General features: G+C 52.5%; 55 protein-coding genes (1 of these 55 cut by a window edge). 36 read left to right on the forward strand and 19 right to left on the reverse strand.

Annotation, left to right across the window (positions count from 1 at the left end; translation table 11 throughout):
* The first annotated feature begins 536 nt into the window (after positions 1-536).
* From ACQ76X_RS15130 to ACQ76X_RS15185, 12 genes are all read left to right on the forward strand, one after another.
* Entirely contained in the window at positions 537-1,493 is a 957-nt protein-coding gene (locus ACQ76X_RS15130; protein ID WP_438494872.1) for an adenosylcobinamide amidohydrolase, read from the forward strand.
* A gap of 37 nt (positions 1,494-1,530) precedes the next feature.
* The gene (cbiB, locus tag ACQ76X_RS15135; RefSeq protein WP_438494873.1) at positions 1,531-2,490 is read left to right on the forward strand and encodes an adenosylcobinamide-phosphate synthase CbiB; all 960 of its coding nucleotides are present in this window, start codon (positions 1,531-1,533) and stop codon (positions 2,488-2,490) included.
* Positions 2,491-2,545: 55 nt separating this feature from the next.
* Positions 2,546-2,824, forward strand: coding sequence for a hypothetical protein (locus tag ACQ76X_RS15140; protein ID WP_438494874.1), 279 nt, complete (start codon positions 2,546-2,548; stop codon positions 2,822-2,824).
* Between the two features lie 59 nt (positions 2,825-2,883).
* The gene (locus ACQ76X_RS15145; RefSeq protein ID WP_438494875.1) at positions 2,884-3,594 is read left to right on the forward strand and encodes a histidine phosphatase family protein; all 711 of its coding nucleotides are present in this window, start codon (positions 2,884-2,886) and stop codon (positions 3,592-3,594) included.
* Positions 3,595-3,879: 285 nt separating this feature from the next.
* Positions 3,880-5,334 carry a PLP-dependent aminotransferase family protein gene (locus tag ACQ76X_RS15150; RefSeq protein ID WP_438494876.1) on the forward strand — a complete coding sequence of 485 codons (1,455 nt, stop codon included), beginning with the start codon at positions 3,880-3,882 and terminating at the stop codon, positions 5,332-5,334.
* A gap of 15 nt (positions 5,335-5,349) precedes the next feature.
* Positions 5,350-6,339, forward strand: coding sequence for a D-alanine--D-alanine ligase (locus ACQ76X_RS15155; RefSeq protein ID WP_438494877.1), 990 nt, complete (start codon positions 5,350-5,352; stop codon positions 6,337-6,339).
* Positions 6,332-7,516 (forward strand): aminotransferase class I/II-fold pyridoxal phosphate-dependent enzyme, encoded by a 1,185-nt coding sequence (locus tag ACQ76X_RS15160; RefSeq protein WP_340894290.1) that lies wholly within the window; start codon positions 6,332-6,334, stop codon positions 7,514-7,516. The genes ACQ76X_RS15155 and ACQ76X_RS15160 overlap by 8 nt, the downstream gene beginning before the upstream one ends.
* Before the next feature lie 337 nt (positions 7,517-7,853).
* Positions 7,854-8,915, forward strand: a complete 1,062-nt coding sequence (gene cobT / locus ACQ76X_RS15165) for a nicotinate-nucleotide--dimethylbenzimidazole phosphoribosyltransferase (protein WP_342438770.1) — start codon at positions 7,854-7,856, stop codon at positions 8,913-8,915.
* Positions 8,912-9,460, forward strand: a complete 549-nt coding sequence (cobU, locus tag ACQ76X_RS15170) for a bifunctional adenosylcobinamide kinase/adenosylcobinamide-phosphate guanylyltransferase (RefSeq protein ID WP_438494878.1) — start codon at positions 8,912-8,914, stop codon at positions 9,458-9,460. Before cobT ends, cobU begins: the two co-directional genes overlap by 4 nt.
* Entirely contained in the window at positions 9,457-10,269 is an 813-nt protein-coding gene (cobS, locus tag ACQ76X_RS15175; protein ID WP_438494879.1) for an adenosylcobinamide-GDP ribazoletransferase, read from the forward strand. The genes cobU and cobS overlap by 4 nt, the downstream gene beginning before the upstream one ends.
* 100 nt (positions 10,270-10,369) lie before the next feature.
* A complete protein-coding gene (locus ACQ76X_RS15180; protein ID WP_438494880.1) occupies positions 10,370-11,974 on the forward strand; it encodes a cobyric acid synthase in 1,605 nt (534 codons plus the stop codon).
* A 2-nt stretch (positions 11,975-11,976) separates the two neighbouring features.
* Positions 11,977-12,303, forward strand: coding sequence for a YnfA family protein (locus ACQ76X_RS15185; RefSeq protein ID WP_076112675.1), 327 nt, complete (start codon positions 11,977-11,979; stop codon positions 12,301-12,303).
* 112 nt (positions 12,304-12,415) lie between these two features.
* On the opposite strand, the gene ACQ76X_RS15190 is transcribed toward ACQ76X_RS15185, so the two are convergent.
* Positions 12,416-14,104 (reverse strand): methyl-accepting chemotaxis protein, encoded by a 1,689-nt coding sequence (locus ACQ76X_RS15190; protein ID WP_438494881.1) that lies wholly within the window; start codon positions 14,102-14,104, stop codon positions 12,416-12,418.
* A 389-nt stretch (positions 14,105-14,493) separates the two neighbouring features.
* Here ACQ76X_RS15190 and ACQ76X_RS15195 point away from each other — a divergent pair, with 389 nt between their 5' ends.
* A complete protein-coding gene (locus ACQ76X_RS15195; protein WP_340894283.1) occupies positions 14,494-15,219 on the forward strand; it encodes a queuosine precursor transporter in 726 nt (241 codons plus the stop codon).
* Positions 15,220-15,306: 87 nt separating this feature from the next.
* On the opposite strand, the gene ACQ76X_RS15200 is transcribed toward ACQ76X_RS15195, so the two are convergent.
* A complete protein-coding gene (locus tag ACQ76X_RS15200; RefSeq protein WP_438494882.1) occupies positions 15,307-16,401 on the reverse strand; it encodes a M24 family metallopeptidase in 1,095 nt (364 codons plus the stop codon).
* 210 nt (positions 16,402-16,611) lie between these two features.
* Here ACQ76X_RS15200 and ACQ76X_RS15205 point away from each other — a divergent pair, with 210 nt between their 5' ends.
* Positions 16,612-17,961, forward strand: coding sequence for a PQQ-dependent sugar dehydrogenase (locus tag ACQ76X_RS15205; RefSeq protein WP_438494883.1), 1,350 nt, complete (start codon positions 16,612-16,614; stop codon positions 17,959-17,961).
* Between the two features lie 113 nt (positions 17,962-18,074).
* Here ACQ76X_RS15205 and ACQ76X_RS15210 read toward each other — a convergent pair whose 3' ends face one another.
* Positions 18,075-18,803 carry an MBL fold metallo-hydrolase gene (locus ACQ76X_RS15210; RefSeq protein ID WP_438494884.1) on the reverse strand — a complete coding sequence of 243 codons (729 nt, stop codon included), beginning with the start codon at positions 18,801-18,803 and terminating at the stop codon, positions 18,075-18,077.
* Between the two features lie 844 nt (positions 18,804-19,647).
* Here ACQ76X_RS15210 and ACQ76X_RS15215 point away from each other — a divergent pair.
* Positions 19,648-20,508: an SDR family oxidoreductase gene (locus ACQ76X_RS15215; protein WP_438494885.1), complete on the forward strand. Its 861-nt coding sequence runs from the start codon at positions 19,648-19,650 to the stop codon at positions 20,506-20,508.
* Between the two features lie 13 nt (positions 20,509-20,521).
* Positions 20,522-21,025: a GNAT family N-acetyltransferase gene (locus tag ACQ76X_RS15220; RefSeq protein WP_340894276.1), complete on the forward strand. Its 504-nt coding sequence runs from the start codon at positions 20,522-20,524 to the stop codon at positions 21,023-21,025.
* A gap of 43 nt (positions 21,026-21,068) precedes the next feature.
* Here ACQ76X_RS15220 and ACQ76X_RS15225 read toward each other — a convergent pair whose 3' ends face one another.
* The gene (locus ACQ76X_RS15225) at positions 21,069-21,413 is read right to left on the reverse strand and encodes a winged helix-turn-helix transcriptional regulator (RefSeq protein ID WP_438494886.1); all 345 of its coding nucleotides are present in this window, start codon (positions 21,411-21,413) and stop codon (positions 21,069-21,071) included.
* A 90-nt stretch (positions 21,414-21,503) separates the two neighbouring features.
* On the opposite strand from ACQ76X_RS15225, the gene ACQ76X_RS15230 reads away from it, so the two are divergent.
* From ACQ76X_RS15230 to ACQ76X_RS15245, 4 genes are all read left to right on the forward strand, one after another.
* Positions 21,504-21,764 carry a YqkE family protein gene (locus ACQ76X_RS15230; protein WP_038587188.1) on the forward strand — a complete coding sequence of 87 codons (261 nt, stop codon included), beginning with the start codon at positions 21,504-21,506 and terminating at the stop codon, positions 21,762-21,764.
* A gap of 529 nt (positions 21,765-22,293) precedes the next feature.
* Positions 22,294-23,745: an RtcB family protein gene (locus ACQ76X_RS15235; RefSeq protein ID WP_438494887.1), complete on the forward strand. Its 1,452-nt coding sequence runs from the start codon at positions 22,294-22,296 to the stop codon at positions 23,743-23,745.
* A gap of 1 nt (position 23,746) precedes the next feature.
* The gene (locus ACQ76X_RS15240; RefSeq protein ID WP_438494888.1) at positions 23,747-25,033 is read left to right on the forward strand and encodes an AAA family ATPase; all 1,287 of its coding nucleotides are present in this window, start codon (positions 23,747-23,749) and stop codon (positions 25,031-25,033) included.
* A 243-nt stretch (positions 25,034-25,276) separates the two neighbouring features.
* Positions 25,277-25,873, forward strand: a complete 597-nt coding sequence (locus tag ACQ76X_RS15245) for a class I SAM-dependent methyltransferase (protein WP_438494889.1) — start codon at positions 25,277-25,279, stop codon at positions 25,871-25,873.
* A 94-nt stretch (positions 25,874-25,967) separates the two neighbouring features.
* Here the strand turns inward: ACQ76X_RS15245 and ACQ76X_RS15250 are convergent, their stop codons facing one another.
* Positions 25,968-26,756, reverse strand: coding sequence for a copper amine oxidase N-terminal domain-containing protein (locus ACQ76X_RS15250; RefSeq protein ID WP_438494890.1), 789 nt, complete (start codon positions 26,754-26,756; stop codon positions 25,968-25,970).
* Positions 26,757-26,970: 214 nt separating this feature from the next.
* On the opposite strand from ACQ76X_RS15250, the gene ACQ76X_RS15255 reads away from it, so the two are divergent.
* The 5 genes from ACQ76X_RS15255 (at position 26,971) to ACQ76X_RS15275 (ending at position 30,673) form a co-directional block, all read left to right on the forward strand.
* A complete protein-coding gene (locus tag ACQ76X_RS15255) occupies positions 26,971-27,474 on the forward strand; it encodes a sigma-70 family RNA polymerase sigma factor (protein WP_076112666.1) in 504 nt (167 codons plus the stop codon).
* The gene (locus ACQ76X_RS15260; RefSeq protein ID WP_438494891.1) at positions 27,467-28,675 is read left to right on the forward strand and encodes an anti-sigma factor; all 1,209 of its coding nucleotides are present in this window, start codon (positions 27,467-27,469) and stop codon (positions 28,673-28,675) included. Before ACQ76X_RS15255 ends, ACQ76X_RS15260 begins: the two co-directional genes overlap by 8 nt.
* Before the next feature lie 167 nt (positions 28,676-28,842).
* Positions 28,843-29,349, forward strand: a complete 507-nt coding sequence (locus tag ACQ76X_RS15265; RefSeq protein ID WP_438494892.1) for a metallophosphoesterase family protein — start codon at positions 28,843-28,845, stop codon at positions 29,347-29,349.
* A 116-nt stretch (positions 29,350-29,465) separates the two neighbouring features.
* A complete protein-coding gene (locus tag ACQ76X_RS15270) occupies positions 29,466-29,948 on the forward strand; it encodes a GNAT family N-acetyltransferase (RefSeq protein ID WP_438494893.1) in 483 nt (160 codons plus the stop codon).
* 14 nt (positions 29,949-29,962) lie between these two features.
* A complete protein-coding gene (locus tag ACQ76X_RS15275; RefSeq protein ID WP_076112663.1) occupies positions 29,963-30,673 on the forward strand; it encodes an HAD family hydrolase in 711 nt (236 codons plus the stop codon).
* 126 nt (positions 30,674-30,799) lie between these two features.
* Here the strand turns inward: ACQ76X_RS15275 and ACQ76X_RS15280 are convergent, their stop codons facing one another.
* Positions 30,800-31,918, reverse strand: coding sequence for an FAD:protein FMN transferase (locus tag ACQ76X_RS15280; RefSeq protein WP_438494894.1), 1,119 nt, complete (start codon positions 31,916-31,918; stop codon positions 30,800-30,802).
* A gap of 205 nt (positions 31,919-32,123) precedes the next feature.
* Positions 32,124-33,056 carry a glycosyltransferase gene (locus tag ACQ76X_RS15285; RefSeq protein ID WP_340894262.1) on the reverse strand — a complete coding sequence of 311 codons (933 nt, stop codon included), beginning with the start codon at positions 33,054-33,056 and terminating at the stop codon, positions 32,124-32,126.
* A 237-nt stretch (positions 33,057-33,293) separates the two neighbouring features.
* On the opposite strand from ACQ76X_RS15285, the gene ACQ76X_RS15290 reads away from it, so the two are divergent.
* Positions 33,294-34,016, forward strand: coding sequence for a DsbA family oxidoreductase (locus ACQ76X_RS15290; protein ID WP_438494895.1), 723 nt, complete (start codon positions 33,294-33,296; stop codon positions 34,014-34,016).
* 103 nt (positions 34,017-34,119) lie between these two features.
* Here the strand turns inward: ACQ76X_RS15290 and ACQ76X_RS15295 are convergent, their stop codons facing one another.
* The 5 genes from ACQ76X_RS15295 to ACQ76X_RS15315 all read right to left on the reverse strand — a co-directional run bounded on the left by ACQ76X_RS15295 (position 34,120) and on the right by ACQ76X_RS15315 (position 37,891).
* Positions 34,120-35,700 (reverse strand): oleate hydratase, encoded by a 1,581-nt coding sequence (locus ACQ76X_RS15295; RefSeq protein ID WP_038587216.1) that lies wholly within the window; start codon positions 35,698-35,700, stop codon positions 34,120-34,122.
* Between the two features lie 142 nt (positions 35,701-35,842).
* Positions 35,843-36,199, reverse strand: a complete 357-nt coding sequence (locus tag ACQ76X_RS15300) for an HIT domain-containing protein (protein WP_076112659.1) — start codon at positions 36,197-36,199, stop codon at positions 35,843-35,845.
* A gap of 119 nt (positions 36,200-36,318) precedes the next feature.
* A complete protein-coding gene (dhaS, locus tag ACQ76X_RS15305; RefSeq protein ID WP_341090545.1) occupies positions 36,319-36,894 on the reverse strand; it encodes a dihydroxyacetone kinase transcriptional activator DhaS in 576 nt (191 codons plus the stop codon).
* A 62-nt stretch (positions 36,895-36,956) separates the two neighbouring features.
* On the reverse strand, positions 36,957-37,355 hold the full coding sequence (locus ACQ76X_RS15310) for a hypothetical protein (RefSeq protein ID WP_438494896.1): 399 nt from the start codon (positions 37,353-37,355) through the stop codon (positions 36,957-36,959).
* Between the two features lie 20 nt (positions 37,356-37,375).
* Positions 37,376-37,891: a hypothetical protein gene (locus tag ACQ76X_RS15315; protein ID WP_438494897.1), complete on the reverse strand. Its 516-nt coding sequence runs from the start codon at positions 37,889-37,891 to the stop codon at positions 37,376-37,378.
* Between the two features lie 284 nt (positions 37,892-38,175).
* On the opposite strand from ACQ76X_RS15315, the gene ACQ76X_RS15320 reads away from it, so the two are divergent.
* Genes ACQ76X_RS15320 through ACQ76X_RS15335 form a run of 4 tightly spaced genes read left to right on the forward strand, consistent with a single transcriptional unit; the run spans position 38,176 to position 41,174 of the window.
* Complete coding sequence (locus tag ACQ76X_RS15320) at positions 38,176-38,841, forward strand: amino acid ABC transporter permease (protein WP_038587225.1); 666 nt, start codon at positions 38,176-38,178, stop codon at positions 38,839-38,841.
* Positions 38,822-39,499 carry an amino acid ABC transporter permease gene (locus ACQ76X_RS15325; protein ID WP_438494898.1) on the forward strand — a complete coding sequence of 226 codons (678 nt, stop codon included), beginning with the start codon at positions 38,822-38,824 and terminating at the stop codon, positions 39,497-39,499. The genes ACQ76X_RS15320 and ACQ76X_RS15325 overlap by 20 nt, the downstream gene beginning before the upstream one ends.
* A 22-nt stretch (positions 39,500-39,521) precedes the next feature.
* Positions 39,522-40,268, forward strand: a complete 747-nt coding sequence (locus tag ACQ76X_RS15330) for an amino acid ABC transporter ATP-binding protein (protein ID WP_438494899.1) — start codon at positions 39,522-39,524, stop codon at positions 40,266-40,268.
* A gap of 30 nt (positions 40,269-40,298) precedes the next feature.
* Positions 40,299-41,174 carry a cysteine ABC transporter substrate-binding protein gene (locus tag ACQ76X_RS15335; protein ID WP_438494900.1) on the forward strand — a complete coding sequence of 292 codons (876 nt, stop codon included), beginning with the start codon at positions 40,299-40,301 and terminating at the stop codon, positions 41,172-41,174.
* Between the two features lie 100 nt (positions 41,175-41,274).
* On the opposite strand, the gene ACQ76X_RS15340 is transcribed toward ACQ76X_RS15335, so the two are convergent.
* Positions 41,275-42,300, reverse strand: coding sequence for an RluA family pseudouridine synthase (locus tag ACQ76X_RS15340; RefSeq protein WP_438494901.1), 1,026 nt, complete (start codon positions 42,298-42,300; stop codon positions 41,275-41,277).
* Positions 42,301-42,669: 369 nt separating this feature from the next.
* Here ACQ76X_RS15340 and recQ point away from each other — a divergent pair, with 369 nt between their 5' ends.
* The 3 genes from recQ to ACQ76X_RS15355 are packed head-to-tail and all read left to right on the forward strand — an operon-like array spanning position 42,670 to position 47,002.
* A complete protein-coding gene (gene recQ / locus ACQ76X_RS15345; protein WP_038587234.1) occupies positions 42,670-44,505 on the forward strand; it encodes a DNA helicase RecQ in 1,836 nt (611 codons plus the stop codon).
* 15 nt (positions 44,506-44,520) lie between these two features.
* Positions 44,521-46,422, forward strand: coding sequence for a B12-binding domain-containing radical SAM protein (locus tag ACQ76X_RS15350; RefSeq protein ID WP_438494902.1), 1,902 nt, complete (start codon positions 44,521-44,523; stop codon positions 46,420-46,422).
* Between the two features lie 19 nt (positions 46,423-46,441).
* Positions 46,442-47,002, forward strand: coding sequence for a GNAT family N-acetyltransferase (locus tag ACQ76X_RS15355; RefSeq protein WP_438494903.1), 561 nt, complete (start codon positions 46,442-46,444; stop codon positions 47,000-47,002).
* Between the two features lie 154 nt (positions 47,003-47,156).
* Here the strand turns inward: ACQ76X_RS15355 and ACQ76X_RS15360 are convergent, their stop codons facing one another.
* The 4 genes from ACQ76X_RS15360 to ACQ76X_RS15375 all read right to left on the reverse strand — a co-directional run bounded on the left by ACQ76X_RS15360 (position 47,157) and on the right by ACQ76X_RS15375 (position 51,038).
* Entirely contained in the window at positions 47,157-48,116 is a 960-nt protein-coding gene (locus tag ACQ76X_RS15360; RefSeq protein WP_438494904.1) for an alpha/beta fold hydrolase, read from the reverse strand.
* A gap of 289 nt (positions 48,117-48,405) precedes the next feature.
* Positions 48,406-49,374 (reverse strand): type I phosphomannose isomerase catalytic subunit, encoded by a 969-nt coding sequence (locus ACQ76X_RS15365; protein ID WP_438494905.1) that lies wholly within the window; start codon positions 49,372-49,374, stop codon positions 48,406-48,408.
* A 105-nt stretch (positions 49,375-49,479) separates the two neighbouring features.
* Positions 49,480-50,085, reverse strand: a complete 606-nt coding sequence (locus ACQ76X_RS15370) for a class I SAM-dependent methyltransferase (RefSeq protein WP_438494906.1) — start codon at positions 50,083-50,085, stop codon at positions 49,480-49,482.
* Complete coding sequence (locus ACQ76X_RS15375; protein WP_038587243.1) at positions 50,085-51,038, reverse strand: TIGR01212 family radical SAM protein; 954 nt, start codon at positions 51,036-51,038, stop codon at positions 50,085-50,087. The genes ACQ76X_RS15370 and ACQ76X_RS15375 overlap by 1 nt, the downstream gene beginning before the upstream one ends.
* A gap of 353 nt (positions 51,039-51,391) precedes the next feature.
* Here ACQ76X_RS15375 and ACQ76X_RS15380 point away from each other — a divergent pair, with 353 nt between their 5' ends.
* Both ACQ76X_RS15380 and trmB read left to right on the forward strand, forming a co-directional pair.
* Entirely contained in the window at positions 51,392-51,574 is a 183-nt protein-coding gene (locus ACQ76X_RS15380) for a hypothetical protein (RefSeq protein WP_038587245.1), read from the forward strand.
* A 230-nt stretch (positions 51,575-51,804) separates the two neighbouring features.
* Entirely contained in the window at positions 51,805-52,521 is a 717-nt protein-coding gene (gene trmB / locus ACQ76X_RS15385; RefSeq protein ID WP_341377624.1) for a tRNA (guanosine(46)-N7)-methyltransferase TrmB, read from the forward strand.
* A gap of 111 nt (positions 52,522-52,632) precedes the next feature.
* Here trmB and ACQ76X_RS15390 read toward each other — a convergent pair whose 3' ends face one another.
* On the reverse strand, positions 52,633-53,748 hold the full coding sequence (locus ACQ76X_RS15390; RefSeq protein ID WP_438494907.1) for an MGDG synthase family glycosyltransferase: 1,116 nt from the start codon (positions 53,746-53,748) through the stop codon (positions 52,633-52,635).
* A gap of 56 nt (positions 53,749-53,804) precedes the next feature.
* Positions 53,805-54,332, reverse strand: a complete 528-nt coding sequence (locus ACQ76X_RS15395; RefSeq protein ID WP_438494908.1) for a phosphatase PAP2 family protein — start codon at positions 54,330-54,332, stop codon at positions 53,805-53,807.
* Between the two features lie 413 nt (positions 54,333-54,745).
* On the opposite strand from ACQ76X_RS15395, the gene ACQ76X_RS15400 reads away from it, so the two are divergent.
* On the forward strand, positions 54,746-55,783 hold the 5' portion of the coding sequence (locus tag ACQ76X_RS15400; protein WP_438494909.1) for a glycosyltransferase family 2 protein. Its footprint extends 201 nt past the window's final position; only the first 1,038 of its 1,239 coding nucleotides appear in the window; the start codon lies at positions 54,746-54,748; its stop codon lies off the right edge, out of view.

Below are 55,783 nucleotides of genomic sequence, written 5' to 3' on the forward strand. Positions count from 1 at the left end.
ACAGAATGCAGTTATCCCTATAGCTGAGGATGAGAAGAGGCAGGTTAGAGGAGAAGAAGCAGGTTAGTTGAGAAGAAGTAGGTTAGAAGAGAAGAAGTAGGTTAGCTGAGAAGAGGCAGGTTGGAGGGGAAGAAGTAAGTTAGCTAAGAAGAGGCAGGTTAAAGGAGAAGTAGTATGTTAGTTGAGAAGAAGTAGGTTAGAAGAGAAGAGGCATGTTAGAGGAGAAAAGGTTTGTTAGAGAGCTAAGGTTATTTCTATAAAAAGTCATAGTGATCCGGCTGCCCTTCTATACTTAGCAGGAATCCAACGTTGATGAAAGTCTTATGTTATTCACTCCTTGTGCGGCAAGGTTTAGGGAGATCGGCTGGATGGCACGCTTCTTCTTGCCCGCTTTTTGAGTACAATTACAGTAGGAGTTACGGAGCCGCAGTAAGCTGTGAACAAGGAGCTGAAGTGTGAACGAGGTTGAAACTGCAAGCAAGGCTGATGCTGTGCATAGAGTTTGGAAAAGAACTGTGAGGGGAGACGGATAGAAGATGGATGAAGTGAAAATCCCTTTTAATCTTACCGGCGGGGAAACTGTGTACCTGAGCAGGGTATGGCCGGGGCTTGTGCTGGAATGGAAGGAAGGACATCTGCTGCTGGAGTTCCCGGCTGAGGCGGATGGGATTTCGAGTGCGGTGTACGGCGGGGGAATGGGGCGTCTACAGCGGGCCGTCAACCAATTTGTCAGTCGTGATTACGAATGCAGCGATCCTGTGCGGGATATGGAGTTTATATTGCGCGAATGGGGCTACCCGCAAGAAGGCTGTGCGGGCCTTATGACTGCTGTGCCGCTGGAGCACGCAGCTGTGATAGAAGAAGATACCGGCTCGGCAGGCATCTTTTGCTGTGTGACGGCCGCTTCGGGCAATGCTGCGCGTGCCGGGGTGGAGCGCCCCGTGCTGGCGGCTTACCGCCCCGGCACGATCAATATTATGCTCGGCATTGACGGACGGCTGACTCCGGCGGCGATGGTCAATGCTGTAATGACGGCAGCCGAAGCCAAAGCTGCCGCCCTGGCCGATCTCGGCGTCACCGATCCCGAGAACGGCCTGATTGCAACCGGCACAACCACGGATGCGATTGTGCTTGCGGTGAGCCAAAGCGGGCGCTACGGCGCGGAGCATGTCTACGCAGGAACAGCGACTGATCTTGGCGGTGCGATTGGCCGGCTGGTGTATGCCGCTGTTACCGGCAGCCTGCAGTCGGTGAAATCCGTGCAGCCGGCGCATTCTGTGCAGCCAGCCAAGGTGGAACAATTGGCTGAACCAGTAATATCGGCTCAAACGGATCAAGTTGTGCAGCACGATTCCAAGGCGCAAGCCATCCAAAGCGCCCCCATGGCTCAAGCTGTGCCACCTGCTCCACTGGCTCAAACTGTGTCATCCGCTCGACTGACCCAAGCTGTGCCATCTGCTCTACAGGAGCAGGCTAGGAAGGGCGGGCAATGAGCAGCCAATTCCTGATAACCCGGCGGGGTGAGCACCCGTGAGTCTTGCCTTAATATTGCTGGCAGCCTATGTGCTGGACCTGATCGTAGGCGATCCAAGGAGTCTTCCCCATCCCGTAGTGTATATGGGGAAGGCGATTTCTGCGATCGAGCGGCTGATCCGCCGCTTTGACTCGCAGCCGCGGAGCCTGAAGCGGGCCGGGGTGCTGCTGCCGCTGCTGGTGGCGGGCGGAGCCTGGGGGCTGACAGCACTCCTCGTCGGACTGCTGTCCTGGGTATCTCCCTGGCTCGGCTGGGCAGCCGAGGCTTGGCTGATCTCCACAACGATTGCCGCCAAAGGATTGAAGGAGGCAGGGCTTGCCGTATACGTCGAGCTGCGCAAGGGTGATCTTCCCGCAGCGCGCAGGGCGCTGGGAATGATCGTTGGCCGCGATACGGCTGGGCTGGACAGCCCGGAGATTGTCCGCGGCACTGTGGAAACCGTAGCGGAGAATATCGTCGATGCGATTATTTCCCCGCTGTTCTTCGCCCTGCTGGGCGGTGCACCGCTGGCCATGGCTTACCGTGCAGTGAACACTCTAGATTCCATGGTCGGCTACAAGAACGACAAATACCGCGATCTCGGCTGGGCATCCGCCCGGCTCGATGATGTGGCCAATTACATACCGGCGCGAATCACTGCGCTGTTGTTAACCTTATGCGCCTGGCTGCTGCGGCTGGATTGGCGGGGCTGCTGGCGCACCGTACTTCGCGATGCCCGCCTTCATCCCAGTCCGAACAGCGGCTACCCGGAGTCGGCAGTTGCCGGAGCACTGGGCATTCGGCTGGGAGGCGAAAATGTCTATCACGGCATCACTTCGTTCCGGGCTTACATGGGGGACCCGCTGCGCGCTATGGAACCGGAGGATATTATTGTGACCTCCCGACTGATGCTGCTCTCTTCGGCAATATTCGTCTGCTTCTGCGCAGCATTGGCATGGATTTGGATCGGAGGCTGAGCGGCGAGCATGACAGATCTAACACATGGACAAGGAGAAGGACAGGAGCTTGAGCATGAGCAAGAGCGCGAACAAGGGCAAGAGCAAGGGCAAGAGCAAGAGCAAGAGCAAGAGCAAGAGCAAGAGCAAGAGCAAGAGCAATGGCAAGGGCAAGGGCAAGGGCAAGGGCAAGAGCAAGGTCAAGAGCAAGAGCAAGGTCAAGAGCAAGGTCAAGAGCAAGAGCAAGGTCAAGAGCAAGGTCAAGAGCAAAAGCAAGGACAAGAGCAAGGGCAAGAACAAAGGCAAAAGCAAGAACAACAGCAAAGGCAAAAGCACGGAAAAGAGTCAAAGCTAAAACAAGTGCTAGAGCAGGGGATAAGGAAAGAGTCAAGGCCGAGGGATGAGAAAGCACAGGTGCTGGCTCCAAAACTGGATCAAGTGCTGCCCAAAGTACTCCAGCTCAAGTTAGTTCTTCTCCGCCATGGCCATACACAGTGGAATAAGGAACGCCGTTATCTGGGGAGCACGGATATTCCTCTGCTGCCCGGAGCACGGGAGGAGTTGACTGCGCTCAGGGAGCAGCCTGAACTGCGCGGAGATTTCTGGCGGGTATATTGCAGCGATTTGCGCAGATGCCGGGAGACATTGGCTTGCATCGCACCAGGTCTTGAGGCGTCGTCCCTTTATGATTCCCGTTTGCGTGAGATGAGCTTCGGCGCGTGGGAGGGCTGTACTTATGAGCAGCTGCAGAATAATCTCAATTATCGAAGCTGGATCGATGATCCTGCTGAGGTCACGCCGCCTGACGGGGAATCCTGGCAGGCGTTCGAAGCGCGGCTGGACTCGTTTTTAAAGGAACTAAGGCAGGCAGCCGAAGCAAGCGGGGATGAAGCTGAATTAAGCCCGCTCCCTGAAGACAGTACCGTCCAAACTGCCGCTCCGGACAACCACCCTAGTGAAGAGCCGCTGCATTTGCGTGTGCTGCTGGTGACCCACGGCGGTGTAATCCGCCAGCTGCTGGCACGGGCTTTGGAGGACGTGACTTTCCGTACCGCTGCCGCTCCGCCGCCTGGAACGGCGGCAGTACTTACACTGGTACGGAGCGCAGGCAAGTGGCAGTGGTAATCCTTATTCAAAAAAATGTTCTGCCAAACGTATCTCTAAGCACTAGAAGAAATCCCATGATGCATGCGTTGATTAGTCCCTGTGCCGTGTATACAGCTGGGAAGCTGTGGGTCCGCAGAAACTGGATGCACAGAAAAGTACCCACATTATGTAATTAAAAAGCTATATCACTGCGGGACGTATGGGTTATCCCGTCATAGAACCACACCGGAAGAAAATCCCGGGGTTGTGGTTCTTTTTTTACGCTTGCGATTGTGCCATGATAGCTATGGGGGCGATTGAAGCATGTTTAAGGATTTCAAGCTCATTGCCGGACGTCCGGTATATATTCAGGTGAAGGATTATTTGAAGCATCTCATTCTAAAAGGCGCCCTCCAAGGCGGCCAGAAGCTTCCGTCGACACGCGAGCTCAGCACACTGCTGAAAGTCAGCCGCAATTCAATTATCTCCGCCTATGCGGGGCTTACGGATGACGGCTTTGCGTATACGGTGCAGGGTCTAGGAAGTTATGTTTCGCTTGCTGCCTCTACTGAGAGTGCGGCGGCCCCCTCCTGGACCGTGGACTGGAAAGAGCGGATGAACAGCCGCGCGCTGCTGGCGGAGGAACTGGATATAATGAAGCGCGGAATCCGCGCGGAGAAGGGCACGATTTCTTTTACCAGTATTGCGCCCGATGAGAGCCTGTTTGATCTGGATAATGTAAAGCGGGCCTTTCTGGACCGCATGTCCGTAGAGGGAAACGTTCTGCTGAACTATGGCTATGCCAAGGGGTATAAGCCTTTAATAGACTATTTGCGGCAATATATGGAGCATAAGGGCGTGGATATGCGCGGCAAGGATATGCTGATTACGAATGGTTTTACGGAAGGCTTCGATTTGGTGCTGTCCGCACTTGGCCAGAAGCATGGGCGTGTGCTCTGCGAGAATCCGACCCATCATACGGCGATCAAAAATATGCGGCTGAATGGATTTGATATCACTGGAGTAACCATGGAGCGGGACGGCATCCACCTCGGTGAACTGAAACGGGCGCTGGAGGAGCGGGAGTATGACTGCGCGTATTTTGTGCCTTCCTATCACAATCCCACTGGCATAGTCATGTCCCCCGAAAAAAGACAAGGACTGATGAAGCTGATGGCGGAGTACAGGGTGCCGGTCATCGAGGACGGCTTCAACGAAGAGCTGCGCTATTCGGGTTCGCATGTGGCTCCGTTAATCGCGGCGGCGGGCGGCGGGAACAGCGTCGTCTATCTTGGCAGCTTCTCCAAAGTGTTGTTTCCCGGACTGCGGGTAGGCTGGGTGCTGGCTGATCAGGAGCTGATCTACTATCTGGAAAGTGTCAAAAGAGCCCGCAGTATTCATACTTCAACGCTGGATCAATCCATTCTGTATCAATATCTGCTCGGTGGCCATCTGGAAAAATACCTCAAACGTGCGCGAACGGAATATAAACGGAAATACGAGCTGACGCTGGAATGCTGCAAGGAGTATTTGCCGTATTTTGGGCTAAGCGGAGACGGCGGCCTGCATCTTTTTGTAACATTTCCCGAAGGCTTTAGTACAAGAGAGCTGCTGGATGCCTGCCGTGAGCGGGGGGTTATTTTTACAGCGGGGGATATCTTCTTCACGAATGGAACAGGACAAAATACGCTGCGCCTGGGCTTCTCCAGGGTGGCTGACGGGGATATCCGCAGGGGAATCGAGATTATCGGCAGGGCAGCACGGCAACTACTGGGGTGAAAAGGGGTTATGGGGATGATAAAAGTAGGCGTAATAATGGGCGGGGTTTCCTCTGAATATGAAGTGTCGCTGAATACCGGCAGAGAAATGCTGAAGCACCTGGACCGGAGCAAATATGAGGTTGTCCCGGTGGTTATTACAGAGCGTGAACAGCTGATCGGACAGGTAAAAGGTCTGGATTTTGCGCTGCTGGCCCTTCATGGAACCTATGGTGAGGATGGAACGGTTCAGGGGACGCTGGAGACGCTTGGCATCCCATATTCCGGGAGTGGCGTGCTGTCCAGCAGCCTGTGCATGGATAAACATCTGTCCAAAACAATTCTCCGCAGCAAAGGTGTTCCTACGCCTGACTGGCTGTGCTGGGACCGGACGGAGGATGTTGCGCCGGAAGCCGTGGAACGACTCGGTTACCCGGTGATGGTGAAGCCGAACTCAGGCGGTTCCAGCATCGGGATGACCAAAGTGAATAGCTCGCAGGAGCTGCGGAGCGCGGTGGAGAGAGCTTTTGCCGCAGACCAGTCGGTACTCGTCGAATCGTATACCGAAGGTCAGGAGATTACCTGCCCGATCCTCGGCGGAACCCTGCTGCCCGTTATCGGCATCCATGCGCTGGGCGCGGACTGGTTCGATTACAGCTCCAAATATGAGCAGGGCGGAGCAGACGAACGGGTAATTCAGCTGCCTGCCGAGATCCTGGAGCGGGTGCAAGCGGCGGCGCTGGCCTGTTATCGTGCGCTGAAATGCTCGGTATATGCACGGGTGGATATGCTGCTGAAGAATGGGATTCCCTGCGTACTTGAGGTCAATACGCTTCCGGGCATGACCGAAACGAGCCTGCTGCCCAAAAGCGCACTTGCGGCCGGATTCACCTTCAGCAGCCTGCTGGATGAGATTATCGAAAGTTCTCTGAAGGAACGGCGAGCGAATCAGGCAGTTCAAGTAACGCAAGAGGTAATGGTGACGAAGATGGAAGAAGAAAGGCAAGAGGTAGCAGGTCATGCTTAAGGAGAACCGCAAGATGGCAGAGGATTGGATAGCTCCCCGTGTGCGGGAGATTGCGCCTTCGGGCATCCGGGCTTTTTTTGATCTCACTGCCGGTAACAACGATATTATATCACTGGGCGTAGGTGAACCGGATTTCGCTACACCTGAGCATGTAAGAGCTGCCTGCGTCCGCGCTTTGAACCGCGGGGAAACGATGTACACCCCGAATGCCGGACTGCTGGAGCTTAGAGAAGAGATCGCCCAATATCTGGGGAGCAGCTTTGGACTGCAGTATCATCCGGCGGACGAGATCATGGTTACGGTGGGCAGCAGCGAAGCCCTTGATCTGGCACTGCGCGCTTTCACGGCTCCGGGTGATGAGATCATCATCCCTTCTCCCAGCTATATTGCCTATTCGCCGATTGCCCACTTAAACGGAGGGGCGCTGGTTGAGGTGGAAGCTACGGCAGAGCAGGGCTTCAAGCTTACAGCGGAAGCGCTGCGTAAGGCCATCACCCCACGCTCGAAGCTGCTGGTAGTGAATTTCCCGAATAATCCTACGGGAGCAGTCATGTCCTATGAGGACTGGCTGCCGATTGCAGAAGTTGTAAAAGAGCATAATCTGCTCGTGCTGTCGGATGAAATCTATGCGGAGCTTACCTATGACAGCACTCATGTTAGTATCGCTTCGCTCCCCGGCATGCAGGAGCGGACGATAGTGATCAGCGGCTTCTCGAAGGCATTCGCCATGACCGGCTGGCGTGTCGGTTATGTCTGCGGGAATCATGAGCTGCTGGCAGCGATGCTGAAGATACATCAGTATACCGCGATGTGTGCGCCGGTGCTGGGCCAGATTGCCGCGATCGAATCCCTGCGCAGCGGGCTGCCCGACAAAGACCGGATGAAGGCATGCTTCCGGCAGCGCAGAACCCTGTTTGTCGAGGGGCTCAGAACCATCGGACTTCACTGCCATCAGCCGCAAGGTGCGTTCTATGCCTTCCCGTCGATCGCTCATACCGGACTGAAATCGGAGGAATTTGCTTTGCGCCTCCTACGGGAGGCTGGAGTCGCCGCAGTTCCGGGACATGTGTTCGGAAGCGGCGGCGAGGGGCATATCCGCTGCTCCTATGCGACATCCACAGAGAGGCTGACCGAAGCGCTGGAGCGGATGGAAGGGTTTATGAAAGTAAGAATATGAATGTAAACGAAAATGCAAGTGTGAATGAAAGTGTAAATGCAAATGTAAATGCAAATGATCATACGTGTGAAGAAATTCTCCGCAAGACAGCATTGAAGCTCTGCACCCGGAAGCAGCGGTATAGACAGCTTTCCAAGTGCATGAAGGTAAAAATGTAATTGTATGATCCTGCTATATCACCTATAATCCTTAAGGAAGAAATAGGGGTATGCACTCAAATAGTTCGCGGCAGCAGCAGTGGCAGCACAAAGCCCCCTTCTTTGGAGAAGGGGGCTTTGTGCCGTGGAGCTACGGTTATTCAAATAGAGTTGTAATAGAAGAAACAGGAGGAGTAACTATGATTTCAGCATTGGAAGAAGTGATCGGGCGGATTGTCCCCGCCGATGAACAAGCGATACTGCGCGCCGAGGACCGGCTGAACAGTCTGACTAAGCCGCCGGGAAGCCTTGGCCGGCTGGAGGCATTGGCCGTCCGGCTGGCGGGAATCTCCGGTGTGGAACAGCCAAGCTACGGCAAACGCACCGTAGTGGTTATGGCTGCAGACCATGGTGTCTGCAGTGAGGGAGTCAGCGCATTTCCCCAGGAGGTTACGGTGCAGATGGCCCATAATTTCCTCAGCGGCGGCGCAGCGGTGAATGTGCTGGCCCGCCAAGGCGGGGCAGAGGTGAAGCTGGTGGATATCGGGATAGGCGGTGACCTGAGCCATCCGGAGCTGATTGACCGCAAGGTGCGGCGTGGAACCTGCAATATGGCGCAGGGACCGGCGATGAGCCGGGAGGAAGCGCTGAGAGCCATTTTGGCCGGGGTGAACGTGGCGGAGGAAGCGGTGAAGAGTGGAACGGAGATACTTATCACCGGCGAAATGGGCATCGGCAATACGACAGCCAGCGCTGCGGTGCTGTGTGCACTGGAAGGCATTCCCGCAGAAACCGCTGTAGGCCGGGGCACTGGCATTGACGATGAGCGGCTGCGCCATAAAATCGCAGTGGTGGAGCGGGCGCTTCAAATCAATGCACCGGATCCGGACGATGCTATCGACGTGTTGGCTAAGGTAGGGGGCCTTGAAATCGCCGGTCTGGCCGGTCTTATTCTGGGCGCAGCCGCTGCACGGGTTCCCGTTGTGCTTGACGGCTTCATCTCCGGCGCCGCAGCGCTTGCGGCCAAAGCACTTGCACCGGAGTCCATCCATTATATGATTGCCTCGCATGTCTCAGGGGAGCAGGGGCATAAGCTGATGCTGGAGCGGCTGGGGCTGGAAGCGCTGCTCGACCTTGGGCTGCGTCTTGGCGAAGGAACAGGGGGCGCCCTCTGCCTTCATCTGATTGAGGCGGTGTGCCGGATTATGCGCGAAATGGCCACCTTCGAAAGCGCAGGGGTATCCGGGGCGGAGAGCCGATGAGCATCCTTGTAACAGGCGGCGCGCGCAGCGGCAAAAGCAGCTTTGCCGAACGCCTGACACTGTCGCTGGCCGGTCAGGCTTTCTATGTGGCGACCGGGCAAGCGTTCGATGAAGAGATGAAGGCGCGGATTGCCCTGCATCGGCAGCAGCGCGAAGAAAGCGGCGGCCAGTGGGAGACGCTGGAGGAGCCGCTGGATTTGCCGGCTCTGCTGGAGCGTCTCTCCGGGGGGAAGGCGGTGCTTGTAGACTGCCTGACCCTGTGGCTCTCCAATGTGCTGCTGGCCGTGGAAGGGCAGGCTGACAGACAAGAGCGGGTGGAGCAGGAAATCGCCAGGCTGGAGCACAGTGTGGCGTCTTTCCAGGGGACGCTCGTTTTGGTTACGAACGAGGTTGGCGACGGCATCGTGCCGGAATATGCACTGGGACGGCTGTACCGTGATCTCGCCGGACGGATGAATGCGCTGCTGGCCCGGCAGTGCCAGCAGGTCTTTCTCGTCACCGCCGGAATACCGGTTGAGCTGAAGAGCAGGGAGTATCTGCTATGAGTGCGCGGGAGGATGCTGCCGCTGCTTTTCAGTTCCTGTCGCGTTTTCCGGTAAAGGGCGGCGGCGACTTTTCCCGTGATTTGCTGCGGCGCAGCGTGGTCTATTATCCGCTCGTCGGCGCGGCGATCGGGGGGAGTGCTGCGCTGTGCGCCGCTGCAGCGGCTTGGCTGCTGCCGGCTTGGCCTGCCGCTGTAATCACCCTCATCCTGTGGGTAGGGCTGACCGGCGGGCTGCACCTGGACGGCTGGATGGACAGTGCCGACGCACTGCTCAGCTACCGCTCGCGGGAGCGGATGCTGGAGATCATGAAGGACAGCCGCGTAGGGGCGATGGGCGTCCTGGCCTGCGTGCTGCTATTGCTGCTGAAGGCCGCCTTGCTGGCGGCATTTATTGAAGGCGGCACCTATTACGAGCTGCCGCTGCTGTTATTGCCGCCGGTCTGGAGCCGCTGGTATATGGTGCGGGCGATGGCCCGCTATCCTGTTGCCCGCGGCAATGAGGGGTTGGCAGCCAGCTTCGCGGAGCTGCAGCCCCGGCAGGAGCGGCGCGCGCTGCTCACCGCCGCGCTGCTCTCACTGGCCGCTGCCGCTGCGCCACTTGCGCTCGGCGCGGCAAGCGGCACCTGGCCGCAGCATCTGGCGGCGGCCTGTCTTGCCCCGGTGGCCGCAGTGCTCTGCGGCCACCTCGCGGCGCGGCGGATCAGCAGCCGGCTCGGCGGGCTCACCGGCGATGTGTACGGCGCGCTGAACGAGCTGCTGGAGGCCCTGCTGCTGCTCCTGCTGGTGGTGCTGCTGCACAACCTGATGTAGCCGGAAGGCTCTGCGGAGAGCTACATTTCCGGCGTATGCTAGAACAAGAACAACTGCTTCGCCAGTACTCCGGCAGCAGGAAGAAAGCGGGGAGAAGAGCATGAAGAACCAAGCGGACACACAAGAGAAGAAACAGCGGGCGGCCGTGCTGATGATGCAGGGAACGGCTTCGGATGTCGGCAAGAGCCTCGTCACTGCAGCCATCGGGCGGATTATGACACAGGACGGCTACCGGACGGCGCCCTTCAAGTCGCAGAATATGGCGCTGAATTCCTATGTCACCGTGGACGGCAAAGAAATCGGGCGTGCCCAGGGCATGCAGGCCGAAGCTTTCGGCATTACGGCTACCAGCGACATGAATCCGATTCTGCTGAAGCCTTCGGGCGAGATGAGCGCGCAAATCGTCGTCCATGGCGTACCGCACACGGCGCTGAGCGCGCGGGAATACCGCGAGAAGTTTCTGCCGGAAGCCAAAGGGACGGTGCTGGACGCGCTGGATCGTCTGCGGGCAGCTTATGATATCGTGCTGATGGAAGGGGCGGGAAGTCCGGCCGAGATCAACCTGAAGGCGCGGGATATCGTCAATATGAATCTCGCAGGCTGGGCGGATGCGCCGGTGCTGCTGATCGCAGACATTGACAGAGGCGGCGTATTCGCCTTTCTGGTGGGTACACTCGAACTCTTGGAGCCGCATGAGCGGGCGCGTGTCAAAGGCTTCATTATCAATAAATTCCGCGGCGATCTGTCCTTGCTGCAGCCTGGTCTGGATTGGCTGGAGCAGCGCACCGGGATCCCGGTGCTTGGTGTGCTGCCGTTTCTGCCGCAGCTGCGGATAGAGGCGGAGGATTCCGTAGTACTGGAAGGGACTTCGGGCCGTATGCAGCCCGGCAGCGCGAAGGAGCTGGATATTGCAGTCATCCGCTACCCGAGAATATCGAACTTCACCGACTTCGATCCGCTGGAGGACGAGCCGGATACCGCTGTGCGTTATGTGACCTCTGTAGAGGAGCTGGGCACACCGGATGCCATCATTCTGCCGGGCACGAAGAATACGGCGGCAGACCTGAATTATTTGCGGGAGCAGGGCTTCCCTGAAGCAATAACGGATGCGCTGGAGCACGGAACACTGCAGCTTACCGGGATTTGCGGAGGTTACCAGATGCTGGGGCGGAGGCTGCTCGATCCGCATGCTGTTGAAAATGCGGAGCCGGGGGATAGTGACGGGCTGGGCTATCTGCCCCTGTCCACGGAATTTCTGCCGCATAAGACGACGGTGCGTGTGAGCGGCACGCTGTCTGGTAATCATCCGCTGCAATTATGCGGCTTTGACCCCGGAGCGGCTGAGGAAATTACTGTTGCCGGATATGAGATTCATATGGGTACCACGACAAAACATGAAGGTGCAGGCGTCAGAAGCCTGTTCCACCTGACGGGACCGGATGGGGAGACGTTGCCTGAAGGTTGGGGTACGCCGGACGGCAAGATATGGGGAACTTATCTGCATGGTTTGTTTCATAATGATAGCCTGCGCAGAGCCTGGCTTGACGGAATACGGCAGGCCAAAGGTCTTGCCCCGCTGGCCAGGACCTTCTCGTCGGCAGCGCTCCGCGAGCAGGAATTCGACCGTCTGGCAGATGCCGTAAGAGCCAGCCTTGATATGGAGGCAGTTTACAGAATAATGGGTCTTCCCGGAGAAGAGGGCTAAGAATGGTGCTGGCGGTTCTGCTGTTTATTGTTGCCGGTCTGGCTGAAATCGGCGGCGGTTATTTGATCTGGCTGTGGCTGCGGGAGTCGCGGCCGCTCTGGTACGGCCTTGTTGGTGCACTAATTCTGATTGCGTACGGCATCATCCCCACCTTGCAGAAGTTCCCTTCTTTCGGCAGGGTGTATGCCGCCTATGGCGGTGTGTTCATCGTGCTTGCCGTTCTTTGGGGCTGGCTGGTGGACAAGAAGACACCGGATCTGTATGACTGGATCGGTGCAGGTATTTGTGTGATTGGGGTATCGGTTATCCTGTGGGCACCGAGACACTGATCTGGAGGGGAAGAGCGTTTTTAAATTGCAGCGCAACCTAACAAAAAGGCAGTCCAAGCTTTGATAAGCTGTGGACTGCCTTTTGATATGGTTCGAAAGAAGCGGGTTCTCTTTAAATCTTGAACTGCTTCACAGCTTCCTGCAGCTTCACCGCTTGTTCATGCAGATGCTCCACGGTCAGGGAGTGGCCATCCAGCTCCTCGTGCTGCCGTGAGGAGTTCTCGGCAAGCAATTCTGCGCTGGCTTGCGATTTGCCGGTGATTTGTGCGGTTTCCTCCACCGAGGCGCTTACTTCTTCGGTGCCGGCCGAAATCTGCTGGGTGGCGGCAGATACGGACTGAATGCTGTGATTGATGCTTTGAATAAGAATAAGCAGTTGATTAAAGGCATTGCCGGCTTCCACCGCTTTGCCTACGCCCGAGGCTACTTCCGAGTTCACATGATTCATTTCTTCCACCGAACGGTTCATATCCTCCTGCAGGCTAAGCAGGAAGTCACGGATCTGCTCATTGGATTCCTTGGACTGCTCGGACAACTTGCGGACTTCTCCGGCTACAACAGCAAAACCGCGGCCATGCTCGCCTGCGCGTGCCGCTTCAATGGAAGCATTCAGCGACAGCATCTGAATCTGCTTGGTTATTTCGGTGATGCCCTGGACAACCCCGCCAATCATCAGGGAACGTTCATTCATGATGCGGAACTGCTCCAGCGACTTCTGAGAGGCATGCTCCACCTGACGCATTTGCTGTACGGCACTCTGGGCAACCTCATTGCCGCCCATGGCTTCCGCTGCAGCTTCACTGATCTGCTCGGTGACTTCACCGGCTGCGGATGCGATATGCTGAATGCCGAAATTGATTTCTTCCATGGCTCTGGAGTTCTCCAGTGCGCTGCTGGCAATAGTTGTACTGCCTTTGCCGATCTCCGTAACGGATAGCGCCGAACGCTCGGCCATTTCGCCCAGCACTTCAACACGCGCTTTCAGATCATTGGCATCGGCGACGACACTGCCTGATGTATCGAGAACCTGCCCGATCATTTCCTTAAGCCGTTGTCCCATACTTTGGAAGCTCACCGACAACTGGCCGACCTCATCGTTGCCCTTGATAACCAGATTCTGCGTGAAATCACCGGCAGCGAGCTTATTGCTATAAGCGGTAAGCTGAGAGAGCGGCCGCGTGATTTTCCGGCTCATGAAGGTCGCGGCGGCGGTTCCAATGATCAGCGACAGCAGTGTAATTCCTATACTTGCCCAAACGATGCTGTTTATCTTGTCTTCAACAAAACCAACGTCAGAACTTACTCCGATGACCATCCTGCTGCCGGGAACACTGACATAGGCGGTCTTATGTATACCGTGACTGTCACTATAGATTTCACTAAGCCCCGTTTTTCCTTTAGCGGCTTGTTCCATAGCGGGCAATACCTTAAGGTTTTCTTCAGCCTTCAGCTTTGAGCCGTGATCTGCGGCCAGTACGGTGGCCTTTCCATCTTTCATTTCGATGAGGAAAATGGTCTCCACATCATGCAGCTTTCTTTTTTCCTGGAAATAGTATTCGACATTCGTGGTGGCTTGTGCACTCTTACTCAGGGTCTGCTGGGCGTGGGTTGCGTTCAAATTCTTGTAGACATCCTGAGCGGCCCCGGTCAGAAGCTTGTTAATTTGCGGCATTACGTAGCCGTCGATGGTACTCATTGATATAAAGTAGAAGCTGATACTTAACACAAGAGATGTGAGCAATAGGACGACAAACAACAAAAGTGTAAATTTGCGGCTGATTGAATTCTTAAAGCGTGACATATCCATTCTCTCCTTTTCTATTTGAATGCATCGATCCCATGCCAACGCTTATAAGCGGGCACACAGCTATATACTCCATTGATGTTGGTCATATATCAGGCTATCGTTCCGGGGATATGATTGATAACTATTCTATAGAATTAACCTCCGGTTGAATAGTGAAAAAATTGAATTATAACGCATATTTTTCAGAAAAATATGAATAATTATCGAATGAACCATTTGTTTGCCGAAAATAAGTGACAACATTCTTCTTTTCTGAAAATTTAAAATTCTCATAGAATGTTAGCTTTTTATATGGTAGAGTATTAATGTTTTGTTCCTATAAACAAAATATCCGCGGTTCGTAACCATCCCGCGTAACCAAAACTAGGAGGAAGTATAGAAAAATGTTTAATTTGTTGTGGGGAATTTTGTTCGTTATTGTCAACTTCGGCCTATTTCTGCTCTGTTACCGTCTCTTTGGTAAAAAGGGGCTGTATGCCTGGGTTGGAGTTGCTACGGTCATCGCCAATATTCAGGTGGCCAAGACGATTGCCATGCCGCTGGACATCGTGATGACGCTGGGCAATACGATGTATGTAACGCTGTATATGACCAGCGATTTGCTTAATGAACGGTACGGGCGGAAGGAAGCACGCAATGCCGTATGGTTCGGCTTTTTCACCCTGCTGATGACTACGGTGATTATGCAGATGGCGCTGGTGTTCAAACCGCAGGGAGATCCCATTTTCCAGACCTCGCTGGAAACGATCTTTGGACTGATGCCACGTCTGGCGCTGGGAAGCCTTGCTGCCTATTTCATCAGCCAGTTCCTCGACGTGCGCCTGTATTCGTGGATCCGCAAATACTACAGCACCTCGCGCCAGCTTTGGATCCGCTCCAACGGCAGTACGATGATCAGTTCATTTGTTGATACGCTGATTTTTTGCACCATTGCGTTTGCCGGCAGATTCGATATGCAGGTGTGGATCGAAATTTTGCTGACTACCTATGTAGTGAAATTCCTGCTGACCGGTGCAGGCACGCCAATCCTTTACATTGCCCGCTCCTTTAAGTTTGCCGAAGAGGAAGAGCCGGCCCTGAAGGATGCGGAAAGCCGCAGCATTTCATAGATTGTGACCATAAAAAAGCAGTGAGTCTCCCGTTATGGGGTCGGCTCACTGCTTTTTTTGATGGACATATCTTATATTGGAATGCTGTTACAAATGGAGGATAGTCAGCTCTTTCGGGAAGCTGGTCAGCGTTACGGGACCTTCTGCCGTAATAAAGACATCATCTTCAATACGTACACCGCCTACGCCCGGCACATAGATGCCCGGTTCCACGGTGAATACGTTGCCGTTCTCGATAATATCCGTATTTAAACCGTGAAGGGAAGGATACTCATGGGTATCCATGCCAAGTCCATGGCCGACACGGTGCATGAAATATTCCCCGTAACCCGCATTTTCGATCACTTCACGCGCTGCCCGGTCCACTGAGCCGAAGGTGGCTCCTGCTCGGGAAGCGGCAATGCCTGCCAGGTTAGCGGCCAGCACCGTGTTGTAGATTTCGGTCAGCTTGCTGTCCGCTTCCTCCACGGCAAAGGTCCGTGTGATGTCGGAAGCATACCCGGCGGCATATACGCCAAGGTCGAACATCAGGAAATCACCCGGCTGGATGATGCGGTCTCCCGGCACACCATGCGGAAGGGCAGTATTAGAACCACTGAGGACCATAGTGTCGAAGGAAGGACCGGAGGCACCGACCTTTTTCATCAGATATTCCAGCTCGGCTACCAGCTCAATTTCGCTGACTCCGCTTTTCACATGTTTTAGACCTCGGCGCAGAACCTCCTCCACCAGCTCGGCGGCATGTTTCATCCGGCTGACTTCCTCCGGTGTCTTCTTGGCGCGCATCGCCCGGAGCAGGGGACCGATATCGCTAAATTGCGCTGCAGGCACAGAATCGGCGAGTAGCTCATACCGGCTCACGGAGAAATGCTCTTTCTCTATGCCGAGTGTTCCAGGTGTTTTGCCGCCAAATTGCGACTTTAGCAGCTCATACGGATTATCGGTATCGCTGTGTGTCAGGATCGTCGTGACGGAGGAAGCCGCATGCGCCGCTTCGGCATCCAGTGCCGGGACAATCAGGACGGGCTCCTCTCCGCGAATCAGCAGCAGGCCAAGAAAACGTTCATGCGGATTGCTGGCAAACCCGGTCAAGTAGTAGACATGTTTGGGATCGGTGACGAGCAGAGCGTCCAGCCCTTCTCCCGCCATTCCTCCAGCCAAACTTTGTAAAGCATCATTCATTTCAGGTGTTCCCCTTTCGTCATCACGATAAAAAAAAGCAATGTTTTCATTATAGATCATTAACCGGCAGGGTGCACGTCTCTGTAGATTTGCTTGCCCAAAGGGTTTAGCGAACCGCAAGGCCGGGTAATAGTTGCCCAAATTGATTGCAGACTGAACATAACAAGCTTTGAAGCCAGTGTTCATATATTCTTTCAGGAGGTGACAGCCATGTCCGGCAAAAGAAAAGTCCACCACAGCCTTCTAGGGTGCTGTATGTTGATCCTGCTGACAGGAGGGTTGTCAGCCTGCACAGCTCCTTCCGAAACCAGTAATGCGGGGGAACCGCTGAAGAGTGCAGGGCCGCGCCTGTCGGGAAAACCTGCAGAGAGCGCAGATCCATCCTTGGTTTCTCCGTCAAATTATACATCGGATGGCAATCAGGATCAGCAGGCAGAGACTCAGGTCTCATCGAGCCCCGCTCCCTCTGCAGAACCAACCCCATTTACAGTATCTGAGGATCCTGCAACAACAACTTCAGTAAAGTCCAAAGCATCCTTCCCCTATACAGCTCAAACAGTAGCAACGGGGCTGAATGTCCCTTGGGAAATGGTATTTGCTCCGGATGGGCGGATTTTTTTTACCGAACGGCCCGGCAGCCTGCGGGTGATTGAGAACGGTAAACTGAGAAAGGCTCCGCTGCTGGAGCTTCTTGCGCCGTTTGTCAGCAAGGGGGAGGGCGGTCTCTTGGGACGTGCGCTGGATCCGGCGTTTGAAAAAAGCGGATATGCCTACGTCTACCATTCCTATCTCCATACAGACGGCGGAGTGCAGAACCGCGTACTGCGGCTCAAGATCAGCAGCGGCAAAGCGGAGATTAACAAGGTGATGCTGGATGGCATCCCTGGAGACACCAATCATAACGGCGGCAGGATTAAAGTAGGACCGGACGGATATCTGTACGTCACTGCCGGTGAACGTTATAAGCCGGAGCTGGCACAGGATAAGGACAGTCTGGGCGGGAAAATCCTGCGAATCTCCCTTGACGGGTCCATCCCGCAGAATAACCCTTGGCCGGATTCTCCCGTCTACAGCTGGGGCCACCGCAACCCGCAAGGGTTGGCCTGGCAGCCGGACACTGGAGTGCTTTACAGCTCGGAGCATGGCCAGTCCAGCCATGACGAAATCAATATCATTGAGGCAGGCGGCAATTACGGCTGGCCGCTTATTGAAGGCGATGAAACCGCAGGCAAAGGTGAGGTGAGTCTGAGGCTTCCGCTGCTGCATAGCGGCAGCCAAACCTGGGCTCCGTCGGGAATGGCTTTTATTACACAGGGGCCATGGAGCGGTGAACTGCTGGTTGCCGGGCTGGCCGGAGAACAACTGCTGTGGATCTCCCCGTCGTCCGGAGGCGGGAAGGCTAAGGCAACAGCATTGTTCCAGGAGAAATGGGGCCGGCTCCGCAATGTGGCCGAGGGTCCGGATGGTACCTTATATGTAATGACGAATAACCGGGATGGCAGGGGCGAGCCCGGAAACAATGACGACAAGCTGATTGCCCTTAAGCCAAACTGGAAATGAGCCTAATGCCGCTCCTCGTTTGATATCCCATCATGAGCATAAATCAGGCCCGCTCGTAGATTACTCTACTTGCGGGCCTGATTTATGTCTGGACTATAGCCGGAGTTGCTCTGTTAGAGCGCATCCGTCAATTGGTTGATAAGCTCCTGCGGACTGCCGCCGTAGAGTCCGCCGTGGTAACACAGGACGGACTGGATTAACCGTCCTTCCAGCTTGTGTAGGCTGCGCAGCGCCTGCGGCATGTCCGGTGTGGCCGACTCTGCCGGTCCGGTCAACTGTCCGTCTACTACGAGCAGCTCATCGACTGCCAGCAGTAGCGCTTGTTCCTGCACATAAAGGCAGATATGCCCCGGCGTATGGCCGGGGGTATGAATAATTTCGATGCCGCCGCCCCACGGCAGCCGCTGGCCGTCATGCAGCTCCGTGAAGCTACCGAGCTGCGCCAGCTGCTCCAGAAACGCATGGAACTGCTCCTGAAATGCCTGCGGCATCTGCGCGACCCGCTGCGGATTCATCTTCAGCATCGGCTGGCTGTTCGTGATTGCCGGAATATCGCCCGGATGGGCGAACAGCTCAACGCCGGGGAGCTTCTGCACGAGCAAAGGGAGATTGCCGATATGATCAATATCCTGATGGGTGAGGATAATGCGTTTAATGCTGGAAAGCTGTTCGCCCGCTTGCTCTATAGCTTGCAGCAGAGCATCGTATTGGCCGAACATGCCGGTGTCTATGAGGGTCAAGTCCTCCCCATCTTTCAGCAGCACCGGATAAATCTTGGTAGGACCCATTATGGGAGAGATCATGGGGACAGTCAGTACGATAACATTTGGGCCAATATTCATAGTTCAGCTCCGGGAACAGGATTCCCGGAATTCACCTCCATATAAGTTTTCTCAGTTAGCAATCGGCGTTCCGTTCGGGACCTTGCGGTCCGGAGCCAGCAGGATGACCTCGCCTTCCTCAGCATGCAGTGCGTACCCCGCCAATCGTGAAACTTTGAGCATGCGATGCGTAATCCGCAAAAGTGAAACTTTGAGCATGCGATGCGTAACCCGATAATCGTGAAACTTTGAGCATACGTTGGGTAACCCGCCAATCGTGAAACTTTGAGCATGCGTTGCGTAACCCGCAAACGTGTATCTTTGAGCATGCGATGCGTAACCCGCAATCGTGTAACTTTGAGCATGCGATGCGTAACCCGCCAAACGTATATCCGTGAGCATGGTTTTGGTGCTGTTTCTGCTCGGCGGACTGTATGTTCTTTATTTGGCTCAAATCCCATGACCAGCACTGTACGCGGACTGCATAGCCCTTATTTGCTTGGAAAACGGGCTAAACTACCCAGTTTCAATAAGATAGCGGCGCTGGTGTCCGTTCGAAGAGTCTGGAGTCCTTTTTGTACAGAATAATGTCTCCTGAGTCCGCGAGACAGTCTGAGCCGCTAGATGCTGATTGCCGGCTGATGTATCCTGTACTCCATTCGATTGACGCCGTATCCTATTCAAATAATGATACAATTACAGGACTACAGCAATCTGGACGAGCGATTCACACAGCTGAATAGCCATATGTACTGAAAGGCTTTTCTTGTGCACCTGATTTGATGTAACATAATCTTAAAACATATGCTGTGGAAAGGCCAGGCTGGCAGGTGTAATTGGCAGGTTGCTAGAGAGGGGATTGGCCATGAATGGAAAGACGGTGCTTATAACCGGAGGTAACTCCGGGATGGGATTGGCAACGACGATTGAAATGGCCCGCCAGGGAGCAACAATGGTGATGGCCTGCCGCAGCCGCAAGCGCGGGGAAGAGGCGCTGGCGGAAGCCAAGCGGGAGAGCGGATCTGACCATATCACGCTGATGTTATGCGATTTGGCTTCGTTTCAGAGTATCCGCGAGTTTGCAGCGGAATTCAAGGCGAGCCACCCCATACTCGACGTATTGATTAACAATGCCGGTGTAGTGGCCGTTAGACGTGAGCTTACGGCGGACGGCTTCGAGCAGGACTTCGGCGTGAACCATTTGGGACACTTCTTGCTGACCCGTCTGCTGCTGGATCAGCTAAAGGCGGCAGAGCAAGGCAGGATTGTGGTCGTTGCTTCCGGGGCCTACAAGATCGGAAAGCTGTATTTGAACGATCCTACTCTGTCGCGCGGTTTCAATCCGGCCAAGGCTTACGCGCGTTCCAAGCTGGCCAATATCCTTTTTACGAGAGAGCTGGCCAAGCGCCTGCAGGGCACGGAAGTTACGGTCAATGCTGTACATCCGGGTGCTGTGGGGACCAACATCGGGGTTAACCGGGAGACAGGCTTTGGCCGCTCGGTGCTCAAGCTGTTATCCTATTTCTTCCTGACACCCGAGCAGGGGGCGGACACGGCAATCTATCTCGCGACGGCGCCGGAGCTGCTGGGAGTGACCGGACAATATTATTACCGCCGAAAGATCAAAGAGCTGTCACCGCGGGCATTGAATCAGGAAGATGCCGAGCATTTGTGGCAGTGGAGCCTGGAACAGACCGGAGCAGATAAGGGCTTATACAACTTTTAGGAGGATCTGAAGAATGGCTTGGCACAATTACAGCATTGAAGATGCAACACTAGAGGATTTAGGGGCAATTGTGGAGATTTATAATTCAACGGTAGCCGGACGGATGGTTACTGCTGACCTGGAGCCGGTTCGGGTGGAGGACCGTTTGCACTGGTTCCATGAGCATAACAGCCATCATCGCCCGCTGTGGGTACTGAAGCAGGACGGCGAGGTTGCCGCCTGGTTCAGCTTCCAGTCGTTCTATGGCCGTCCGGCCTATAATGGAACCGCAGAAGTCAGTGTATATGTAAGCGGGAAGTTCCGCGGCAGCGGTGCCGGGAGTATCCTGCTGACCAAGGCACTGGAAGAATGCCCGCGCCTTGGTCTTCAGAATTTAGTTGGTTTTGTATTCGGCCACAACGAGCCAAGCCTGGCTCTGCTGCGGAAATTTGGTTTTGAACAATGGGGACTGCTGCCTGGAGTTGCTGAAATGGACGGCATTCAACGTGATCTGGTCATTATCGGCCGTAAGCTGTAAGGAACAGCGCACCATTGTTTGTGCAGTATGAGAAGGATAACTCTTAATCAGGAGGAATTCCTTCAGGCCCGCAGCCTTCCGGTTCAATCCAGGATTCCGACCATTCCTGCAGATCACGGATGACCGATTCCAGCGCCCGCCCTTTATCCGTCAAGGAGTATTGAATTCTTACGGGTGTCTCGGGAAATACTTCGCGGAGGACAATGCCTTCCAGCTCCAGTTCCTTAAGCCGTTCGGACAAGAGTCTGCCGCTGACGGGCAGAGAAGACTCGATAACACTGAAGCGCTGTGGTCCCTGAAGGAGCTGATAGATGATTAAGCCTGTCCAACGTCTGCCGATGATATCCATGCTTTTCTGTAACTTTGGACACAAATCTAGGGATTTCATAAGGCTCACCTCTTACTGAATATTATAAACGAAAAGACCTATAACTAAAACAAATTTGAACTACATGCAATGCCCGAAAGGATGAGTTACATGGCCAAAAAAAAGAAAATAACCCCTGCTCCACGTCCCGCTGCATCGGATGCTCCGGCAACACTCCGGGATCTCCTCAGCAGTGATGTGCTCGACAAGCTGAAGGCGCAGTCCGATGCGCTCAAAGCCGAGGAGAATGACAAGAAAGAGGCAGCCCGCAAAGCGGTAGAGGATCAGCGGAAAGCCGAGCAGAAGCGGCTGGAGAATGATTTTGCCCATTTGCTGGAGAACAGCAAACAGGATTGGCATAAATTCAAGTAAACAAATAACCTATGAAGAGGCGCCTGAGAGGGTGTCTTCTTTTTTTGCGTGCAGGGGAAATAGTCCTTTTGATGTATTTTTTGCGCAGGCGAGCCGCAGAATTCAGTAGATTCTGCGGCTTTTTTTGCAGCCTGGCGGACAGGACTTCCAATATAAGGGTTGACAATCTGCAGCAGAGCCATATATTATTGGGTTTATCATTTAGAGAAGGGAGGCCGATGGGCCATGATTGGAACTATTGTACTGGAATTGTTGCCTTGCCACATTACAACCGCATATGAACCATCTGATCTCATCGCCTTCGTCCGGGAGACATGATGTGCCCTTGGCTCATCCTGTCGCATTCTTGCACATGGGTAAGCTTTAAATTATGTTAGGTAATTTTGAAGCAATGATTAGCTCTTCGAGAGCCGTGGATCAGAACTGATCTGCGGCTTTTTTTGCGTACCTGAAACACTAAAGATTTCACGAACGGAAAGATAATTTAATTTAACTTATTAACGAACTTGAGAGGAATTGAAAATAACTTATGAATAGTAATTCACAACAAGCGGACTTCGATGAGCCGCAATATAAACACCGGGTGGCTCTTCCGGGAGGCGACCTGAAGGTCTATGCCAGCGGGCAATTATTTGCCACACTGGACTATAAGGTCATGGAAATGGCAAACAACAACCTGCAAATCCCGAATATTGAATATATGAGCTATACACCGGATGTACATGTAGGCGTCGGCACCTGCATCGGCACAACTGCGGTATGGGATGCGGCAGGAGGATATGTGTCGCCCTCTATCGTGGGCAGCGACATCGGCTGCGGAATGCGCGTGCATCTCACCAATCTGCACAAGGATGATCTGCGTGAGGTTAAGCTGCGGAGAAAGCTGGTCCGCGCCATCGAGAAATATTTGCCGATGGAGGCGCAGCAGCGGGGCCATTACAGCGATATCCGGCTGGAGAATGTAGTCCGCAAGGGGCTGCACGGGCTGCCGAACAAATATGTACCCGACAGCTACACTCCGAAGAAATCAAGCGCGCTTTCCCATGTGGAGATCAGCAAGCTGGCGTTTGACGAGGAGATCCTGAATGAGCTGCCCGATATGGCCTGGCACCGCGGACACCGTCAGCTGGGTACCCTTGGAGGAGGCAATCATTTCGTCGAGATTCAGGCGATTGAGATTGCGGAGGAACAGCGGGAGGTGGCGGAAGCCTGGGGGCTGCAGGACGGGCAGGTTGCCGTGATGATCCATTCCGGCTCACGGGCCTGGGGCGGCATGGTCAACCAGTTCTGCACCCCGGCCTTCGCCAAGGTGATGGGGCAGCTAGGCCTTGGCAGCGCCGATCCGCGCCTGATCTTTGCCCCGCTGGAACATCCGCAAGGCCAGCGTTATGTTAATCTGATGTACTCCGCCTTGAACTACGCTGTCGTGAACCGGCATCTGATCGCCTACGGTGTCCGCGAAGCGTTCCGTGAGGTATTCGGCACGAAATGTGAGCTGCGCACCCTGTATGACCTGATGCACAATTATGCCTGGAAGGAAGAGACCTCTTCGGGGACCAAATTTGTGCACCGCAAGGGGGCAACCCGTGCCTTGCCGGCTCAGCATCCGGACAATCCGCGGCCCTATGCTGCGACCGGTCACCCGGCGCTGATTCCCGGCTCAATGGGCACCGCCTCTTATATCATGGTCGGGCAGCCCGGCGGGGAAGAGAACTTTTATTCCATCTGCCACGGTGCAGGGCGGATCCGTTCACGCACGGCAACGAAACGGCTGGTGTCTGTTCATGAATTTTCCCAGTCGCTAAAGGTAGGCAAAGAAGATGAGATTGTAGTAAACCAGCATTCCCTGGAATCTATCATTGACGAATCTCCCCAAGCCTATAAGAATGTAGATGAGATCATAGAAAGCGTTACGGGCGCCGGCCTGGCTGCCGTTGTGGCCAAGTGCAAGCCGCTCGCAGCGATAAAGGGGACCAAATAGGATGGAGCAGGAGTGCAAGAAACAGGCTGTGATTTACGAATACGATGGAGGCACGAGTGGCATGATCAAGGGGTACGACGTCTACGCCCGCCTAGTAGACGGTATCCTTGAAGCTCTTTATGCCCGCTATGGTGTCCGCTATGAGCTGTACGCCAGCGACGACCCCAACAGTGAGTATTGGAAGCTGCTGGAGAATGATGTGCAGTCCGGCAACCCCGGAGTAGAGCATGTGGCGCGGATATTTGACCGGCTGGAGGACCGTACCTTTGTCTACGACGATGACAAGGAGCAGCCGGAATATAATATTCACCTGTCGATCCGCAACAATGTGCTGGCTTATCCTGCCATGGGCGTGGCGCTGGCACGCGTGCCCGTATTTCAGGAGAACGGCATCAACTTTCAGGATTTTGTATTTGCCGCCTCCGACGCGCAGCTGCAGGCTTTCCTGAGCAATGTGCGCACGCGGCAGCGGGAGCAGAATATCAATAAGGTGACGGTGTTCACCGATCGGCGCAACGGTATTTTCCGGGAAGATGAGCCAATCACCCGTTCTGTCGGACGAGAGGAAGTGGTGCTGGATGTCGCGATCAAAAAGGAAATCTACCGCTCGCTCGACCAGTTTTTCGATTCGGACCGCAGCTTCTATGTGACCTATGACATCCCTTATAAACGGGGGATTCTGCTCTACGGGCATCCGGGCAACGGCAAGACGACGCTCGTCAAGTCCATCGCCGGAAGTGTGCCCGGACCGGTGATCTATTGGCAGATCACCGAATATACAAGCAGCGAGTCGGTAGGCGAGGTGTTTGAAGCCGCAGCCCGGCTGGCACCGATGGTGCTGGTGATTGAGGATATCGACTCTATGCCGCAGGAGGTCAGATCCTTTTTCCTGAATACTTTGGACGGGGCGACCTCCAAGGAAGGCATCTTTCTGATCGGCACGACCAACTATCCGGAGAAGATAGATCCCGGACTGATGAACCGCGCCGGACGTTTTGACCGGGCCTATGAGATCAAAATGCCGAATGAGGAGCTAAGGCTGGAGTATTTGCGGCTGCGCGGCTTCTCCACCTTTGCCGGTGATGAGGGAGTTGATCTGGCCGCACGCTTGACCGGAGATTTCTCCCTGACCCAGCTTGGCGAGCTGTATGTCAGTGCGGCACTGGAATGGCATGAGAACGGCAGAGCCGATGTGGAGGCGCTTGTCCGCGGAATGCGCGGTGAGCTGGACAAGGGACGCAAGCGCGAATGGATGAAGGACGGCTCGTCCGCGATTGGATTTTATTAGTTTATTTGGTAGTAGAGGGAGCCGGAAGGCGCCTCAGCTTATTAAGAAACCTGGTACACGAGCCGGGTTTCTTTTTCTTTTAGTTTTTAACAGTTCGAAGGAAAAGACCAATGTTATCTTATGCAATGCCTGCATCGTTTTCCAGAGAGTAGCCAATCAGCTTCCAAAAAAGGAGATTAATGAGATTAAGCGAACTTGTATAAAGAACTGTTTACAGTGAATAAGGAGGCGTTTACCCTGATTATGAATGATGAAAAACTACTACAATATTATATGGAACTGAAGGGACCGGAAGCCGGGGAGTGGAACACTTCTCCGACGTGCATTCACACACAGCTTGTGACAAGGGATTACGTTAAGAGGTTATTCAAAATTTTTGATGGAATACAGGTATGCAACGTGGGGATCGGGACCGGAGATTGGGATGATTATCTTGGGTATTGGCTTAAGGATAAAGGCAAGTTAACCAGTATTGATATTGACGATGAGATCTGCGGGATATTTCAGTATAGACAAAAGAGGGAAGGGCACCCGAATCCTTCGACGGTTTTATGCAAGAGCATATTTGATTTGGACTTGCCTCAAAATGCCTTTGATATAGTAACCTTGATTGGTTCCAGTATTGATGAGTCCGGAGAATTTAAGAAATGCCTGGATGCTTGTTTCAGCTTACTAAAACCGGAAGGATATTTAATGTTTATGGCTAGTTTAAAGAACAGCGGCCTAGAATTATTGGAAGAGTACATAAGCCATTCACAAGCTTGTATAGCACAAAAGGATAGTTATGATGCCTTTCCTGGATACCCCTTTTTCATCTGCAAAATCAGCAAAGGATTATAGTCTGGAAGACATAACAGTGGCTTTTAAACACAAGAAAACCGGTTCAAACAAGACTCCGGTTTTCTTGTGCTGGCCAGGTATAGCCTGCTTATATTTAAGGCACCCGTCTGCCTACTGAAATAATGTATGCGGTATTTTTTGCATCAAGGGGTCGTTTTACCGTGATTGAATGATTCTTTTTAACTGCTGGCAGATCCGGATAGCTTGGCTTGGAGTATGCATCAGTCGAGAACCCTCCGTCCTTGAAGGAGACTAATGGATGAATGTCCGCTATGCCTTTCGCTACATCCTCACCTGAAATATTGAGCGCTGTGACCGACATGGAATGAGGTTTCATAATAAATGAAGTCAGTTGAAAAGCTCCATCTATATGGCCAGAAGTTACGTCGTTGCCCATAAAATCCACAAAAGGTTGACCAATCACAATTCGTTCATCCGTGATCTGGAGCAGCTGCATTTTTTGATCCCAGGTGTACTTGGCATCCGTATGATCAAGAAACAAACGCAACGGCAGAAACATGGATCCCTTTATAAGTACAGGCTGGGTATCCATAATAATGCTGCTGTCGTCAACGGTGGCCAGATTAGAATGAATAGCAACGTTAAACTCATGATCCAGCAATGATATTGCAGCCGTTTTAGTCAAAGGATTATAAGAAACAGTTCCCCCCATTAAATCCTGTATTGCTCGAAGGGGGAACAGCAGGCGGTTATTGCCATCCATAAAGGGCGGGGAAGGCTGGGTATAGAGGATGAAATATTTGTCCATTTTCAAATGGATGGGGATTTCGTCTTGCCCTTTAGCCTGTGCATCGTTATGTGCTCCGAACCCGGCAAAAAATATCAAACCTATAAGCAAGACCCTAGCAAAACGGTAACGCATATAATCATCATCCTTTTCATTCAGACTTGTTCCGTACATAATTATTCAGTAAGTAAACCATACCTTAATATGGATCCATTTACCATTCTTTCTGTTTTTCATAAGCTCAGAATCCCCGTCCTCCGTTCATCACCTGTTTAATCAGAAAAAAAAGTTTATCCTGACCATGTAACTTTTTCCAATCTTATACGTGGTTAGAGTAAGGGGGGAGGGAATGAAGCCAAATTCGCTGGATGATCTTTATCAGAGTTATGTTCAGGATATTTACCGCTATTTGCGCTCCCTCTGTCATGATCACCATGTGGCCGAAGATTTAATGCAGGAGACTTTTTACCGGGCTTATCTGTACCTGGAGAATTGCCGTGAAGATACCATCAAGCCGTGGCTGTTCCGCGTTGCCTATAATGCTTTTGTGGATTACAAGCGGAAAGAGAGCCGGAGTGTCACCAAAGAAGCGGGTTATTTCAATGAGCTGGCCCATCCGGATACGACCGAAGGCACCCTGCTGCGGCAGGAACGTCTGGAAGAGATGGCCTTGTCTGTAGATAGCCTGCCGGAGGGGCAGCGGCACGCGCTGCTGTTGTATGATTTTCACGGAATGTCTTACAAGGAAGCGGCGGAGATCATGGATGTGGGGCTGTCACAATATAAAATATTGTTATTCCGCGCCAGACAGCGGCTGCGGGAGGCAGAGCGGAGGAGGAGCAGGCATGAGTGAGGAGTTCAAGGAGAAGCTGCGGAAGTACAGCGAGGGGACGCTGCCGGAAGAGGAACGGACTGAACTGGAGCAAGAGCTGGAGAAGCTGGAGGCCTATCAGGTCTATGTAGATGAGCTGATGGAACGGGAAGACCATATGTCTGAACATCAGGAGGTAGTTCTCTCCAACGGCAAGAGCAAGGGTAAGGGAAAGAGAAAGAGGAAATCTGCGTCCGGCAGGGAAAAGGGCATTATCCGCCGCGGCAAATGGAGGGCGCGAATAGCCAATACGTTTACTGTACTGGCGGCATTTCTGGCATTTTGGACCATCAGCGGTATTATCACTGCAGTGTTCTATAGTACCGGTGGCCGGGGGGAGACTTACAGTGATGTAGTATCATCAGCGGTAGCTGTCTCCCGCCCGAATACGATTGTCCATTTGAGCAGCAACGCGAAGTTCTTTTTCAGAATGGAAATGTCAGGTAAGCTGCTGAAGCAAATCGGCGGGGAAACGGTGGATGTGGGAAGCTACTCCACTCCGTTTCTGCTGGGGCTGGGCGGTGTAGGCAAGTTCTCCTGGACGGATGAACGGAGTGGCGGGAATTATTACTTTCAATACCCGGAAACAGGGAAGAACTCAGGCAGTCTGCGCAGCGACGGGGTGGAGTGGCGGATGCTGGAGAAGCTTCACGAGGGTACCGTGGCTGAGGCTTATCTGTCTTTAGACCGGTTATACACAACGGATGAGCTGCTGAAGAAGCTGGAGCCATTGAATCTGCTGCCTGTGTGGTTCGCTGCAGATGCCGGTCAATTCTCGCGTGAACGCTTTGCCGGCACTCCCCTTGGATTTCCTTATACACCGCTGTGGCATGCCGATGACATGAAGGTAACAAAGATCTCGGAAGAGAAATCGGGCTGGTTCAGCAAGGTGACTTCAAGCAGTTCGGTCTCTCCAGCTGTTGAATCCTACGGGGACGGCGCTTTGCGTGAGGAGAACTTCATGGATACCTTGCGGCTAATGCAGCAGCATAAAAAAATATCAAACAACGTAGCCCCATTCATTAATCTGGATGAATCCATAAGTTATCTCGGGGAGCACGGCGTTAAGCTGTATGGAGTTGTTGTTACGGGTCCGGTAAAGGAGCTCCTGAAGCTCCGGGAGGATACATGGATCAGCAATATCCGGATTGGGGAAGTTCGGCTGTGGAACTGGCGGGAATAGGGAACTGAACTATAGAGGCTATCATGCATTTTGGACCCGATCGCTTAAGGGAAATCACCGGTTTACTTGATTCTCCCACACGCAAATCGTACAATTAGCAGAATATTAATGATTATAGCTGCTTGCGATATTTGCGCGGGCAATATGGGGATTAGGAGCTGAAGCTGATGAAAATAGGAGTTGTATCGGATACGCATATGTCGCGGAACGCGAAGGCGCTGCCGCAGGCGCTTGTGGCGGAATTCCACCAGGTTGACCAGATTCTGCATCTCGGGGATTGGGTGGCGCTGGAGATCTATGAAATGCTGTCGCAGCTCGCGCCGGTCGAGGGGATTGCCGGCAATAATGATGGAGCCGAGATTATTCAGCGGTTCGGAGAGCGCAAGATCATTACGCTGGAAGGTGTGCGTATCGGGATGATCCACGGACATGCCCCGTATTCGCGCAAAGGTACGGACGGGAATGCACTGCTCGCTTTTGAAGGTGATGAGGTGGACTGCATTCTATTCGGTCATTCTCATCAGCCGCTGATGCGCAGGGAAAACGGCATTCTGCTGTTCAATCCCGGGTCGCCGACCGATAAGCGGCGGGAGAAGCAGTATTCATTCGGGCTGCTGGACATCGAAGACGGCATAATCAGTGCCCGGCATGTCTTCTATGACTCCAGGGACTAAGTAAGGAAATAGGAAGCATTGTCCAAACTAAAATGCATTCTCTCCATGTTCACCTGGCAGCTGAACTTTTAAAATAATGTATACATCTTATTATTGGCTGTTGCCGGAAAGTTGGAATGATGATGCCGGAGTATCGTTTGGAACGTGCTGGCCTTGAAGACCTTGAACAGATTGCTCTGTTGTTTGATGAATATCGCGTGTATTATGGTCAGGTTTCCGATCTTCAAGGCGTCCAGTTTTTCCTGAAAGCCAGACTGGAGGCGGATGAGTCCGCAATTTGGATGGCTGTAACGGGGAACGGCGCTAATAAGAAGGCCGGAGGGTTTGCCCAGCTCTATCCATCCTTCTCCTCGGTGAGCATGAAGCGGCTCTGGATACTGAATGATCTGTATGTGGCCGCGGAGCTGCGCGGACGGGGTTTGGGCTCCTTACTGCTGGACGGTGCCCGGGAGTTCGCTTTGAGCACTGGAAGCAAAGGGCTGACCTTGACTACGATGACAGATAATACTACTGCGCAGCGTCTATACGTTGCGAAAGGCTATGTCCGGGATGATGAGTTCTACACTTATAATCTATTTTTGAATACCAAGCAGGAATAGTAAGGGGCGTTAATGTGGATAACAGCAATAAACTGGCGGTTTTTTTTGATTTGGATGATACTTTGTACGATCATTTGGTGCCTTTCCGGGAAGCGGTACGCGAGGTTTTGGCCCCGGATGAGGACAGTCTGGACTATGCGGAGCTATTTTATAAAGTGAGGCATCACAGTGACCAGCTCTGGCCAAAGTATTTGCGGGGCGAGCTTGAGCTGGAGGAGACGCGGGTGCAGCGTCTGGAGCTGGCTTTTGCCGAATACGGGATGGACCTTAGCCGGGAGCAGGCAGCCCAAGTTCAGGCGTCCTACATTGGCCGGCAGTATTCCATTCAGTTCATAGACGGTGTAGAAGAGCAGCTGCGGCGGTTCATCGCTCTTGGGCACAAGGTGGGGATTATCACCAATGGCCCGAAGGCTCACCAGATGAGCAAGCTGCGCGGACTTGGCATCGACAAGCTGATTCCGGAAGAGATGATCTTCATCTCGGATGCCGTTGGGCTGGCCAAGCCGGACCCGGAGATCTTTGCCCATGTTAACCGCGTGAGCGGAACAACAGCGGAGAACTCGCTGTATGTCGGAGATACCTGGAACAATGATGTAGTTGGCGCGCTTGCAGCAGGCTGGAAAGTATGCTGGTACAATCCGCGCGGCAGACAGCCGGGAACCGGTCATAGCCCAAGCTTCACCTTTGCCAGTTACCAAGAATTCAGCGAGCTTCCGCTGATCTGAGGAGTAAGCGATAAGGAATACAAAATAAGCGGCGGAGCCTCAGCTCCGCCGCTTATTCGTTCTATGGTTCCGAAAGACAAGGGTATATAGGCTTCGGATTATGAATGCCCCTTATCTTCTTCTTAGTTACTCCGCAAAGCTATACGTTGGATCCGTGAGCTGCAGTCTCTCTCTAATGCCTGAAGTGGCATAGATTTTGTTGTCATCGGTAATGAAGAAGGCTTCCACGTCCTCCGGCAGAGCTTCAAGGTAGGCCATGCCTTCCTCAAGCCCCATCAGGAATACGCCGGTGGACAAGGCATCCGCATCCGTTGCGTTCGGGCTCATAATCGTAATGCTTTTTAAGCCGTTCTGGGAAGGGAATCCTGTACGCGGGTCAATTATATGGTGATAGCGAATATTATCCTGCATGAAGTAACGTTCATAAACGCCGGAAGCATCGATGACCTCATTGGAAATCTTGATAGTGCCCAGCTGTGTGCCGCGGGTCTTATCGGGGTCCTGCAGGCCGATGTTCCACTGCGATCCATTCGGCTTGTTGCCGAGGGCAATGATGCTGCTGCCGCCAAGGTTGATCATCGCGCTGTCCAGACCCTGCTCCTTCAAATAATCGGCGATCCGGTCAGCAGCATAACCTTTGCCGATTCCGCCCATATCGAGCACCATACCTTCTTTAGCCAGCATCACGGTCTTCGCTGCTTCATCTACAATAATATCCTTGTAATTGGTCAGGCTCTTGGCATGTTCGATATTTGCTTGCGGTGGAACCTGCTTACCGTCGTTGCCGATATCCCACAGATCTACCAGCGGCCCAATCGTCGGATCGAACAGCCCGTCCATCTCTTCGGCATATTTAATCGAAAGCTTGACGATGTCCAGAGTTTCGTCTGAGACAGTAACAGCTTCCTTACCTGCTGCCTGGTTGACCGCGTAGATTTCTCCATTTTCCTTAGTGCGGCTGAACTCTATATCCATCCGTTCCAGCATGGCCTGAATGTCGTCCATATTTTTCTGCTCGGCATGATCGCCGAAGACCTTAATGTTAACGACCGTATCATAAATGTAAAAAGTCTGCTCAAGGGATTTCGTTCCGCCTTGTTCCGAAACTTTTGCACCGCCTGAGGTATCGGAAGTACTGGCAGCGTCTTTATCCTTGTTGCCTGTAAGCATCCAGATGCCGGCAACGGCAACGATAATGATGACGAGAGCGACCAGAATTAGCGTCGTTTTTTTGTTTTTAAACATATTTCACCATCCATAAAAGTAGTTTCTTGAACTCATCTTTACTATCATACCCCAGAAAGAATGGCAATGGATACTAATTTCATGACATTTTACGGATTAAGAAGACCGGAAGAAGCAGTCCGCAGAAACAGCAGAAACACCCGCTTCCCGAAAGGGCAGGCAGGTGTTTCTGCTATTGTCCATTATGAAGTTTGTGTGGAGAGCGTTAGTCCAGCATATATTCGCTGTATTTATTCTTGCGGGGATTGAGTACAAAGAGGATGCCGCTGATATAGCCTGAAACCGCATTGAAGTTGCGCTTCAGAGTTGATTTGCCGGTCAAATAAGTCAGCGTCCACAGCAGGGCAGCGTAGTTCTTCACCGGGGCTTTGCGCAGATTGAGCAGGTAATAATGGTTCACCGCGGTTGCACGGGCGACGCGTCCCGCTTTATCACGGGAGCTTGGGGATTCATGATGGGTAATCTTCATATCCGGGTTGATTACAAGCTTGCCGTATTTGCTGGCCAGATGGCACATATAAATATCATCAGCCACGGCATAGCTGGTCATCCAGGGGTAAGGTTTCATATCCCTCAACGCCTCACGTTTGAAAGACATATTGCAGCCGTGGAAGAAATCCGTTTCAAAGGTATCCTCCGTTTCTCCCCAGAGCAGCAGTGAGCCTGCCAGCGTGCTGGCCGACAGTCTGCCGGGCGAAGCCGACATTTGGCAGGTAAGCACGCCGAGCAGCTTGCCGGATTTACTGCTGGAGAGGCCTTTGGCGATGCCGCCTACTCCGACAATCGCCGGATCGGCCGCATAGGTGTCCAGCATCCGGCGGATATACAGCGGATCATCCAGCTCGGCGTCATCATCGAAGCTGAGCACAATGTCTCCGTCGATCAGGTTCAGCGCTTCGTAACGGGAGAGCCAGACGCCAGGTTTGGTTTTGCGGTAATAACGCAGCTCAGCACTTGGCATCTGCGCCAGCACCTTGCGCAAATAGTCCAGGACATTCTCCTCAATATCGCCATCATCAACAATCAATAGCTCGATCGAGACGTCTTCCAGCTCTGTCTGCCTGCCGATGGATTCAATACACAGCGTAAGATCGCTGATCCGGTTGCGCGTGGGAATTACTATAGACACATCATGCATGCCGCTGGCTCCTTCTGGGACGCCTATCGTCCGCTAGTAATAGTAGTAATGATGTAAAGCACCGAAAGTACGTGTTGATCTAATTTTACTCCCCCATAAGTAGGGCGTATATACCACTTTCGTTTACTTTTATTTAGCATTTGTGTTTTTTGGTTTTTAACTATATAATTGTAAGTGACGTATTATTTGTTAATGGTAATATCAATGTATTCACAATCCCATTAGGAGGAATTCAATGTGAGAATAGATATATGGTCCGATTACGCCTGCCCGTTCTGTTATATCGGCAAAAGACGGCTTGAACACGCGCTGAGCCAATTTCCTGACCGCGACAAGGTGGAAGTGGTGTACCGCAGCTTTCAGCTGGATCCGAATGCCCGTGCAGATGCAAGCAGGGATATCCATGATCAGCTGGCCGCCAAATATGGCATGACCCGTGAGAAGGCCAAAGCGATGAACGAGCAGCTGGCGGAGCAAGCCAGAGGTGTCGGCCTTGAGTTTAACTTCGATACGGTGGTGCATACCAATACCTTCGACAGCCACCGGTTGAGCCATTATGCCGCTGCACAAGGAAAGGCAGCGGCAATGACCGAGCGGCTGCTGCGCGCTTATTTTACCGATACGGTTAATATTGGAGAGCGCAGTGTTCTGGTTTCGCTGGCCGGCGAGGTTGGACTGGACGCTGCCGAAACCGCAGCGATGCTGGAAAGCGATGCCTACGCGGCTGAAGTGAATGAAGATATTGAAGAAGGGCAACGCCTGAACATTACCGGCGTCCCCTTCTTCGTCTTCAACAATAAATATGCGGTATCCGGTGCACAGCCCGGCCCGGTATTTTCCGAGGTGCTGGAGACAGTATGGGCGGAGGAGAAGAACGCTCCGGTACTGCAGGTTGTCGGCAAACCACAGTCACAGGCACCGGATGGCGAAGGCTGCGATGACGGTTCTTGCAGCATCTGATTGAGCGCGTTAGGGTCCATACAACCCCATAGTTAGTCAATGCACAAAGAAACCTCTCCCTTGCGTGATCAAGGGAGAGGTTTCTTGATTATCTATGATTTTATTATCTTAATGAAGTCACAAGGCTCGAAAGTAATGTCCGAACATCATACTGGTACTGATTGATTGGCTCAACCGGACGGTTGATGCCGAGCAGGGTGTAGACGGCGATTCTGGCCGCTCTGACGGAATATTCCTCGGTGAACACCACATCGTCCGGGATCTCGCAATATTGACCGACGAATGCGAGGTTGGTAGAGCCCTCTGGCACGACCAGTGGTCTGTCGCTGCCGAGTCTCGGCATGAACTGGGAAGTAATATACGGCATCATGCACGGGATACAGTTGGCGGTTGCCATAATCTCAGCTTTATGCTCTTCAAAGTGCAGATGTCCGATCAGCTCTTCCATGATTTCTGCCCCGGTACAGTCGCTCATTTTCTTCTTGACGAAATCGCCTACCTTGTCAGGATACAGCCCATAACCCCAGAATACCGTAACATGCTCAGGCTGATCGCGGAAATGCGGCTGGAACGCCAGCACTACGGACATGAACCAGCTCGAATCCTTGAAGGTGACGAGTGCGCCGGTGCCGGCCCGGTTGCGTGTGAATTTCTCCATCAGATCAAAGAATTTGGAGTCTTCGAACGTAACGGTGAACGATTCCCACTTGGAGCCGTCGACATGATCGTCGAAGGAAGATGGATTGCCGAGGCCAGGTTTTTTGGCGGCAATGTTCTCCCAGAGCTTCCACGAGCTGCCTTTGCCGTTGAGACGCGGTGCGGTGCTCATCGAACCGAGGCTGGAGCCTTCGGTCATGGAGCCGTTTGTGACGATAACCAGATCGCCGTCTTTCACTTCAATGACATCTTCCACGCCTTGACGCAGCACGTTCATCTTCGTGACGGTGATGCCGTCGCCGTCTTTGAACTGCAGGTCAGTTACTGTACATTTCAGCGTAAAGTCTACACCGAACGGCTCCAGATATTTGTGCAGCGGAAGGATGATCGAATCGTATTGATTATAAGGTGTGCGGGTGACACCTTCGAGCGTTTGAATTCTTGGGAATTCGTGAATAAAGCGCAGCATGTATCTTTTGAACTCAATGGCGCTGTGCCAAGGCTGGAAGGCGAAGGTGGTCGCCCACATATACCAGAAATTCGTCTCGAAAAAGTGTGGAGCGAACCAGTCGTTAATCCGGGCCTTGCCCATCTTTTCCTCTGGTGTAATAATCAGCTTGCCCATTGCCAGCCGGTCGGCCATATCGAAGCCCATCGACAATACGTCTTCAACTTCACCCTTGCTGTTCACAAGTCTGGCGTTGGAATGGGTAGGGTTGGCGTCGTCGAATTCGGTAATTTCTTCCCGGACGGACTTTCCCGGATGGTCGATCGAAGGGATGGTGTTGAGAAGCTCCCATAAATTCTCATAGGCTTCATCGTTCAGCATCCGTCCGCCGCGAATGACATATCCATGCTCTACACTGCCTGCGCCGTCATTGCTGCCGCCGAGGATCTTCATCTCTTCAATAATGTGGATGTTCTTTCCCGGAAAATCACAGTCTCTGACGAGGTATGCCGCACCCGCAAGGGATGCAATCCCGCCGCCGACAAAATAAACCTGTTGGTTACCGTACTCTCTTTTCACTGAATACTCGCCTCCATAGGGTTGCTGATTGCTGTTGCTAACCCTAATGTAACCCTAGGCCGGTCCAGAAGGTATAATCAAAACCGCCAGAGTGTATGGATTTTGGTCACTTTAGGCAAAGTGTATAGTTTTTTTACAGTAATTAACAAGGTTCTACAGGGAAGGAAGGTGATCTGAGCGGGTTGCCAAAGGCAATATGCCAATGCAGGTGCTTGGAATCCTGATAATTGCCTAAGTTCGTGAGAACTCTGCAAGCTCCGTGCTCTTGCGTTACCATGGCGGCGACCTGCTTGATAACGCCAAATAACTCAAGAAATAATTCAGTGTCCTCTTCTTCAAGGGTGAGAAGTGAGGAGATATGCTTTTTAGGGATAGCTACAATATGCACGGGATAAAAAGGTTTCGTATGATAATAGGCTAGCACATTTTCTGTCTCCAGCACTTTATGTACCTGGGTTTTGCCGTTCAATACCTCATCGCAATAAAAGTCCTCTGTCATGGTGGCCTCCTGATTTTTGCATATTTTTCACTTCAAAGTCTTAAATTCCGCATCGTTTCTGCAATTCCTGCCCAATAGATCGCCAACTGGATCCAATTAGCCCAAAAAAGCTGCGCACCCTAAGGTAACGACAGCTTCTTCTCGTATTTATGCAGCGCCTTCAGAAAATTCCCTTCAATCAGCACACTGAGCTGCTCAATCATATGCTTCGGCTGATCCTTCATCCCGTCGCGCATCCACTGAATGATGAGTCCGGTAAAGGCGAGAGTGTAGAAGTTGGCGATGAACCGCTTGTCTTCGGCACTAACCTCCATTCCGCTTGACAGCTCCTGAATGACGCCCATAACCAGGCCGTTGGTCACGTCGTACAGATAAGCATCAAGGTGGGATCTGCCGAGAGAATCCAGCGTATTGCAGCAGAAGGTTGTATTGCTCTCAATATAACAAAAGATTCTGTAGAACCCGTCCGTCCATGTGTTGTAGCTCCGGTACTCAGCAATGCTCTCTACTGCCTCCGTCTTGTAAATCCAGCCCAGCAGCTCAAAAATATCCTGAAAATGATAGTAGAACGTCTGCCTGTTCAGCCCGCAATCGTCGACAAGATGCTTTACCGAGATTTTATTGAGCGGGGTGTGCTCCATTAAGTGCTTTAACGACTGGGCCAGCGCTTTTTTGGTCAAATAGGAAGTGGACATGGCAATATCACCTCATCATTTGTTCGGATTATTCAATTGTTTCGCTTGTGGAGCCCGTGGATCTAAGGTTTCCGCAGCTTCCTGATCAGCAGATAACTGCCTTCGACGATAAGACCCAGAACGAAGCCGCCCGCTGTAAACAGGATCAAGGACAGGAATCCCGCAAGATCCTCCCAGCCGGACATGTCCTGGTAAGTGTATTGATACATGGTGCCCAGTCCAAAAACAATGCCAATGGTGCTGATCAGCCATACCAGCTTGGCGCCGAACCACCCGAAGCTGTGCAGAATTCCGGAGACTACAAGGGCGAGCGCCGCAAAACGGGCAAAGACCGGAAGGTCGAAGTTTTCCCCGAGCAGCAAAAACCGGTGTAGAGCCAGCAGCAGCCAGAGAATCAAGGTATAAATCAGGTACCAGACGAACCAGCGATTGCTTTTGGCGGGAGGCAGGAACTTCAACATGGCTTCACCTCACTGTGATATTAGACCTTCTCCAGTTCCTCAGCGCTTCTAAGCAGAAACTTGAGCAGGTCCGGCAGATCGTCCATTTGCTCTTCATTAATTTGTCTCTTGAATGCGAGAGAGACGCAGCAGGTGTATATGCCGCTATTGCTGCCGAAGGGGAAGCTTAGCGATTGTACGGGAGTAAGCTCCGGGCCCCAAATCCCGGTGAGAATCTGTTCGATGGCAGAGCATTGGGTGGGGATATCCCCGATTTCCAAATGAAAACGCAGCAGCAGGTTACAGCCGGGAACGGAATCCGGAGCTTCCAGTATTTCATCACTGAGATCCTTCACCGACGAGCGGAGAACCAGCTCACTGGTTACCTTGCTGCTGCCGGCCAGCTTGAAGGAGAGGGTGAATTCCCTGGACATCAACGCCAGGTCCAGCAGATCGGAACGGTTCGTGACTACCAGAATTCCATCCAGATTATCATAGTCATAGATCTGATTCTCTAAGGAAACCTTAATATTCTCAAAGACAGTAGGGTGGAACACCGAAAGCACCTTCTTGATTTTCTCTACATTGTACCATGTGGGGAATGAGAGTGAAAATTCACAAAACACAGTTGACAAGTGGGCATTATGAGAATAAGATGATTACCACATTATGTGAGGTTTTTGGTTAAATTTTAAATATTTACAATAAGCTAGAATAGCCATTGAAAGGGCTGCAGTCCTTTGAGTGTCAGCTGATACTCATGGCTGATTATATAACCGACTATACACATTTATATAGTTGTATATTACGGGTTGATTTTATGACAAAAGGTTGTGCACTTATGAATTTGGATTGGGATTTTATACTGGAGAGCTTGCCGCTTTACGGGGATGCGATGTGGCTGACAGTGAAGCTGGCATTCTGGGCGATTCTGTTCTCTACTGTTCTGGGACTGCTGTTCAGCATTATTTTGTATTACAAGGTGCGGGGGCTCCGGATGGTGATTCATGCCTACGTCGAGCTGTCGAGAAATACGCCTCTGCTGGTCCAGCTGTTCTTTCTCTATTATGGCTTGCCCAAGGTAGGCCTTCGCCTGAGCGAAGTGACCTGTGCCATTGTTGGCCTGACCTTTTTGGGCGGCAGCTATATGACCGAGGCGTTCCGCAGCGGAATTGAAGCGGTAAGCCGAACACAGCTGGAATCCGGGCTCAGCATCGGGCTATCCAAATTTCAGCTAGCCAGGTATGTGATTTTTCCGCAGGCGTTTGCAATCAGCATTCCTTCTCTGGGAGCCAATGTGATTTTTTTGCTGAAGGAAACCTCGATTGTCGGTGCCATTGCTTTAATGGACTTGATGAATGTGGCGAAGGATCTGATCGGCATGCATTACAAAACAGCGGAATCCCTGTCGCTTCTGGTGTTGTCCTATCTTGTCCTTGTGCTTCCACTGTCGCTGGTCCTGACATGGCTGGAAAGGAAGGTAAGATATGCAGAATTTGGGGATTGAGGTGCTGTTTGAAGGATCGAATTTTGAGCGGCTGCTGGGCGGTCTGCTGGTCACGATAGAGATTTCGTTCATTTCCATTGCAATTGCAATGGTGCTTGGCATTGTGATGGGGCTCTTGAGAACCCTGAATTCGAAACCGCTAAAATTTGTCCTGCGGCTCTATCTGGAGGCCTTCAGAATCATCCCGATTCTGGTCTGGCTCTACGTGGTACATTTTAGTTTTACTCCCCTGCTCGATATCGATATCAGCGGAGAGGCTACCTCTATCCTGGTATTTAGTTTATGGGGAGCAGCCGAAATCGGAGATATCGTACGCGGGGCATTGGAATCGATGCCAAAACATCAGGACGAATCCGGCAAAGCGCTGGGCCTCAGCAAAGGGCAGCTGTACCGGTATATTCTGATTCCGCAAGCGGTCCGCAGAATGGTGCCGGGTTCGATCAATCTGGCCACACGCATGGTCAAAACTACCTCGCTCGTTGTGCTGATCGGAGTGATCGAGGTGGTGAAGATCGGACAGCAGATTATTGAGCTTGGCGTGATCAAGGCGCCGAATGCTTCCTTTTGGGTCTACGGCTTTATTTTCATTCTTTATTTCGCCGTATGTTTTCCGTTGTCCAGGATTTCCAAGAGAATAGAGCGCAGATGGCAAAATTAGCATTCAGGAAGGAAGAAGGGCGATGGCAGATTCCAGAGAGATTTTGCTGGAGGTAAAAGGGCTGGAGAAAAGCTTTGGAGACCGGAAGGTTCTGAATAATATAGAGCTGCAGGTGGCGAAGGGGGAAGTTACAGTTATTCTGGGCCCGTCGGGCTGCGGGAAGAGTACCTTTCTGCGATGTCTTAACGGCCTGGAGCCGATTCAGGGGGGAGAAATTCGGTACCGGGGGCAGAATCTTGCCGGGAACGCTGTAGATTGGCGTGAAGTAAGGCAGCATATCGGCATGGTTTTTCAAAATTATGAGCTGTTTCCCCACATGACGGTTATAGACAACATTCTGCTTGGCCCGCTTAAGGTACAGAAGAGAGACGTCAAGGACGCGCTGAAGCAGGCAGAAGAGCTGCTTAGCAGGGTTGGACTGCTGGACCGCAAGGATGCGTATCCCCGTCAATTGTCCGGGGGGCAGAAGCAGAGAATCGCGATTGTCAGAGCGTTATGCATGAATCCGGAAATTATGCTGTTCGATGAAGTGACGGCCTCTCTTGATCCCGAGATGGTGCGGGAAGTGCTGGATGTCATTCTGGGTCTGGCCCAGCAGGGAATGACCATGATCATTGTGACCCATGAAATGGGTTTTGCCAAGTCTGTTGGAGACCGGATCATATTTATGGACCAAGGCAAAATTTGCGAAACTGCGGCTCCGCAGCAATTTTTCACCAAACCGGCGACAGAGCGTGCCCAGCACTTTCTGGATATATTTCAGTATTAACAAACTATATAGAAATTGGGGATGAAGAGGATGAAAAAGAGTTTGAAATTTGCAGTATCGGTTATGGCAGCTGGAGTGCTTTTGCTGGGTTTGACCGCATGCGGCAATTCGGGGAACAACAAGGAAGGGGCCGCTTCTTCAAAGTTTGCTTCTATTGAAGAGCTTAAGAAAAACGACAAGATCCGGATCGGTGTGTTCGCCGACAAGCCGCCGTTTGGTTATGTGGACTCTGAAGGCAAAAACCAGGGGTTCGACGTTTATATCGCCAAAAGATTTGCCAAGGATTTGCTGGGGGATGAATCCAAGGCAGAGTTTGTGCTTGTGGATGCTGCCAGCCGTGTGGCCTATCTGGAATCCAATAAGGTTGATATCATTATGGCTAACTTCACAGTAACCGATGAACGCAAAGAAAAAGTGGATTTTGCCGCTCCTTACATGAAGTTGTCCTTTGGGATCGTTTCTCCCGACAGCGCGCCGATCACTTCCATTGACCAGCTGAAAGAAAAGGGACAAAAGCTGATCGTAGCCAAAGGTACAACCGCCGAAACCTACTTCACAAAAGAACATCCGGAAATCGAGCTGCTTAAATTCGACCAGTACACAGAGATTTTTGCGGCACTTAAAGACGGACGCGGCGCAGCTATTGCCAATGATAATACGGAACTGATCGCGTGGGCTAAATCCAATCCCGGCTTTACCGTAAGCATCCCGGCTTTTGGCGGCCAGGATACGATAGCGCCGGCAGTTGCCAAGGGCAATACGGAATTGCTGAACTGGATCAACACCGAACTTGAGACGCTGGGGAAAGAGCAATTTATTCATCAGGCGTATAAGGAAACGTTAAATGAAGTATATGGGGAAGGCTACACCGATGATTTGGTCGTTGAAGGCGGAAAGATCGAGTAGTACAGAGAAAGACACCCGGGAGGGTGTCTTTTTGCATCCATGCGGAGTCACCGAATAACGATAACAGGTCTGAAATACAGGTGCTTGGTGTTATCAGGAATCAGTTGGTTGGCGCAGGGGCTGTGTATTTCAGGAACGTCTTGGGAATGGCGCTTTCAAAGGTCAGCAGTTCTCCCGAAGTCGGATGAACGAAGGAAAGCACGCGGGCATGAAGGCCAAGGCGGCCTACGGCCTTAGTCTCTGCGCCGTATTTCTTATCACCGGCGATAGGGTGGCCGATGTCAGCCATATGCACACGGATTTGATTTTTGCGTCCGGTCTCCAGTTGTACCTCCAGCAGAGAGAAATGGCGGTTTGCTTGAATGAGCTTGTAATGAGTTATGGCATGAAGCCCGTCGCCTTCATGGGAACTGGAATACATTTTGAGGGTCGAAGTTTCCTTCAGCCAGGAGCTGATGGTCCCTTCGGCCTTTTTGACGGCCCCTTCCACGAGTGCCACGTAGGAACGTTCCTTTACGGTTTCCTTCCACGTATTTTGCAGCTTCTGCTGAATGGCTTCACTCTTGGCAAACATCATCACGCCTGAAGTATCACGGTCCAGCCGGTGAACGACATAAATACGGTTGCGCGGATTGGTGAGGCGGACATGCTCCATCAGCTGGCGGTATGCCGTTAATTCGTTGTCTTCACCGGTGGCGATGGACAGCAGTCCTGCATCCTTCTGGATAATAATCAGATCATCGTCCTCATGAACGATGGTCAGCAGGGTCATCTCTTTAGCCTGTACCTGCTTCTCTTGGTCAATGGTTACAGTCTGACCCGGATGCAGCTGGAAATTGTGCCGGGTTATTGGTTTGCCGTTTACGGAGACCTGTCCGCGGGCGAGCAGTGACTTGACGGAGTTCCGTCCCTTATTTGTGATTACGCTAAGCAAAAAAGGCAGCAGCTCTGCGGGCTCAGTTATGGAATAGCTTTTGACGGCAGCCTGTCCCTTCGCTTTGGCAGTGATTCCAGGCTTAGCGCCTGATCTATAGTTTCTTGCCCCTGATTTTGGCTGTGATTGGGAGGGGCCTCCGGGCTTGCCGCCCCGTTTGCTTGCCTCTTTGGGATTTCGTCTGGTGTTCATGCCTGCATTCTCCGTCCTCTAATATTGTATTCCTCAATATACCATGGGCCGTGAAGAAATACTATGGAGGGGTCCCTACATAACACTAATCAGCCCGACAATAATGAGGATAGAGAGGGCTCCATAGATTCAGCCCAGCACAACGGCCATTTTTTTTCTCCCGCCGCCACCTGTTCGCGCCGTATATTTTACTGTCAATGGCAAGCTTTTAGAAAGGGAATTTGCGGATACCTATAAAGTGTTACATCGAAAGGTGCTTTTTATGTAATCATTTGAAAATGAACCTCCGGTTTTACCTCTCCGGTTGTTGCTCATTAGTCTTTTGCCCGGTAAACTAAAGAGAGAAAGTTCTAAGGAGTTTTGAGAGATATGAAGATGCAAGCACCTACTATGGAACAGGCGCAGGCTGAACTGCAAAAATATTACGGCTATCCCGACTTCCGGGAGGGCCAGAAAAAGATTGTCGAGAGCTTGCTGGAGGGCCATGATACGCTGGGCATCATGCCAACCGGAGGCGGGAAATCGATCTGCTATCAGGTTCCGGCGCTGCTGCAGCCGGGGCTGACGCTGGTCATCTCGCCTCTGATCTCGCTGATGAAGGATCAGGTGGATGCACTGACCACAGCGGGGATACCGGCTGCCTATATCAACAGCACCTTAAGCGGCAAGGAAGTGAACGAGCGCATCCGCGCTGCGCGCCGTGGCGAGCTGAAGCTGCTTTATGTTGCACCCGAGCGGCTGGAGCTGGACTGGTTCCGGTTAGAGATGGCCGGGTTATCCATCTCATGCGTGGCTGTGGATGAAGCGCACTGTGTATCCCAATGGGGCCATGATTTCCGCACCAGCTACCTGGCGGTATCCCCCTTTGTAGAGGAACTGCCGCAGCGGCCGATTCTTGCTGCATTTACCGCGACCGCTACCCCGGAGGTCATGGAGGATATGGTCCGGCTGCTGCGTTTGCGCCAGCCGGGCGTCTTCATGACCGGGCTAGGCCGGGATAATCTGGCGATGTCTGTGCTGCGCGGGGAGAACAAACGCGAATTCGTTCTGGATTATACCGCTACCCATTCCCATCAGCCGGGTATTGTGTATGCGGCTACCCGCAAAGAGGTTGATGATCTCTATCAAAGACTGCAGGCGTCGGGAATCGCTGCCGGACGCTATCATGCCGGAATGAATGACCAGGAACGGGCAGAGAGCCAGGAAGGTTTCCTGTATGACGACATCCGTGTGATGGTCGCCACCAATGCCTTCGGGATGGGGATCGACAAGTCCAACGTACGTTATGTTATCCATTACAATATGCCGAAAAATATGGAAGCTTATGTCCAGGAAGCCGGACGTGCCGGGCGGGATGGTGAGCCGAGTGAGTGTATTCTGCTCTTCAGCGCGCAGGACATTATGACGCAGAAGTTTCTGATTGAACAGAATCCGCAGGACCCGGAGCGCAAGGCGAATGAATACCGCAAGCTGCAGCAGATGATCGATTACTGCTACACCACCCGCTGCCTGCGCAGCGCACAGCTGAATTATTTCGGTGAAGATCACGGGGACAAGCCCTGCGGCATCTGCAGCTCCTGTACGGATGAACGTGAACTGGTAGACATGACAGTGGATGCGCAGAAGATTTTCTCTTGCATCCACCGCATGCGTGAACGTTACGGTGTGGCGCTGGTTGCTTCGGTGCTCAAGGGCTCACGCAACCAGAAGGTGCTGCAATACGGCTTCGAGCAGCTGCCGACTCATGGCGCGATGTCGAGCCGTACGGAGAAAGAGATTACCGAGAGCATCAATGTGCTGATCTCGGAGGGATATCTGGCCCTGACAGAAGGCCAATATCCTGTGGTGCGGCTGCAGCCGCTGGCTGCCGAGGTACTGCGCGGCCAGCGTGAGGTGCAGCAGCGTGTGGCCCGTCCTTCACGCACCGGCGGAGCCTCCGGCGGGCGGGACCGCAGCCGGTCGCGGGATCTTTCGCCGTCGGCCGTCAACGAGACGGTCTTCGAGCAGCTGCGCCTGATCCGCCGCGAGCTGGCGGGACGCGAGCATGTCCCGTCCTATATCATTTTTAATGATGCGACCCTGCGTGAGATGAGTGTGGTTTGCCCGCAGACCGAAGCGGAGATGCTGAGAGTGAAGGGTGTCGGGGAAGTGAAGTACCGGAAATACGGCAAGCCGTTTCTGGAGTTTTTTCAAAATGAAATGTAAAGAAGGTTATTAGGCATGAGAATCGTCCTGGCCACATTAAACGCCAAGTATATCCACACCTCGCTCGCCATCCGTCTTCTGAAGGCGTACAGCGAGCATGAATTCGAAGATATCCTTCTGGCGGAATACACTATCAAAGATCCCGTGATGAATATCGTGTCAGACCTATTCCAGAAGAAGCCCGATGTCATCGGCTTTTCCTGTTATATATGGAACATCGAGGAGACTGTCAAGCTGATTGGCATACTCAAACAGGTGATGCCGGAGGTCACCATTGTGCTCGGCGGGCCGGAGGTGTCTTACGAGCCGCTATACTGGATGAAGCGGGAAGCCGGGATTGATTTTGTCGTAAACGGCGATGGGGAAGAGACCTTCCACCATCTGCTGCAGGAATTGCGGGATGAGCGCAAGTTCCATTTTGTGTATGGTGCGGCTTACCGTAAGGGCGAAGAGCTGATTGTCAATCCGCCGCGTCCGAAGACGGATCTGAATACACTGCCGACACCGCATCGGTTTCCGGATGATCTGCCGGATCTCAGCAAGCGGATCGTTTATTTTGAGACCAGCAGGGGCTGTCCCTTCAACTGTCAATTCTGCTTGTCCAGCATTGAGGTAGGCGTACGCTATTATGATATCGAACGGGTCAAATCCGATTTGCTGTATCTGATCGAGAACGGAGCCAAGGTGATCAAGTTTCTTGACCGTACCTTTAATATCAACCGCAGCTATGCCATGGAGATGTTCCAGTTTCTGATTGATAACCACCAGGGCTGCGTGTTCCAGTTCGAGATTACCGCGGACATCATGCGGCCCGAGGTCCTGGATTTTCTGGCCCAGAACGCTCCTCCCGGCGTCTTTAGATTCGAGATTGGCGTGCAGTCAACCAATGACGAGACCAACGAGCTGGTCAAACGCCGCCAGAATTTCACGAAGCTATCGCGTACGGTGATGAAGATTAAGGCCAGCGGCAATATCGATCAGCATCTCGATTTAATTGCCGGACTGCCCATGGAGGATTATTCCACTTTCCGTAAAACCTTCAACGATGTATTTGCCATGGAGCCGGAGGAGCTGCAGCTTGGGTTCCTGAAAATGCTGCGCGGCACCGGTCTGCGTGCCCAGGCAGCCAAATATGACTATACCTATATGGAACATGCCCCGTATGAGATTCTCAGCAGCCATGTGATGCCGTTCTCCGATATTATCCGGCTCAAACGGCTGGAGGATGTGCTGGAGAAATATTGGAACAGCCATCGGCTCGACCATACGGTGAAATACCTGATCCGCCATGTGTTCCAGTCGCCGTTCGATTTCTTTCAGGAATTCGGGGATTACTGGGAAGATCGGGGCTGGCAGAAGATCGGCCACCAGCTGGAGGATTTGTTCACCCGTCTCCATGCCTTCCTTACAGATCGCGGGACAGATGCCATGGACATCATTACCGGGCTGATGAAGCTTGATTATTTCCTGGGGCACAAATATAAGCCGCGCAAAATCTGGTGGGAGGTCTTGCTGGATAAAGCGGATTGGTCCAAATATATGAAGGATATTGCTGCTCATCCGGGATTGATATCCCCGCAGCTGGCGGAGGCCGGATACAGTGAACGTGAGCTGCAGAAGTTCATGATGCTGGAAGTGCTGCCTTTCCGTTTGGAGACGGTACTGGATTCGATCAGCGGCCTGCGGGCCGATGAAGGCTTGGCTGATGCAGAAGCGAATGCAGAACCGAATGTGGAGATGAGTGGTGTGTCTGGCAATATCGGTGAAGCGAACGCAGCAGCGGCGGCCGTAGCGGTAAATGACAAGGCCACGGCTGTGGCCGAAGCTGTGGCAGGAGTGGAAGGAAACACGCTGCTGATTGTGCTGTACCAGCAGGATGAAAGCCAGCGGGCACAGTATTATACACTGCCTTTGTAGAAGGAGGATTCTTCCGGCCATGAGTAAGCAACCTCCGGTCAGATTGACTTTGTATGAAGAGAAGCTGCGGGAAGGACTGCTGGCGTTTCAGCTTCCTGCGGAGCAGGCTGAATTCACCGGCTTGCCTGAGGAGACTATAGATGGTGCCTTGCAGGACGAGGGGAAGGTTCCGGTTGTTATTGTGGCTGGAGAAAAGCCGGTGGGATTTTTTATCCTGCATACAGGAGCGGGTATCGCCGACTTCTACAATCATTGGTCCGAAGCGTTGCTGCTGCGTGCGTTCCTTGTTGACTATGCCAGCCAGGGACAAGGGTTTGCCAAGGCTGCAATGGCTTTGCTGCCGGGTTTTGTCCGTATTCATTTTCCGGCAGTCCGTGAGGTAGTGCTGGCTGTGAACGAGCGCAATCTCCCGGCTGGGCATCTGTACCTGCGTGCTGGTTTTCGGGATTACGGTCTGCGCCGTAACGGTGCAAAAGGATCGCAGATGATTCTGCAGTATTCACTTGAGGAATTCAGCGCAGGTTCTGGCGGGGGCATGAACAACGGGGACGGCTGCGGGAGCGGCTGCTCGAGAGCATGACCCGCAGTCCGCTGCTTTTGCAACGTTCTCAACGGAGTGTCCGTTACATTATTCTGTTTGTTTATATGCTGGACTTTCGACGGCTTGACTAAAAATTTACACACAAAAAAAACAGGCATTCCATTATTTCTGGAATGCCTGTTTTTGATCGCTTTTATATTGCATTCGACTGAAGCAGAGAGTCGGCAGGGAGGTGCCGGACCAGCCAGTCTAACACGTCTGCTGTGACCTCGTTATGATTCACTTCGTTCAGCATTTCATGTCTGCCTTCCGGATACAGCCTGTACTCCACATCGCTTAATCCTTGCTCCTTGTAGATGCTGGCTAATCGCAGCACACCTTGCCCCTGCATGCCCACAGGGTCCTTGGCTCCGGAGAACAGATACACTGGCTTATTCTTGCATAATGTCAGCAGTGTTTCGCGGGACTGGATTTCGCGCAGCAGCCGGAAGAAATCCCGGAAGAAGCGGGTGGTGCAGATCGCGCCGCAGAAAGGATCGGCGATGTAACGGTCCACCTCCTGCGTGTCACTGCTCAGCCAGTCAAAAGCCGTTCTTACCGGAGAGAAGGAACGGTTGTAAGGGCCGAATACGAGGCCGTTCAGCATTACGCTGCGATGAAGGGCTCCCTGCAGTCTGAACTGCATCCAGGCCAGTGTTTCCCCGGCTCTCAGCATATTGCGCGGACCATTGGTGCCGCTGAGAATAAAGCCGGCGTATATCTCATTGCCATGCTCACACATCAGCTTCTGTGCCAGGAAGGAGCTCATGCTGTGGGCGAGCAGGAAGATCGGCAGACCTTCATGCCGGGAAGAGGCAATCCCGGCAAGCTGCAGCATATCGCGCCGCATCCAGTAGAATCCGTTCTCCCCGGTATCGCCAAGCAGGTTCACCTTCCCGGCAGTTTTGCCGTGACCACGGTGATCATTGGCATAAACCGCATATCCGGCCCCAGTGAGCGCTAATGCGAAGCGGGTATAACGTGCAGCCGTCTCACACATGCCATGCGCAATTTGCACGATGCCCCTGACCGGAGCTTCTGGCTCCGGCAGCCATTCGTACACATGAATATTCACGCCGAGGGGATCGGTCATTGTAAAGCTGTTTTCTTGCATTATCCTGCCCTCCTAAAAGTTTGTAAAACATCTGCTTCCTTGATCATACGCCGTACCCACTCCGCTCTAAAGCATTAGCTTGTTATGTGAGTGATACATCTGAGTATTGTAGGAATCGCTGATACAGCTCTTTATCGGAAAGAGTAACGAGAGAAAATCCCGCTTTACACTGATTCCCTGCTGCGGGAGTCTTAGTCTAATGGAACAGACGAAAGCGGAACCTACGGCTGATCTTAGTTCTCGACTTCTGGCTTCCGCTTAACCTCTAGTTGCCTTATAAGTATGAACTTTAGGGCAAATAAGAACGCAGCACGGTAGAGTGACCTTCGATTCCGTAAGCGCCAAGGGTTGCCGGAAGCAGATAACATTCCCCTGCTGCATAAGGCTGGGAACCGCCTTCCCACGTCAGGTGTCCGCTGCCTTCGCAGATGACGAGAATGGTGAAGCTGTCCGGAGTCGTGGCAAGCTCCCATTGTCCGTTTACGAGGCCTTTTTCAACGATGAAATAAGGAGAGGAGGCGATTTGCAGCCATTCTCCGGGAACGGCGCCGTCTGTCTTCATAGAGGTGGCTCCAGCACCTTCATAGGCGGTTACATTCAAAGAATCCTCAATATGAAGCTCACGCGGCTTGCCGTCCAGACCCGGACGGTCATAATCATAAATCCGGTATGTAGTGTCAGAGTTTTGCTGGATTTCGGCAACAACGACTCCTGCGCAGAGAGCGTGAACGGTGCCCGCAGGAATATAGAAGGAATCCCCGGCAGAGACGGTAATCTCCTGAAGACTGTCCATAACGGTTCCATTCTCCAGTGCATCACGCAGTGTTTCCCTGGTGACATTTTCTTTTAGGCCGTAAATGATCTTGGCACCCGGCTTGGCATCCAGCACGTACCACATTTCTGTCTTGCCCAGTTCACCCTTCGGCAAGCCTGCATAATCATCTGTAGGATGCACTTGCACGGAAAGGTTGTCATTGCAGTCCAGCAGCTTGATCAGCAGGGGGAATCTTCCGCCTTCTTCGCTGATGCCTTTGCTGCCGAACCATTCCTGTCCGAATTGCTCACGGATTTGATCGAGACCCTGTCCGGCGAGTTCGCCGTTTACGACGGAAGAGGTGCCGTTCGGGTGATCGGCGATCATCCAGCCTTCGCCAATATGGCCCTCCGGCAGTTCGAGCCCGAATTTCTCCAGCGCGCGGCCGCCCCAGACGCGTTCTTTAAACTCCGGCTGAAATTTTAAAGGATATGGTTTTGTCATCACAACATCTTCCTTCCAATTTGTAATATTTACTTGCTTCTGTTACTTGCAGCGTGTGAGTTTCGTGACCTGAATGCCAAAATGACCGATCTTGCTCATTGCTATTTAGGCTTCAGTTCCTTTTTTCTTCTCTACGGCTATCACGTAGGGAGCGGAAGACCGCTGCAGCTGGCGGTACACAATGCTCTGCGCCTCCTGCTGGGCAAGCCCTGCCGCCCATGACTCTACGGCGGAGGCTTCGCGGTCTCCGCCGTCATGGCCCGGGTAGAGCACCGCCGTGACGATGCCGCCCGGGCGCAGCAGCGAGAGCGCGGCCTCCAAGGCGGCCAGCGTGCTCTCCGGCTCGGTGATGATGGTCTTGTCGGCATCGCCGGAAGGCAGGTAGCCGAGGTTGAACATCACCGCCGACACCGTTCCGCGCCACTCCGGCGGAACGGCTTCCGCCATCGCTGCATGGCTGCGCTGCAGCAGCGTCACGGGAGAAAGCGCTGACGGCGCTTCCTCCCGGGCCAGCCGCAGGCGCTCTTCCGCAAGCTTCAGCGCCGCAGGCTGAATGTCGAAGCCGTACACCCCGCCTCGCAGCCCTGCCGCCTTGGCGAGGAACAGCGTATCGGCACCGGTGCCCACGGTGGCGTCAATGGCTCTGCCGCCGGACATTAGGCGCTCGGCGGTTAATTTATGAGCAAAGCTAAGGACGGACATAAAGCCCATTAGCTCTTCCTCCAGTACTTACCCTGCCAGGTGTCGCGTGCAACCAGTTCATCATCAATTGCGTTCAGCACTTCCCATTTCTTAAGGCTCCACATGGGCCCGATCAGCAGATCGCGCGGGGCATCCCCAGTAAGACGATGAACAATCATCTCCGGCGGCAGGATTTCCAGCGAGTCGGCGATCAGCTTGACATATTCGTCCTGCTCCAAAAAGCGCAGCAGGCCGGCCTCATATTGCTTGACCATCGGCGTTTTGCGCATGAGATGCAGCAGATGGATTTTGATGCCCTGAACACCCATGCGGGCAACGGCCGAAACGGTTTCCAGCATCATTTCATGCGTTTCCTGCGGAAGCCCGTGGATAATATGGGTACAGACGCGGATGCCGTGACGGCGCAGCTTCTCGACAGCCTCGACATAACACTTGGTATCATGGGCGCGGTTGATCAGTTCGGAGGTGGAATCATGAATGGTCTGCAGACCCATCTCCACCCACAGGTACGTACGCTGGTTCAGCTCGGCGAGATATTCGACGACATCATCCGGCAGGCAATCCGGACGTGTGGCTATGGCAAGTCCGACCACACCCGGCTGCTGCAGAATCACTTCATAATATTCTCTCAGCTCCTCGACCGGAGCGTACGTATTGGTGTAGGCCTGGAAATAACCGATATACTTTGCATTCGGCCATTTCAGATGCTGTCTGTCGCGCACATTGTTGAACTGGGTAACCAGATCATCGCGGCGGCTTCCGGCGAAATCGCCTGAGCCTCTGGCGCTGCAGAAGGTGCAGCCTCCTTTGGCGATAGAGCCGTCACGGTTAGGGCAGGTAAAACCGGCGTCGAGCATTACTTTGAATACCTTGGTATCCATCTGTTCGCGCATTTCGTAGTTCCAGGTATGAAATCGTTTATCTCCCCACAGCAGTGGAGAAGAGGTCTCTAGAAGACTCAACAGGTGCAGCTCCTCTCTTAAATATAAGAACGTTTATTTTTAGGGCTGAATGAATGTTTTCCCCCTGAAGTTATCCTTATATTGTCGCTAAAATGACGGTGTTCCGGAAAGGCAACGTAGAGCCATTTTATTTTAACCTATCCATTGTATCAAAAAACAGTGCTCAGCGTAACATTGGCACCTGCGGAATCCGTGAAAAAAAGGCTAAAAATAAAGGGTTTTCACTTGTTAATGCTTACACATTATGTTATATTTAAATTGTAAAAAACCTGATACAGCAAGCATAATCTTCATTTATTGAATTCATAATTTCGTGTCGTCCGATCCATAATAAAACCCAAGAGGTGATCACGATGAATTCTCAAACATCATATGCCGAAGGCAAAGGCTCCATTGATGTGCAATTGACTCCTGATGAAGCGCTCGCGCTTACGGGTGTGGAGTTTAATGGCAACCATAAGATTAAGACAGAAGCGCAGCGCAAGATCAGAAATGCGTTCGAGAAGAAATTTGATTTTAATACACCGGCAAGGTAGACTATGAACTGTTGAACTAGTGGACCCCAATTCCAAATACAACATAAAGGGAATTCTCCGGCGGATTTTTTGCCCCCGTCGGAGAATTCCCTTTTCCTTTTTGGCAAATATATGTAGAAAAAGACGGAATCAGCATCTCTTCACTGAAATCCCTTTACTTTTGCAGATAAGTTCGGCACAATATTGCAAGTGATAGTTATTGTAATAAGTGAATAAGCGGAGGAATACCTATGCGTTTACGCGGAAGAAAAGGAATACGTGAAAGCCTGGAGGAACAGACCGATCTGGTAATCCTCGATCCACGCAGCCTCAAGGGGCGGTGGTCTGAATTGTTCGGCAACGATCATCCGATTCATGTGGAATTCGGAATGGGCAAAGGACAGTTCATTAGTCAAATGAGCTTCAAATATCCCGATATTAATTTTATCGGCGTTGATATGTACGATGAATTGATCCGCCGCGCGGCTGAGAAAGCCCGTTTGGTGTGGGAGCCGGCAGGACATGAGACGCCGCCTAACCTCAGAGTGGCACTCGCCAATATTAACTACGCGGAGGAAGTGTTTGCTCCAGGAGAGCTGGAACGTATCTATCTGAACTTCAGCGATCCTTGGCCGAAGAGCAAGCATGCCCGCCGCCGCCTGACGCATCCGCGTTTTCTTGACAAATACCGCGGGTTACTCAGTCCGCTGGGGGAAATTCATCTGAAGACGGATTCCCGGAGCCTGTTTGAGTTCTCCCTTAATGCATTTGCCGACTATGGCCTGCAAATGAAGAATATCTCTCTCGACCTGCATGCGGACGGTGTCATTAATGAGGAGCATGTCATGACGGAATATGAGACCAAATTTTACGGCCGTGGCGTCAATATCCAACGCTGCGAAGCGATTGTCGGGGCAGAGGCGCTGGAGCGGTATCAGGCCACCCGGCTGGACAAATACCGGCTGTAGAACAGTTAGTGCCGATTTATGTCTTCAACAAAGCAGAAGCATACAAAAATGGCAGTCCAAGGAGAAATTCCCGGACTGCCATTTTTATATGTCCCCTTGTTCTTGTGAATGTTATTCGAGCATATCAATAATGCTCTGGGCGCTTTGCAGCGGATGAAACCTGGCGATCTCTTCCAAATGGTTTTTTCGCTTGGCCTGTACGTCCTCATAGTTGTAGAGCAGCCGCTCCATCCATTTGTCGACTACATCCAGCGATGAAATCGGTTCTCCAAGACCTGCAGCCGTGAAGTAGCGGCAGTTCTCCTCTTCCTGACCTGGCAGGGGGTGATGGAAGAGCATGGGAATACCCTTGGCCAGCCCTTCGCTGCAGGTCATTCCTCCTGGCTTGGTAACGAGCAGATCGGATACCTCCATCAGCTTGTCAATCTCGCGGGTAAACCCAATCAGGGAGATATTGGGATGAATGTACCGGTGGTCCTCGTTCATCTCACTCAGCAGTTTATCATTCGTGCCGAGACAAAAGACAATCTGGACTTTCTCCCGCCAGCTCGCCAGTGCTTCGTTTACGACCTCATCGTTCATCATGCCCCAGCCCCCGCCCATAACCATAACCGTCGGCAAGTCCTGCAGGCCGAACTGCTCCAGAATTTCCGCTCTTCCGGGATGTTCCCAGAAGTTGGGGTGAACCGGCATGCCGGTAACCTGGACTTTGGCGGCGGATACGTTTCGCCGGCGCAGCTTGGCTTTGACCTCCGGAGTGGACACCAGATACCGGTCTACCTCAGGGCTGATCCAGGTGGCATGGGCATCATAATCCGTGATCACCGTAACGAGCGGCGCTTTGAAGGTCGGATCCAGCCGTTTCAGGCGGGATACCACAGCGCTGGGAATAAAGTGGGTGCAGACGATAATATCGGGCCTCAGCTGCTTCACAATATTTTGCGTATGTGTATAAAATAAGCGGTGCAAGGCAAGCGTGGTAAGACGATTAAATGATTTCTGGTGACGGTACACGTACCCCATCAAGCGGGGCTGGGTCGTCACTGTTTTGCGGTATGCCGATACAACAAGAGGCGCCAGCTTTGGATTCAGGAAATTCCCTAGCTCCAGCACCTTGGTTTGCACTTGGGGCGATAACTTACGCAGACTGCTCGACAGTGCGTAAGCTGCCTGCGTATGCCCTGCGCCAAAACCTTCCGACAGCAATAAAACTCTTTTTTTGCGCAATGTTGGATTCACCTGTTCCCGGATGGATTTCGCCGATATGACTTGTGATGCAGGCTTCAGATCCATAAAACAACGGTGCCTGCCGCAACGCCAGTGCCGATAACCGCTCCTGCAAGAACGTCAGAAGGATAATGCAGTCCCAAATAAATGCGGGAGAAACCGACAATAGCGGCCAGAGGCAGCAGGAAAACGGTCAAGGCAGGGTAAGCCGCCATATAAGGTACCGTTGAGGCGAAGATAGCTGTAGTATGACCTGATGGAAAAGAATGATCTTTAAGCGGATTGTGAAACGTATTCGTTCCCGGCAGCGCCAGATAAGGACGTATGCGCGGGTATAACTTTTTAGCAACAGCGACGGGCAGGTGGCTGACAGCCAGAGCCGTGAGAGCCTGGAGTCCCGTTGTTCTCAAAGGCTGGGGTGAGAGCGCCCAGATTAGCACATTGATACCGATAGCGCTTGTAGCTCCGCCCAGATGGGTAAGATAGAAAAGCCAAAAGTTCAAAAAAGGGTTGTGCAATCGTCCATTGATCCACTTGAAAATTTGCCGTTCCCAGAGATGTAGTTTCATGAATAAATGTTTCATACTTTGTCCCTCCGATAGTCCGGCTGAGGATAATAAACGCAGCAGCAGCCACTCGATCCAAGACCTGAAAGCTGTCTTTATCATACGTTTTTAAAGCAGTCCATTTCAAGAAAAAGCTCGGTTAAGGTCGGAAAATGCCAGTTTTGACTTAACAACCCCTTACACCTTACAATGATTCAAGTAGGCTAAACATGTTTATAAGGTTACAGAGAATTGAGGAGTCCGCCATTTGGTATCTCTATAACATCTTTATAAACGGGATAGATATAAATTGAAGCCTACTCCACAAAAAGGGGAAACTCTTGGTCTACTGTAAGGAATGCAACAAAAGGGTCAGAAAGAACGTTTAATAAGACAGAGAGAGAAAAAAGAAAAAAGCACACCAAGAGTGAAAAAGGGGGCATCAAAAGATCATGACAGACGCATTGTTTGTTACGCTCCAAGTGATCTTGGCGGCAATCGCAGTCTATCAGTTCACATTATCGTTGTTTGGACTGCGCAAGAAAAAGAATAAGGTACAGTTCGGGCCGGAAAAATCATTTGCTGTATTGGTTGCCGCGCACAACGAGGAAGAAGTCGTCGGCGCATTGATGGAGAATTTGAAACAGCTTAATTATCCCCAAGAGTTGTACGATGTATTTGTCATCTGCGACAATTGTACAGACGGCACCGCAAGAATTGTGCGCGAGCACGGAATGAATGCCTGTGTCCGCACCAATACCAACCTTCGGGGCAAGGGTTATGCAATCGAATGGATGCTCAAGGAACTATGGGCGATGCCGAGACAGTATGATGCAGTTGTCATGTTCGACGCCGACAACCTTGCGCATACCGAATTCCTCACAGAGATGAATAATGATCTCTGCGCAGGCGGGCGCGTAATTCAAGGCTATATTGATACGAAGAATCCGGAGGATTCATGGATTACTGCTGCATACGGCGTATCTTACTGGTACATCAACCGCTTGTGGCAGCTGTCGCGCCATAATTTGAAGATGGCCAACTTCCTGGGCGGAACCGGCATGTGCTTCGAAACCAATCTGCTTAAAGAGATGGGCTGGGGAGCAACAAGCCTTGTCGAGGATTTGGAGTTTACGATGCGCAGCGCATCCAAAGGCGTATTCCCAAAATTCAACTATGATGCCAAGGTATTTGATGAGAAGCCGCTTACGTTCAAAGCATCCTCCAGACAGCGGCTGCGCTGGATGCAAGGACACTTTACAGTGGCCCGCCGCTACTTCTTCCCTTTGCTGTGGCAAGCTATTAAAGAACGCAGCCTGACGAAGCTTGATCTCGCGCTATATGGGGTGAATGTCTACATCGTGCTACTGACGTTCCTGATGACAGCTGTAATGTGGGTAGACACTTCGCTGCTTAATGGTCCGCATATTGCCAATATTTACGGTTATTTGCCGTTCTGGCTCAGCTTCTTTGCAGTCGGCGCCAATATT

This window comes from Paenibacillus sp. IHBB 3054, assembly GCF_051594305.1.
Classification (GTDB): domain Bacteria; phylum Bacillota; class Bacilli; order Paenibacillales; family Paenibacillaceae; genus Paenibacillus_AQ.

Coding starts and splice junctions, on each gene's coding strand:
- ACQ76X_RS15335 (WP_438494900.1), top strand. CDS start 40,299: ATGAAAAAGAGTTTGAAATTTGCAGTATCGGTTATGGCAGCTGGAGTG.
- ACQ76X_RS15280 (WP_438494894.1), bottom strand. CDS start 31,918: ATGTTTAAAAACAAAAAAACGACGCTAATTCTGGTCGCTCTCGTCATC.
- ACQ76X_RS15285 (WP_340894262.1), bottom strand. CDS start 33,056: ATGCATGATGTGTCTATAGTAATTCCCACGCGCAACCGGATCAGCGAT.
- trmB (WP_341377624.1), top strand. CDS start 51,805: ATGCGTTTACGCGGAAGAAAAGGAATACGTGAAAGCCTGGAGGAACAG.
- ACQ76X_RS15235 (WP_438494887.1), top strand. CDS start 22,294: ATGAATAGTAATTCACAACAAGCGGACTTCGATGAGCCGCAATATAAA.
- ACQ76X_RS15180 (WP_438494880.1), top strand. CDS start 10,370: ATGAAGAACCAAGCGGACACACAAGAGAAGAAACAGCGGGCGGCCGTG.
- ACQ76X_RS15310 (WP_438494896.1), bottom strand. CDS start 37,355: ATGTTGAAGTTCCTGCCTCCCGCCAAAAGCAATCGCTGGTTCGTCTGG.
- ACQ76X_RS15250 (WP_438494890.1), bottom strand. CDS start 26,756: ATGCGTTACCGTTTTGCTAGGGTCTTGCTTATAGGTTTGATATTTTTT.
- ACQ76X_RS15330 (WP_438494899.1), top strand. CDS start 39,522: ATGGCAGATTCCAGAGAGATTTTGCTGGAGGTAAAAGGGCTGGAGAAA.
- recQ (WP_038587234.1), top strand. CDS start 42,670: ATGAAGATGCAAGCACCTACTATGGAACAGGCGCAGGCTGAACTGCAA.
- ACQ76X_RS15320 (WP_038587225.1), top strand. CDS start 38,176: ATGAATTTGGATTGGGATTTTATACTGGAGAGCTTGCCGCTTTACGGG.
- ACQ76X_RS15205 (WP_438494883.1), top strand. CDS start 16,612: ATGTCCGGCAAAAGAAAAGTCCACCACAGCCTTCTAGGGTGCTGTATG.
- ACQ76X_RS15245 (WP_438494889.1), top strand. CDS start 25,277: ATGAATGATGAAAAACTACTACAATATTATATGGAACTGAAGGGACCG.
- ACQ76X_RS15240 (WP_438494888.1), top strand. CDS start 23,747: ATGGAGCAGGAGTGCAAGAAACAGGCTGTGATTTACGAATACGATGGA.
- ACQ76X_RS15230 (WP_038587188.1), top strand. CDS start 21,504: ATGGCCAAAAAAAAGAAAATAACCCCTGCTCCACGTCCCGCTGCATCG.
- ACQ76X_RS15395 (WP_438494908.1), bottom strand. CDS start 54,332: ATGAAACATTTATTCATGAAACTACATCTCTGGGAACGGCAAATTTTC.
- cobS (WP_438494879.1), top strand. CDS start 9,457: ATGAGTGCGCGGGAGGATGCTGCCGCTGCTTTTCAGTTCCTGTCGCGT.
- ACQ76X_RS15220 (WP_340894276.1), top strand. CDS start 20,522: ATGGCTTGGCACAATTACAGCATTGAAGATGCAACACTAGAGGATTTA.
- ACQ76X_RS15325 (WP_438494898.1), top strand. CDS start 38,822: ATGCAGAATTTGGGGATTGAGGTGCTGTTTGAAGGATCGAATTTTGAG.
- ACQ76X_RS15185 (WP_076112675.1), top strand. CDS start 11,977: ATGGTGCTGGCGGTTCTGCTGTTTATTGTTGCCGGTCTGGCTGAAATC.
- ACQ76X_RS15140 (WP_438494874.1), top strand. CDS start 2,546: ATGAGCAAGAGCGCGAACAAGGGCAAGAGCAAGGGCAAGAGCAAGAGC.
- ACQ76X_RS15380 (WP_038587245.1), top strand. CDS start 51,392: ATGAATTCTCAAACATCATATGCCGAAGGCAAAGGCTCCATTGATGTG.
- ACQ76X_RS15190 (WP_438494881.1), bottom strand. CDS start 14,104: ATGTCACGCTTTAAGAATTCAATCAGCCGCAAATTTACACTTTTGTTG.
- cobT (WP_342438770.1), top strand. CDS start 7,854: ATGATTTCAGCATTGGAAGAAGTGATCGGGCGGATTGTCCCCGCCGAT.
- ACQ76X_RS15160 (WP_340894290.1), top strand. CDS start 6,332: ATGCTTAAGGAGAACCGCAAGATGGCAGAGGATTGGATAGCTCCCCGT.
- ACQ76X_RS15200 (WP_438494882.1), bottom strand. CDS start 16,401: ATGAATGATGCTTTACAAAGTTTGGCTGGAGGAATGGCGGGAGAAGGG.
- ACQ76X_RS15355 (WP_438494903.1), top strand. CDS start 46,442: ATGAGTAAGCAACCTCCGGTCAGATTGACTTTGTATGAAGAGAAGCTG.
- ACQ76X_RS15350 (WP_438494902.1), top strand. CDS start 44,521: ATGAGAATCGTCCTGGCCACATTAAACGCCAAGTATATCCACACCTCG.
- ACQ76X_RS15150 (WP_438494876.1), top strand. CDS start 3,880: ATGTTTAAGGATTTCAAGCTCATTGCCGGACGTCCGGTATATATTCAG.
- ACQ76X_RS15155 (WP_438494877.1), top strand. CDS start 5,350: ATGATAAAAGTAGGCGTAATAATGGGCGGGGTTTCCTCTGAATATGAA.
- ACQ76X_RS15360 (WP_438494904.1), bottom strand. CDS start 48,116: ATGCAAGAAAACAGCTTTACAATGACCGATCCCCTCGGCGTGAATATT.
- ACQ76X_RS15225 (WP_438494886.1), bottom strand. CDS start 21,413: ATGAAATCCCTAGATTTGTGTCCAAAGTTACAGAAAAGCATGGATATC.
- ACQ76X_RS15340 (WP_438494901.1), bottom strand. CDS start 42,300: ATGAACACCAGACGAAATCCCAAAGAGGCAAGCAAACGGGGCGGCAAG.
- ACQ76X_RS15365 (WP_438494905.1), bottom strand. CDS start 49,374: ATGACAAAACCATATCCTTTAAAATTTCAGCCGGAGTTTAAAGAACGC.
- ACQ76X_RS15270 (WP_438494893.1), top strand. CDS start 29,466: ATGATGATGCCGGAGTATCGTTTGGAACGTGCTGGCCTTGAAGACCTT.
- dhaS (WP_341090545.1), bottom strand. CDS start 36,894: ATGTCCACTTCCTATTTGACCAAAAAAGCGCTGGCCCAGTCGTTAAAG.
- ACQ76X_RS15370 (WP_438494906.1), bottom strand. CDS start 50,085: ATGGGCTTTATGTCCGTCCTTAGCTTTGCTCATAAATTAACCGCCGAG.
- ACQ76X_RS15195 (WP_340894283.1), top strand. CDS start 14,494: ATGTTTAATTTGTTGTGGGGAATTTTGTTCGTTATTGTCAACTTCGGC.
- ACQ76X_RS15215 (WP_438494885.1), top strand. CDS start 19,648: ATGAATGGAAAGACGGTGCTTATAACCGGAGGTAACTCCGGGATGGGA.
- ACQ76X_RS15210 (WP_438494884.1), bottom strand. CDS start 18,803: ATGAATATTGGCCCAAATGTTATCGTACTGACTGTCCCCATGATCTCT.
- ACQ76X_RS15265 (WP_438494892.1), top strand. CDS start 28,843: ATGAAAATAGGAGTTGTATCGGATACGCATATGTCGCGGAACGCGAAG.
- ACQ76X_RS15130 (WP_438494872.1), top strand. CDS start 537: ATGGATGAAGTGAAAATCCCTTTTAATCTTACCGGCGGGGAAACTGTG.
- cobU (WP_438494878.1), top strand. CDS start 8,912: ATGAGCATCCTTGTAACAGGCGGCGCGCGCAGCGGCAAAAGCAGCTTT.
- ACQ76X_RS15255 (WP_076112666.1), top strand. CDS start 26,971: ATGAAGCCAAATTCGCTGGATGATCTTTATCAGAGTTATGTTCAGGAT.
- ACQ76X_RS15260 (WP_438494891.1), top strand. CDS start 27,467: ATGAGTGAGGAGTTCAAGGAGAAGCTGCGGAAGTACAGCGAGGGGACG.
- ACQ76X_RS15300 (WP_076112659.1), bottom strand. CDS start 36,199: ATGACAGAGGACTTTTATTGCGATGAGGTATTGAACGGCAAAACCCAG.